This is a genomic window from Denitromonas iodatirespirans, from assembly GCF_018524365.1.
In the GTDB taxonomy this organism is placed as follows: domain Bacteria; phylum Pseudomonadota; class Gammaproteobacteria; order Burkholderiales; family Rhodocyclaceae; genus Nitrogeniibacter; species Nitrogeniibacter iodatirespirans.
This window is the reverse complement of the sequence record NZ_JAEKFT010000026.1, coordinates 1-54,437: the sequence shown is the minus strand read 5'-3', so window position 1 is coordinate 54,437 and position 54,437 is coordinate 1. Positions and strand designations below refer to the sequence as shown.

General features: G+C 68.2%; 57 protein-coding genes, 1 tRNA gene and 2 pseudogenes (1 of these 60 running past the window's edge). 19 read left to right on the top strand and 41 right to left on the bottom strand.

Features of this window, described 5'->3' with window-relative positions; genetic code table 11:
* The 5 genes from I8J34_RS18885 to I8J34_RS18865 all read right to left on the bottom strand — a co-directional run.
* Nucleotides 1–499, bottom strand: the 5' portion of a protein-coding gene (locus I8J34_RS18885) for an ankyrin repeat domain-containing protein (RefSeq protein WP_214363184.1). Its footprint begins 47 nt before the window's first position; only the first 499 of its 546 coding nucleotides appear in the window; it begins with the start codon at nt 497–499; its stop codon lies off the left edge, out of view.
* On the bottom strand, nt 496–963 hold the full coding sequence (locus tag I8J34_RS18880) for a hypothetical protein (RefSeq protein WP_214363183.1): 468 nt from the start codon (nt 961–963) through the stop codon (nt 496–498). Before I8J34_RS18880 ends, I8J34_RS18885 begins: the two co-directional genes overlap by 4 nt.
* A gap of 407 nt (nt 964–1,370) precedes the next feature.
* A complete protein-coding gene (locus I8J34_RS18875) occupies nt 1,371–1,778 on the bottom strand; it encodes a hypothetical protein (protein WP_214363182.1) in 408 nt (135 codons plus the stop codon).
* A 348-nt stretch (nt 1,779–2,126) separates the two neighbouring features.
* The gene (locus I8J34_RS18870; RefSeq protein ID WP_214363181.1) at nt 2,127–3,383 is read right to left on the bottom strand and encodes a beta-ketoacyl synthase N-terminal-like domain-containing protein; all 1,257 of its coding nucleotides are present in this window, start codon (nt 3,381–3,383) and stop codon (nt 2,127–2,129) included.
* A 12-nt stretch (nt 3,384–3,395) separates the two neighbouring features.
* On the bottom strand, nt 3,396–3,872 hold the full coding sequence (locus tag I8J34_RS18865) for a hypothetical protein (protein ID WP_214363180.1): 477 nt from the start codon (nt 3,870–3,872) through the stop codon (nt 3,396–3,398).
* A gap of 119 nt (nt 3,873–3,991) precedes the next feature.
* Here I8J34_RS18865 and I8J34_RS18860 point away from each other — a divergent pair, with 119 nt between their 5' ends.
* Nucleotides 3,992–4,435, top strand: a complete 444-nt coding sequence (locus I8J34_RS18860) for an excinuclease ATPase subunit (protein WP_214363179.1) — start codon at nt 3,992–3,994, stop codon at nt 4,433–4,435.
* 103 nt (nt 4,436–4,538) lie between these two features.
* On the opposite strand, the gene I8J34_RS18855 is transcribed toward I8J34_RS18860, so the two are convergent.
* The 21 genes from I8J34_RS18855 to I8J34_RS18755 form a co-directional block, all read right to left on the bottom strand.
* Nucleotides 4,539–5,246 (bottom strand): class I SAM-dependent methyltransferase, encoded by a 708-nt coding sequence (locus tag I8J34_RS18855; protein WP_214363178.1) that lies wholly within the window; start codon nt 5,244–5,246, stop codon nt 4,539–4,541.
* Nucleotides 5,247–5,260: 14 nt separating this feature from the next.
* Nucleotides 5,261–6,088, bottom strand: coding sequence for a MipA/OmpV family protein (locus I8J34_RS18850; RefSeq protein WP_214363177.1), 828 nt, complete (start codon nt 6,086–6,088; stop codon nt 5,261–5,263).
* Entirely contained in the window at nt 6,081–7,310 is a 1,230-nt protein-coding gene (locus tag I8J34_RS18845; protein WP_230411912.1) for a beta-ketoacyl-ACP synthase, read from the bottom strand. Before I8J34_RS18845 ends, I8J34_RS18850 begins: the two co-directional genes overlap by 8 nt.
* On the bottom strand, nt 7,310–8,047 hold the full coding sequence (locus I8J34_RS18840; RefSeq protein ID WP_214363176.1) for a 3-ketoacyl-ACP reductase FabG2: 738 nt from the start codon (nt 8,045–8,047) through the stop codon (nt 7,310–7,312). The genes I8J34_RS18845 and I8J34_RS18840 overlap by 1 nt, the downstream gene beginning before the upstream one ends.
* Nucleotides 8,040–8,474 carry a hotdog family protein gene (locus tag I8J34_RS18835; RefSeq protein WP_214363175.1) on the bottom strand — a complete coding sequence of 145 codons (435 nt, stop codon included), beginning with the start codon at nt 8,472–8,474 and terminating at the stop codon, nt 8,040–8,042. Before I8J34_RS18835 ends, I8J34_RS18840 begins: the two co-directional genes overlap by 8 nt.
* Nucleotides 8,471–9,667: a beta-ketoacyl-[acyl-carrier-protein] synthase family protein gene (locus tag I8J34_RS18830; protein ID WP_230411911.1), complete on the bottom strand. Its 1,197-nt coding sequence runs from the start codon at nt 9,665–9,667 to the stop codon at nt 8,471–8,473. The genes I8J34_RS18835 and I8J34_RS18830 overlap by 4 nt, the downstream gene beginning before the upstream one ends.
* Nucleotides 9,668–9,669: 2 nt before the next feature.
* On the bottom strand, nt 9,670–10,221 hold the full coding sequence (locus I8J34_RS18825; protein WP_214363174.1) for a DUF3261 domain-containing protein: 552 nt from the start codon (nt 10,219–10,221) through the stop codon (nt 9,670–9,672).
* Complete coding sequence (locus tag I8J34_RS18820) at nt 10,218–12,530, bottom strand: MMPL family transporter (RefSeq protein WP_214363173.1); 2,313 nt, start codon at nt 12,528–12,530, stop codon at nt 10,218–10,220. Before I8J34_RS18820 ends, I8J34_RS18825 begins: the two co-directional genes overlap by 4 nt.
* Nucleotides 12,530–13,156 carry an outer membrane lipoprotein carrier protein LolA gene (locus I8J34_RS18815; protein ID WP_214363172.1) on the bottom strand — a complete coding sequence of 209 codons (627 nt, stop codon included), beginning with the start codon at nt 13,154–13,156 and terminating at the stop codon, nt 12,530–12,532. Before I8J34_RS18815 ends, I8J34_RS18820 begins: the two co-directional genes overlap by 1 nt.
* A complete protein-coding gene (locus I8J34_RS18810) occupies nt 13,153–13,569 on the bottom strand; it encodes an acyl-CoA thioesterase (RefSeq protein WP_214363171.1) in 417 nt (138 codons plus the stop codon). Before I8J34_RS18810 ends, I8J34_RS18815 begins: the two co-directional genes overlap by 4 nt.
* On the bottom strand, nt 13,566–15,113 hold the full coding sequence (locus tag I8J34_RS18805; protein ID WP_230411910.1) for an HAL/PAL/TAL family ammonia-lyase: 1,548 nt from the start codon (nt 15,111–15,113) through the stop codon (nt 13,566–13,568). Before I8J34_RS18805 ends, I8J34_RS18810 begins: the two co-directional genes overlap by 4 nt.
* 8 nt (nt 15,114–15,121) lie before the next feature.
* Nucleotides 15,122–16,816, bottom strand: a complete 1,695-nt coding sequence (locus tag I8J34_RS18800) for a glycosyltransferase family 2 protein (RefSeq protein WP_214363169.1) — start codon at nt 16,814–16,816, stop codon at nt 15,122–15,124.
* On the bottom strand, nt 16,813–17,154 hold the full coding sequence (locus I8J34_RS18795; RefSeq protein WP_214363168.1) for an ApeI family dehydratase: 342 nt from the start codon (nt 17,152–17,154) through the stop codon (nt 16,813–16,815). Before I8J34_RS18795 ends, I8J34_RS18800 begins: the two co-directional genes overlap by 4 nt.
* A complete protein-coding gene (locus tag I8J34_RS18790; RefSeq protein ID WP_214363167.1) occupies nt 17,151–17,624 on the bottom strand; it encodes an acyl-CoA synthetase family protein in 474 nt (157 codons plus the stop codon). The genes I8J34_RS18795 and I8J34_RS18790 overlap by 4 nt, the downstream gene beginning before the upstream one ends.
* Nucleotides 17,625–17,639: 15 nt before the next feature.
* Nucleotides 17,640–18,509 (bottom strand): AMP-binding protein, encoded by an 870-nt coding sequence (locus I8J34_RS18785; protein WP_214363166.1) that lies wholly within the window; start codon nt 18,507–18,509, stop codon nt 17,640–17,642.
* Nucleotides 18,506–19,063, bottom strand: coding sequence for a COG4648 family protein (locus I8J34_RS18780; protein ID WP_214363165.1), 558 nt, complete (start codon nt 19,061–19,063; stop codon nt 18,506–18,508). The genes I8J34_RS18785 and I8J34_RS18780 overlap by 4 nt, the downstream gene beginning before the upstream one ends.
* Nucleotides 19,064–19,071: 8 nt before the next feature.
* Nucleotides 19,072–19,341, bottom strand: a complete 270-nt coding sequence (locus I8J34_RS18775) for an acyl carrier protein (protein WP_230411909.1) — start codon at nt 19,339–19,341, stop codon at nt 19,072–19,074.
* Nucleotides 19,338–19,604: a phosphopantetheine-binding protein gene (locus tag I8J34_RS18770; RefSeq protein ID WP_214363164.1), complete on the bottom strand. Its 267-nt coding sequence runs from the start codon at nt 19,602–19,604 to the stop codon at nt 19,338–19,340. The genes I8J34_RS18775 and I8J34_RS18770 overlap by 4 nt, the downstream gene beginning before the upstream one ends.
* Nucleotides 19,585–20,373 (bottom strand): lysophospholipid acyltransferase family protein, encoded by a 789-nt coding sequence (locus I8J34_RS18765; protein ID WP_214363163.1) that lies wholly within the window; start codon nt 20,371–20,373, stop codon nt 19,585–19,587. The genes I8J34_RS18770 and I8J34_RS18765 overlap by 20 nt, the downstream gene beginning before the upstream one ends.
* Nucleotides 20,366–21,088, bottom strand: a complete 723-nt coding sequence (locus tag I8J34_RS18760) for a beta-ketoacyl synthase chain length factor (protein ID WP_214363162.1) — start codon at nt 21,086–21,088, stop codon at nt 20,366–20,368. The genes I8J34_RS18765 and I8J34_RS18760 overlap by 8 nt, the downstream gene beginning before the upstream one ends.
* Before the next feature lie 87 nt (nt 21,089–21,175).
* Complete coding sequence (locus tag I8J34_RS18755) at nt 21,176–21,907, bottom strand: 4'-phosphopantetheinyl transferase family protein (protein WP_214363161.1); 732 nt, start codon at nt 21,905–21,907, stop codon at nt 21,176–21,178.
* 161 nt (nt 21,908–22,068) lie between these two features.
* On the opposite strand from I8J34_RS18755, the gene parA reads away from it, so the two are divergent.
* Together parA and I8J34_RS18745 are read left to right on the top strand one after the other, a co-directional pair.
* Nucleotides 22,069–22,734: a ParA family partition ATPase gene (gene parA, locus I8J34_RS18750; RefSeq protein WP_214363160.1), complete on the top strand. Its 666-nt coding sequence runs from the start codon at nt 22,069–22,071 to the stop codon at nt 22,732–22,734.
* A complete protein-coding gene (locus tag I8J34_RS18745) occupies nt 22,731–23,099 on the top strand; it encodes a hypothetical protein (RefSeq protein WP_214363159.1) in 369 nt (122 codons plus the stop codon). The genes parA and I8J34_RS18745 overlap by 4 nt, the downstream gene beginning before the upstream one ends.
* A 19-nt stretch (nt 23,100–23,118) precedes the next feature.
* Here I8J34_RS18745 and I8J34_RS18740 read toward each other — a convergent pair.
* Nucleotides 23,119–23,193 (bottom strand) — tRNA-Arg (locus I8J34_RS18740).
* 115 nt (nt 23,194–23,308) lie between these two features.
* Between I8J34_RS18740 and I8J34_RS25305 the strand changes: the two are divergent.
* The 3 genes and pseudogenes from I8J34_RS25305 to I8J34_RS25295 form a co-directional block, all read left to right on the top strand.
* Nucleotides 23,309–24,184 (top strand): annotated as a pseudogene (locus tag I8J34_RS25305) (ABC-F family ATP-binding cassette domain-containing protein); the annotation flags it as partial.
* Nucleotides 24,185–24,337: 153 nt separating this feature from the next.
* A pseudogene (locus I8J34_RS25300) lies at nt 24,338–24,655 on the top strand (ATP-binding cassette domain-containing protein); the annotation flags it as partial.
* Between the two features lie 33 nt (nt 24,656–24,688).
* Nucleotides 24,689–25,210, top strand: a complete 522-nt coding sequence (locus I8J34_RS25295; protein ID WP_407065342.1) for an ATP-binding cassette domain-containing protein — start codon at nt 24,689–24,691, stop codon at nt 25,208–25,210.
* Nucleotides 25,211–26,082: 872 nt separating this feature from the next.
* On the opposite strand, the gene I8J34_RS18730 is transcribed toward I8J34_RS25295, so the two are convergent.
* From I8J34_RS18730 to I8J34_RS18720, 3 genes are all read right to left on the bottom strand, one after another.
* Nucleotides 26,083–26,970, bottom strand: a complete 888-nt coding sequence (locus tag I8J34_RS18730) for a hypothetical protein (RefSeq protein WP_214363157.1) — start codon at nt 26,968–26,970, stop codon at nt 26,083–26,085.
* Between the two features lie 14 nt (nt 26,971–26,984).
* Nucleotides 26,985–27,560 (bottom strand): LemA family protein, encoded by a 576-nt coding sequence (locus I8J34_RS18725; RefSeq protein WP_214363156.1) that lies wholly within the window; start codon nt 27,558–27,560, stop codon nt 26,985–26,987.
* Between the two features lie 96 nt (nt 27,561–27,656).
* Complete coding sequence (locus I8J34_RS18720) at nt 27,657–28,535, bottom strand: HDOD domain-containing protein (RefSeq protein WP_214363155.1); 879 nt, start codon at nt 28,533–28,535, stop codon at nt 27,657–27,659.
* 152 nt (nt 28,536–28,687) lie between these two features.
* Between I8J34_RS18720 and I8J34_RS18715 the strand changes: the two genes are divergently transcribed.
* The 3 genes from I8J34_RS18715 to I8J34_RS18705 all read left to right on the top strand — a co-directional run bounded on the left by I8J34_RS18715 (nt 28,688) and on the right by I8J34_RS18705 (nt 32,867).
* Entirely contained in the window at nt 28,688–29,686 is a 999-nt protein-coding gene (locus I8J34_RS18715; RefSeq protein WP_214363154.1) for an oxidoreductase, read from the top strand.
* Between the two features lie 22 nt (nt 29,687–29,708).
* Nucleotides 29,709–30,902: a response regulator gene (locus I8J34_RS18710; protein WP_214363153.1), complete on the top strand. Its 1,194-nt coding sequence runs from the start codon at nt 29,709–29,711 to the stop codon at nt 30,900–30,902.
* Nucleotides 30,903–30,974: 72 nt separating this feature from the next.
* Entirely contained in the window at nt 30,975–32,867 is a 1,893-nt protein-coding gene (locus tag I8J34_RS18705; protein ID WP_214363152.1) for a propionate--CoA ligase, read from the top strand.
* A gap of 67 nt (nt 32,868–32,934) precedes the next feature.
* On the opposite strand, the gene I8J34_RS18700 is transcribed toward I8J34_RS18705, so the two are convergent.
* Genes I8J34_RS18700 through I8J34_RS18685 form a run of 4 tightly spaced genes read right to left on the bottom strand, consistent with a single transcriptional unit; the run spans nt 32,935 to nt 36,889 of the window.
* Entirely contained in the window at nt 32,935–33,684 is a 750-nt protein-coding gene (locus tag I8J34_RS18700; protein WP_214363151.1) for a PEP-CTERM/exosortase system-associated acyltransferase, read from the bottom strand.
* Between the two features lie 15 nt (nt 33,685–33,699).
* Complete coding sequence (locus tag I8J34_RS18695) at nt 33,700–34,911, bottom strand: ABC transporter permease (RefSeq protein ID WP_214363150.1); 1,212 nt, start codon at nt 34,909–34,911, stop codon at nt 33,700–33,702.
* A gap of 7 nt (nt 34,912–34,918) precedes the next feature.
* Nucleotides 34,919–36,157 (bottom strand): ABC transporter permease, encoded by a 1,239-nt coding sequence (locus I8J34_RS18690; protein WP_230411908.1) that lies wholly within the window; start codon nt 36,155–36,157, stop codon nt 34,919–34,921.
* A 21-nt stretch (nt 36,158–36,178) separates the two neighbouring features.
* The gene (locus I8J34_RS18685; RefSeq protein WP_214363148.1) at nt 36,179–36,889 is read right to left on the bottom strand and encodes a class I SAM-dependent methyltransferase; all 711 of its coding nucleotides are present in this window, start codon (nt 36,887–36,889) and stop codon (nt 36,179–36,181) included.
* A gap of 362 nt (nt 36,890–37,251) precedes the next feature.
* Between I8J34_RS18685 and pepA the strand changes: the two genes are divergently transcribed.
* On the top strand, nt 37,252–38,031 hold the full coding sequence (gene pepA / locus I8J34_RS18680; RefSeq protein ID WP_214363147.1) for a flocculation-associated PEP-CTERM protein PepA: 780 nt from the start codon (nt 37,252–37,254) through the stop codon (nt 38,029–38,031).
* 169 nt (nt 38,032–38,200) lie between these two features.
* Nucleotides 38,201–39,073: a ThiF family adenylyltransferase gene (locus I8J34_RS18675; protein ID WP_214363146.1), complete on the top strand. Its 873-nt coding sequence runs from the start codon at nt 38,201–38,203 to the stop codon at nt 39,071–39,073.
* Nucleotides 39,074–39,078: 5 nt separating this feature from the next.
* Here the strand turns inward: I8J34_RS18675 and proB are convergent, their stop codons facing one another.
* From proB to I8J34_RS18650, 5 genes are all read right to left on the bottom strand, one after another.
* A complete protein-coding gene (gene proB, locus I8J34_RS18670; RefSeq protein WP_214363145.1) occupies nt 39,079–40,194 on the bottom strand; it encodes a glutamate 5-kinase in 1,116 nt (371 codons plus the stop codon).
* Nucleotides 40,191–41,285 carry an Obg family GTPase CgtA gene (gene cgtA, locus I8J34_RS18665; protein WP_214363144.1) on the bottom strand — a complete coding sequence of 365 codons (1,095 nt, stop codon included), beginning with the start codon at nt 41,283–41,285 and terminating at the stop codon, nt 40,191–40,193. The genes proB and cgtA overlap by 4 nt, the downstream gene beginning before the upstream one ends.
* Nucleotides 41,286–41,408: 123 nt before the next feature.
* Nucleotides 41,409–41,672, bottom strand: coding sequence for a 50S ribosomal protein L27 (gene rpmA / locus I8J34_RS18660; RefSeq protein WP_214363143.1), 264 nt, complete (start codon nt 41,670–41,672; stop codon nt 41,409–41,411).
* 15 nt (nt 41,673–41,687) lie between these two features.
* Nucleotides 41,688–41,999 (bottom strand): 50S ribosomal protein L21, encoded by a 312-nt coding sequence (rplU, locus tag I8J34_RS18655; RefSeq protein ID WP_214363142.1) that lies wholly within the window; start codon nt 41,997–41,999, stop codon nt 41,688–41,690.
* A 65-nt stretch (nt 42,000–42,064) separates the two neighbouring features.
* Complete coding sequence (locus tag I8J34_RS18650) at nt 42,065–43,777, bottom strand: SulP family inorganic anion transporter (protein WP_214363141.1); 1,713 nt, start codon at nt 43,775–43,777, stop codon at nt 42,065–42,067.
* Between the two features lie 185 nt (nt 43,778–43,962).
* Between I8J34_RS18650 and I8J34_RS18645 the strand changes: the two genes are divergently transcribed.
* The 4 genes from I8J34_RS18645 to glcF are packed head-to-tail and all read left to right on the top strand — an operon-like array spanning nt 43,963 to nt 48,573.
* Entirely contained in the window at nt 43,963–44,724 is a 762-nt protein-coding gene (locus tag I8J34_RS18645; protein WP_214363140.1) for a FadR/GntR family transcriptional regulator, read from the top strand.
* Complete coding sequence (locus I8J34_RS18640) at nt 44,721–46,235, top strand: FAD-linked oxidase C-terminal domain-containing protein (protein WP_214363139.1); 1,515 nt, start codon at nt 44,721–44,723, stop codon at nt 46,233–46,235. The genes I8J34_RS18645 and I8J34_RS18640 overlap by 4 nt, the downstream gene beginning before the upstream one ends.
* A 31-nt stretch (nt 46,236–46,266) precedes the next feature.
* The gene (glcE, locus tag I8J34_RS18635) at nt 46,267–47,331 is read left to right on the top strand and encodes a glycolate oxidase subunit GlcE (protein WP_214363138.1); all 1,065 of its coding nucleotides are present in this window, start codon (nt 46,267–46,269) and stop codon (nt 47,329–47,331) included.
* A gap of 3 nt (nt 47,332–47,334) precedes the next feature.
* Nucleotides 47,335–48,573, top strand: a complete 1,239-nt coding sequence (gene glcF / locus I8J34_RS18630; RefSeq protein ID WP_214363137.1) for a glycolate oxidase subunit GlcF — start codon at nt 47,335–47,337, stop codon at nt 48,571–48,573.
* A gap of 185 nt (nt 48,574–48,758) precedes the next feature.
* Here the strand turns inward: glcF and I8J34_RS18625 are convergent, their stop codons facing one another.
* A complete protein-coding gene (locus I8J34_RS18625; protein WP_214363136.1) occupies nt 48,759–49,199 on the bottom strand; it encodes a MaoC family dehydratase in 441 nt (146 codons plus the stop codon).
* A 125-nt stretch (nt 49,200–49,324) separates the two neighbouring features.
* On the opposite strand from I8J34_RS18625, the gene I8J34_RS18620 reads away from it, so the two are divergent.
* Nucleotides 49,325–50,104: a PP2C family protein-serine/threonine phosphatase gene (locus I8J34_RS18620; RefSeq protein ID WP_214363193.1), complete on the top strand. Its 780-nt coding sequence runs from the start codon at nt 49,325–49,327 to the stop codon at nt 50,102–50,104.
* Nucleotides 50,105–50,116: 12 nt separating this feature from the next.
* Here the strand turns inward: I8J34_RS18620 and corA are convergent, their stop codons facing one another.
* Nucleotides 50,117–51,202, bottom strand: a complete 1,086-nt coding sequence (corA, locus tag I8J34_RS18615) for a magnesium/cobalt transporter CorA (RefSeq protein WP_214363135.1) — start codon at nt 51,200–51,202, stop codon at nt 50,117–50,119.
* A gap of 250 nt (nt 51,203–51,452) precedes the next feature.
* Here corA and I8J34_RS18610 point away from each other — a divergent pair, with 250 nt between their 5' ends.
* From I8J34_RS18610 to I8J34_RS18600, 3 genes are read left to right on the top strand one after another with little or no spacing between them, the layout of a single operon-like run.
* Nucleotides 51,453–52,577, top strand: a complete 1,125-nt coding sequence (locus I8J34_RS18610) for an NAD(P) transhydrogenase subunit alpha (protein ID WP_214363134.1) — start codon at nt 51,453–51,455, stop codon at nt 52,575–52,577.
* Nucleotides 52,578–52,592: 15 nt separating this feature from the next.
* On the top strand, nt 52,593–52,892 hold the full coding sequence (locus I8J34_RS18605) for an NAD(P) transhydrogenase subunit alpha part 2 (protein WP_144177954.1): 300 nt from the start codon (nt 52,593–52,595) through the stop codon (nt 52,890–52,892).
* Nucleotides 52,889–54,262 carry an NAD(P)(+) transhydrogenase (Re/Si-specific) subunit beta gene (locus I8J34_RS18600; RefSeq protein ID WP_214363133.1) on the top strand — a complete coding sequence of 458 codons (1,374 nt, stop codon included), beginning with the start codon at nt 52,889–52,891 and terminating at the stop codon, nt 54,260–54,262. Before I8J34_RS18605 ends, I8J34_RS18600 begins: the two co-directional genes overlap by 4 nt.
* Nucleotides 54,263–54,437 lie beyond the last annotated feature (175 nt).

Genomic DNA, 54,437 nt, shown 5'->3' with positions numbered 1-54,437 from the left:
TTGCAAAGGCCTCCGAGGGCATTTTGGTATTGGCTTCACGTGCGATGTCGAGGGGCGTGCGGCCGATTCCATCCGTGGTGTGCGTCTCGGCGCCGTTGTCGAGCAGCAGGCGAACCGCTTGCGGATTGCCTTCGAATGCGGCGGCATGCAGTGCGGTCCATTTCAGTTGCGAGCGTTGATCGACCGCATTGATGTCGAGGCCGGCGCGCAGATAGTGCTGTAGCAACTGCGTCGCGTCGCTCAGGTTTTCCATGCTGGCGGGGAACTGAGCGCCTGCGCTCGCGTTGAGTTCCTTCACTTCTTCTTGCGTGGGATGAAGGTGATAGAGCGCCTGTCGGCAAATCCAGGCACGCACCCCCGCCTCGGCTTCCATGCACGATTGCAAGGTCAATACATTGGCGGCGCGCAAATCGGCGGTGGCCCAACCGAGCAAAGCGACAACGGCCACAAACAGAACGAGTAGGCTGTTCCGTAGCTTGCGGGGGCGCATTGTCGTCATGCCCAGATTTGCGAGACTTGGTTGATGGCGTAAAACGGCGCGACGCGGCGCCGGGCGTCTGCCACGCCGTTCAGACGGGCTTCCAGCAGATAGCGGCATTGATAGGCGACGGCCCGGCGAATGGTTTCGTAGATTCTCGCGTTCAGAAGGTCGTCTTCGGTCGCGTGCTTCCAGATGTGCTTGGCGTATTTCTTGACAAGTTTCTTGCCCATCGACGCCAGGCTCTTGCCGGGCTTTGCGATGGACGTGAACAGCAGGTCAACGAACCCAAGCGCGTAGGACGCATCAATGGCCGCGACAAGCAGCCCCTGAGCCAGGCGGCGCGTGTTCGTATCGATGTCCATGCTGTTGATGCGCGACGCGTACATGGGCCAAAAGAACCTGAGAATGTCGCGTGTTTCCTCCTCGTTGAACACAAGGTCGGATTCAGGAATATCCGGGACGTTGATCAGAATGGAGCCCACGCTTGTTCCCTTGAGCTGGATCGGAGTGCCCGGCGCCTTTGTGCGCCGGCGTGAAAAGCAGAGGCAATGCTAATGGCATTGCCCGGGCGCGTCAAATTCAGATCATGTCGGTTGGGTTGAGCGCAGCGAAGCCCAACACTGGCGGGGCCGGCATCGAGCGGTGCGTGTTGGGCTTGCTTCGTCAGCGCAATCTACGCTCGCTTGCACCCGACATCGGCTGTGGCGCGTCTGGAGGATGGGATTCGTAGTCCGGATGGAGCGAAGCGCAATCCGGGGTCAGCGGTCGATCCACCGATGAATCCCGGAGGCGGCCCTGCGGGCCTTGTCCGGGCTACACTTGCTCAGCCGACGGCCAAGGTCCCAGCGTTTGGGCGGTTGGATGGAGCGCCTTTTTGGACCTTGGACGATTAACCATGACCAATGCGCTCCCACCTTTCTTCGAAGCTCTCTTGGTCGTAGCTGGTGGGCTGGAGCCAGAACGACACGCGGCCCTCCTTTTCCCCGCGGTGTGCAAGTTCCTTTACTTCAGTGGGCAGCATGATGAACGCTGAAGGCGCCGAAGAAGTGACCTTGTTCACGACGACCCAAAAATCACCCATGACCTTTTCAAGCGACGTGCCGAGTGGAACGGGGTTTCGCTTGCTCAGTGCCTTGACTTGGATAGCGAGCTTGCGGGTGGCATCTTGACTGTAGGCGATGATGTCAACGCCGCGAGCATTGCGTGCAGTCGGCATGACATTCCACCCTAGCAGCGAGAGGTGGTAGCAGGTGTAGTAGAGACCGGCATTCCCGGTGAGCTGCGGATCAAGCGCCATGTGAAGAGGTCCTACAGTTGAAATAGATGGAATATGCCAATACTGCGCTACGCCGAATCGGCCGATTACGGCACGGCTGGTCGCAGGCAGCGACCATGGGGAATGTTGTCGAAGCAGGTCTCTCAATACCGCCAGGCACAAGATGGTGAGCCAATTGGCCAAACATGCTGCGGCTCACGGGCAGGGGGCAGACAGCGAAATGTCGCATGGGGGTGGTCTGCGGTTCAATCCTTTTCGGCTATCCCAGCATCGGGCCGCCGCTTCTGGCCGGTTACTGAGCCCCGGAACTCGTTCTTCCCCAACTGACCCGCACGCCGTTTCCGACCCCCGTCAACAGCGCAGTAACGCTCAGCCCGTCACGCGCCGGAAGATCAGCGAGGCGTTGGTGCCGCCGAAGCCGAAGCTGTTGGACATGGCGGTGGTGAGCGGATGGTCGAGGGCGCCGGTGAGTGGCGGGGCGAAGGCGGCCAGTTGCGGGTCGAGGGAGCCGCAGGTGGGGCTGCCGGCGATGAACTGGTGGTCGAGCATCAGCAGGCAGTAGATGGCTTCGTGCACGCCGGCTGCGCCGATGGGGTGGCCGGTGAGGCCTTTGGTGGAGCCGTAGCGCGGCAGCGTGTCGCCGAAAACGGCGGCCAGTGCTTTCAGTTCGCTGAGGTCGCCATTGACGGTCGAGGTGGCGTGGGTGTTCACGTAGTCGATGCCGGTGCCGGCTTCGGCCAGTGCCAGGCGCATGGCGCGGGCGGCGCCGTCGGGGTCGGGGTTGACCATGTCGCGCCCGTCCGAGGTGGCGCCGAAGCCGATGAGCTCGCCGTAGATGTGGGCCTGGCGGGCGCGGGCATGGGAGAGCGATTCGAGCACCAGCATGCCGCCGCCGCCGGCGATGACGAAGCCGTCGCGGTCGATGGCGTAGGGGCGCGAGGCTTGCTCGGGCGTGGCGTTGAAGCCGGTCGACAGCGCGCCCATGGCGTCGAACAGGGCGGTGGAGGTCCAGCACACTTCTTCGGCGCCGCCGGCGAAGACCACGTCCTGCTTGCCGGCCTGGATCAGTTGCGCGGCCTGGCCGATGCAGTGGGCCGAGGTGGCGCAGGCCGAGGTGATGGAGAAGGACACGCCCTGGATGCCGAAGATGGTGGCCAGGTTGGCCGAGGCGGTGCTGCCCATGACGCGCGGCACGAGGTAGGGCGGGATCTTGTCGGCGCCGCGTTCGCGCAGCGTCTGGATGCCGCTGAGGTGGTTGAAGCCCGAGCCGATGCCGGAGCCGGCGATGAGACCGGTGCGCGGGTGGTGCAGCGCGGCGTCCGGCAGGCGGGCGTCGTCCAGTGCCTTGCGCATGGCATGGTAGGCATACAGCGCCGGGTCGCCCATGTAGCGCGCCAGTTTGCGCGGCACCGGCGCCTCGGCGCTCAGGTCGGGGACGCCGGCCACCTGGCTGCGCAGGCCGAGCTCGGCGTATTCGGCCACATGGCGCAGGCCGCAGCGCTGCTGGCGCAGGGCGGTGAGGATGTCGTCGAGCGTGTTGCCGATGCACGAGACGGCGCCCATGCCGGTGACCACCACGCGGCGGTCGGGCGGGGGTGTGGGCCGGGCGGCGTTCGGTGGGCGCATCGGGGCCTGGGCTCAGGGCGCGCTGCGTTCGAGCCGCGCGCGCAGGGTGCCGATCAGCAGGTTGACCCAGCGGTTGTAGTTGGGGTGGATGAGCTCGGTGCGCGTCTCGACCTGGCCGCCCGGCTCCTGGCTGACGGCCCACGGGCTGGGCTCCTTGACCATGTAGTTCATGTTGTCGCTGCCGGCATAGGTGATGTCGAAGGTGTCGGCGCGGTAGGCGATGTTGACGCGCACGGTGTGCTTGTTGCGCACCACCAGCGTGGCGAGCAGGGTGTCGGGCGCGCTGCCGGGCTCGGCGCGCCAGCCGCGGTCCTGGCAGGCCTGGATGATGCGGTCGCGGATCTGCGCCAGGCTCAGGGCCTCGCCGGCCGGCTGCACCCAGCTGACCTGCGGATGATTGACGATGGGCACCGAGCTGCGGGCGGCGGCGGGGCCGGCCAGGGCGAGACACAGGGCCGCAGCGGCCAGGGCATTGAGAAAGCGCGTCATGAGGCATCCTTGAAAAATGCGTGGGGGTATTCCGAAGGAATTCTTGCTTGATGGGCGGGGAGCTGAAGTAAACTCGGCCGGGTCATGTTTTCAGTCCAAGCCGTCAGGAGGAATTGCCCGTGTTGCGTTGTCATCGTGTTGCCTTGCTTGCCCTTGCCGTACTTGCCGCCCAGCCCGCCATGGCACGGGATACCCGCCACAACTTTCCGGTCGGCGATGCCATGGCGACGTCGGGCGCGCGCGAGAAGCTCGACCCGGAGATCAAGTTCTTCTTCGGCACGCAGAAGCATCCCAAGGTGCTGCAGCGTTTCGGCGAGTGGGGCACCAACAAGAAGACCAATGCCTTCGGCAAGGACGACAAGGTGGCCTGCGAGTGGGCCTTTCTCAGCGCCATGCTGGAGTTGCAGGATCGGGTGAAGAAGGAAGGCGGCAACGCGGTGATCAACATCAAGAGCAACTACCGCGGCAACGAGACGGTGAGCAACGAGACCTACGAGTGCGGCGCCGGCGCGATCATGGCCGGCGTGGCGCTCAAGGGCACGGTAGTGCGCATCGGCCGCTGAGCCCCTGCCTGGCGACGGCGAAGGGGCCGTTGCCGCACACCGGATTGCGGCGGCCCCGCGGGCCGCCGTCTTTTTTTGGGTGCCGTGACGTAGCCGCATGCGCTCAGGCCGCGGGCTTGGTGGCCACGAGGTTGACCAGGGTTTCTTCGCGCTCTTTGGGCACGCCGAAGCCGAACCATTCGAAGGCGCCCAGATCCGAACGGCTCCACCACAGGTAGGGCTCGGAGACGTTCTTCGCCTCGAACACGAAGCCCGCGTCGCGGATCATCGCCTTGTATTCGTCCGCCGTGCGCTGCACATGCATGGGGTGGCGGAACAGCAGGCGGATGATCCACGAGTGGATGTAGGCGCGGGTCGATTCGGCGAACAGCAGCTGGCCGCCCGGCTTGAGGATGCGGTAGAACTCGCGCATCGCCTCTTCCTGGCGCAGCAGGTGGTGGAAGGTCTGGTGGCAGAACACCATGTCGACGCTGGCGTCGGGCAGGTCGATGGCGGCGCAGTCGTTCTGCTTGAGCTCCGCGTGCAGGCCTTCGCGCGCCAGCAGCGTGCGGGCGGTCGCCAGGCTGTGCGCGTCGAACTCGATGCCGATCAGGCGCGAGGGGGCAAAGGCGGCGTTGAGCAGGCTCAGCGAGTTGCCCTGGCCGCAGCCGACGTCGGCGATCACCGGCGCGGCCGGGAAGGGCGCGTCGGGCAGGCGGCGCAGGTCGTCGATGGCAATCTTCAGCACATGGTTGCGCCAGATGCGGGTGCCGAGAAACCAGAAGCCGAAACGGGTTTCCGGCACGTAAGCGTTGGAGGTCATGGTGTCCATGGGGTGAGGCGCGCTCAGCGCGCGGTGTCGACGGTTTGCGAGGACTCGAGAAAGATCCAGGAGATGCCGATGCCGCCGGTCCAGGACAGGCGGTCGCGCACCAGCGGGCTGTCTTCGAAGACGGCACCGCCGAGCTGGTCGGCGCGCACGAAGCCGCCGACCCAGAGTTTCTTGAAGCGGCGGGTCAGCGCCATCGTCAGCTGCCAGCCGCCGTAGCCCGACTTGGCTTCCCAGGCGGGGCGCTCGGCCGTGGCGTAGCGGGCATCGACGCCGTAGTAGTAGGCGAAATAGTCCTTGTCGCCGAATACCGGGCCGGTGGACACGCTGGCATGCCAGCCCGGCCACGGGTGGTTGTCGCGGTCGAGCGCCAGGGTCGGGGTGAACACCGTGCCGACGTCGCGCAGGTGGGGCAGGTCGACCGCCAGCACCTTGCGCAGCGGCAGGCGCAGCGTCACGTCGCCCCAGGGTTGGCGCCACTGGTAGCTCCAGCGCGGGCCGATCTCGACCGTAGGGTCGAGGTCCGGCATGTCGCGCCGGGCGCGGTTGTCGTCGCTCTTGACCGGCACCGCCGCGCCGAGGCTGATGTCCCACTCCGAGTGCTCGCCCTTGTAGAGCAGGCCGCGCACCTTGTCGCGATCGACCTGCAGGCGTTCGCCGCGATACACCACATAGGGAATCGGCAGCGCGTACAGGCGGCGCTGGTCGGCGCCGCGGTAGTCGGGCATGGAGAGCAGGCCGACGCCGGCGCCCAGTTCCCACAAGGGTTCGTCGGCTGCCTGCAGCGGGGCGCTGGCGAGGATGGCGAGCGCCGGGACGAGCAGGGTGCGCAGGAGATCAGGCATCGGCATGTCGGAAGATGAGTGAGGTGTTGATGCCGCCGAAGGCGAAGTTGTTGCTCATGAAGGTGCTCGCCGCCAGCGGCCGTTCGCTGCCCATGATGTGGTCGAGCACAGCGCAGCGCGGATCGGGCGCGTCGAGGTTGAGCGTCGGCGCGAAGCGGCCGGCGCGCAGCATCTCGATGCCCAGCCAGGCTTCGATCGCACCACAGGCGCCGAGCGTGTGGCCGAAGTGGCCCTTGAGGCTGCTGATCGGCGTCGTCTCGCCGAAGACCTCGTGCACCGCGTTCGATTCGGCGATGTCGCCGACCTCGGTGGCGGTGCCATGGGCGCTGATGTAGTCGATGGCGGCGGGCGGCAGGCCGGCGTCGGCCAGTGCGCGGCGCATGACGGTGGCCATGGTGTCGGCCGAGGGCTGGGTGATGTGCTTGCCGTCGGAGTTGCAGTCGAAGCCGACGATCTCGGCGAGGATGGTCGCGCCGCGCGCCATGGCATGTTCGTAGGATTCCAGCACCAGCGTGGCCGCGCCTTCGCCCACCACCAGCCCGTCGCGCGCCGCATCGAAGGGGCGCGGCGTGAGGCTCGGCCGGTCGTTCATCTGGCTGGTGGCGAAGAGGGTGTCGAAGACCGCCGCGGCGGGGCTCGACAGCTCCTCGGCGCCGCCGGCGATCATCAGCGCCTGCTTGCCGTAGCGGATCGCCTCGTAGGCATAGCCGATGCCCTGGCTGCCCGAGGTACAGGCGCTGCTGGTGGGGATCACGCGGCCCTTGAGGCCGAAGGTGAGGCCGATGTTGACCGCCGTGGTGTGGGCCATCATCTGGATGTAGCTGGTCGAGGTGACGCCGGTCATTTGGCCGGTGTCGAGCATCTGGCCGAAGACCCGCACCGGCTCCACGCTGCCGCCGGACGAGCCGTAGGCGATGCCCATGCGGCCGTCGGCGATGCTCGCGTCACCGAGCAGGCCGGCGCCGGCCAGCGCGCGCTCGGTGGCACACACCGCCATCAGCGACACCCGGCCCATCGAGCGCAGCATCTTGCGCGGATAGTGGGCCGGCACCTGGAAATCGTCCACCGGCGCGCCGAGGCGGGTTTGCAGATCGGCGACGGCGTCCCACTCGGGCATGCGGCGCACGCCGTTGCGGCCCGCCTGCATGGCTGCGTCGATGGCCGCCCAGGAGTCGCCCAGCGAAGTGATGCCGGCCATGCCGGTGACCACGACACGGTGCATCAGATGATGCCTCCATTCACGCCGATGACCTGGCGGGTGACATAGCTGGCGGCGTCGGACATCAGGAAGCCGACCACCGCCGCCACCTCCTCGGGGGTACCGATGCGGTTCATCGGCACCATCTTGAGCGCCTCGTCCAGCGGCAGCTCGCGGGTCATGTCAGAGTCGATGAGACCCGGCGCCACGCAATTGACGGTGATGCGCCGGCTCGCCAGCTCGACCGCCAGCGCCTTGGTGGCGCCGATCAGGCCGGCCTTGGCGGCGCTGTAATTCACCTGCCCGCGGTTGCCCATCACGCCCGACACCGAGGCCATGGTGACGATGCGCCCGCCTCGCTTCTTGCGCACCATGGGCATCACCAGCGGATGCACGATGTTGAAAAAGCCGTTGAGGCCGGTGTCGATGACCGCGTCCCAGTCGCTGTCGCTCAGCGCGGGGAAGGCGTTGTCGCGGGTGATGCCGGCGTTGACCACCACGCCGTAGTAGGCGCCGTGGGCGTCGACATCGGCCTCCAGCGCCTGGCGTGCGGCCTCGCGGTCGGTGACATCGAAGACCAGCAGGCCGGCCGTGCCGCCGGCCGCGCGGATGGTGGCGATGACCGCCTCGGCGGCCTCGACGCCCTGGCGGCAATGCACCGTGATGGCAAAGCCCTGGCCGGCCAGTTGGAGGGCGATGGCGCGGCCCAGGCCGCGGCTCGAGCCGGTGACGAGGACGCGGCGCGGAGGGGTGTCAGTCATGGTCGGGGGTCTCGTAAACCTTGAGCGTGGCATCGGCGATCGGCTGGCCGTCGAGCGCCAGCGTGCAGTCGAAGGCACCGAGGCCAGAATCGTCGCGAAACACCAGGTCCGCCTTGATCTCGATGCCGATGCCGGCGGGAAAGTCGGCGCGCGCGCAGCGATAGGCACGGGTGCCGAGCAGATAGCCGATTTTCGGCGGCCGGCCGCGGCGACGCCCCTCCAGGCCGACGAAGGCGGCAATCGTCTGGGCCATCAGCTCGATGCCGACCCAGGACGGCATGCTGCCGTCGGCGTTCGAATACCACTGATCGGGCGCGATGGTGGCATGGGCCACGATGCGGTCGTCGGTGCAGTCGCAGACGCGGTCGATCAGCAGGTTGGGCGGCCGGTGCGGCAGCAGCTCGGCGGGCGGCGGAAACAGGCTCATGCGGCGTCCCCGATCGCCAGGCAGCAGTTGCTGCCGCCGAAGGCAAAGGAACTGGACAGCATGACTCTCCTTGCGTGGGTGGCGAGGGTATCCCCGGCGCGCACCAGATTCAGTTCGGGTAGCGCCGGGTCGGCGCAGCCGTCCCACACATGGGGCGGCAGGCGATGGCCGACATTATGCGGCGAAAGGGCCAGCCAGCAAAAGGCCAGCTCGGTGGCGCCGGCCGCGCCCAGGGTGTGACCCGTCAGGGGTTTGGTCGAGCTGCACGGCACACCCGCGGGGAATATCCGCGCCACCGCCTGGCTCTCCATCTCGTCATTCTTCGGCGTGGCGGTGCCGTGCAGGTTGAGATAGGCGATGTGTTCGGGGGCGACGCCCGCCTGCGCCATGGCCTGGCGGATCGCCGCTTCGGCGCCGCGGCCGGTGGGGTCGGGCGCCGACACATGATGCGCATCGCTCGACTCGCCGGCGCCGAGCAGGGCGATGGGCGCCGGCTCGCGGCTGACCAGGAACAGCGCCGCCGCCTCGCCGATGTTGATGCCCTGGCGGTTGGCGCTCATCGGGTTGCACAGGTCGGCCGTGGTGGCTTCCAGCGAGCTGAAACCGTTGATGGTGAGCCGGCACAGCGTGTCCACCCCGCCGGCGATGACCGCATCGCACAGCCCGGCGCGGATCAGGCCTTGGGCCGAGACCATCGCCTTGGCGCTGGAGGTGCAGGCGGTCGACACCGTGTAGGCCGGGCCGGACAGCCCCAGCAGATCGGCCAGGCAGCGCGCCGCATCGCCTAACTCCTGCAGGCCGTAGTGGAAGCCGGCGGGCAGGGCGCCGTGGCGGGCGTGATGGGCCACGGCCGCTTCGCCTTCGAGGATGCCCGAGGTGCTGGTGCCCAGCACCACGCCGACGCGCTGCGGGCCGAAGCGCGCGATGGCCGCGTCCACCTCGGCCGCGATCTGCGCGTACGCGGCCAGCAGCAGGCGGTTGTTGCGGCTGTCATGCTGCGCCAGGCGGGCCGGCAGGGCGGGCAAGTCGGTGATGCGGGCGCGGCCGACGCGCGCCGGCCGGCTCGGAAGCCAGCCGTCTTCGCAGCGCATGCCGGTGGTGTCGCCGCGCAGCAGGCCGTCGCAGACCTCGGCGGCACCGCTGCCCAGCGCGTTGACCAGGCCGAGGGCGGGAAGATAGGCGATCGGGTTCATGCTCAGTCCGCCAGGCGGGTGACGCGCCAGCGCGCATCGAGTGGGGTGAAGACGGCGTCGACCTGCCCGAGGCGCGGGTCGGGGTCGGACTGCCGGGTGTCGAGCAGCAGCGTGCCGTCGCGGTCATGCAGACGGCGGCCGTCGGGCGCGACGCGCAAGGCGGCGTCGCGGCTCAAGCCCTGGCGCACGCTGTCGGCCGGCCACAGCATCAGCTGGACCAGGGCCGGCAGCTGCCGCGCCAGCGCCTCGGCGGCGGGCGGGCCGTCCCACTGCGTTTGGCCGTGGTTGACGCCGAGGCGGAACACCGTCTGGCCGAGCGGGTTCAGGCCGACGATCTGCATGCGCGCGTCTGTCGCGTCGATGGCGAAGACCAGCCGTTCGCCGGCCGGCCGGCCGGGAAACTGCATGTCCACCAGCTGATTGACGGCCACCGTGTGGCCGGCCGGCAGCGGCTGCAGGCAGTAGCGCGTGGTCGTGCTCAGCGCCGTACAGCCCGGCGGCGGCAGGCTGGCGCAGGCGCCGAGCAGCAGGGCGGCGGCGAGCGCGGCTTTCATGCCGTTTCCCGCCGTGCCGCCAGCGGCGAGGCCAGGAAGGCGGTGATGACGCCCATGAACAGCGTCAGGCCGAAGCTGGCAATCGCCGGCGTGGTGCTGAAGGCCAGCAGGCCGAAACCCAGCACGGTGGTGATGGCGGCGAGCAGCACGCCGAGCGCGGCCTCGCCCTGGGCGCCGCCTTCGCGGGTGAAGATGCCGTAGTCGGCGCCGATGCCGAACACCAGCATCAGCGCCAGCCAGTGGAAGAGGGTGAGCGGCACGCCCAGGTAGCCGAGCATGGCCAGCGGCAGCGACACCGCCAGCACGCAGGGCGCCAGCGTGGCCGCCGCGCCGCGCCAGCCGTGGCGCTGGCTGAGCAGCACCAGTGAGACAGCCACCGCGCAGGCCAGCGCGCCGGCCATGCCCTGGCGATACTGGCCCATCAGCGCGGAGACGGCGGCCGGCTTGTCGAGCAGGGTCACGCCCGGCAGCGTGTCGCCGGCGGCGCGCAATACCTCGGCGGGCCACTGCCCGGTGAGCGTCACCACGCTGGCCACGCCGCCAGCGGTGGGGCCCAGCCACAGGTGGCGATAGGCCTGGGCGACGGGTTGGCGGAACCACGCATCCGGGGTGAGCGGTCGTTCGGTCGCGAAGGCGCGCGCCAGCGCCTGCGCCACGGTCGGCCGGTAGCCGATCTCGTCGAGCACCGCCTCGCCCCAGCGCTCGGCGCCGAACAGCGCCTCGCCGAGCAGGCGGCGGTTGTCGGCCTGGCGGCGCGCCGAGGGCACGAAGGCCGACACCGCGACGAAGCCGCCGTGCTGCGGGTTGTCGGCGCGCAAGGCGTCGGTGAGGGCTTCTTCGCGTTGCAGCAGTTGCTCGGCGTCGGGCGCCTGGACCAGGAACAGGCGGCTGCCCTGGCCGATCTGGGTGAGCTGGCGGATGCGCGCTTCCTGGCGGGCGAGCTCGGCGTCGGGGGCGCTGAGCAGGCGCACATCGTCGTCATGGTGCAGGCGGGCGAGGCCCGGCAGGCTCGCCGCCACGGCAAGCGCGATCAGCCAGCCGCCGTGTCGTTGCAGCAGGCGGCGCCAGGGCGCGCCTGCACGCTGGAGGCCGCCGATGTGGCGGGTGTCGCGGCCGTCGGGCTGAGTCGCGAACAGCGGCAGCATGACGAGGGTGGCGACATAGGCCGCGGCCAGCCCGACCATCGAGAACAGCGCGATCTGGCGCAGGCCGGGGAAGGGCATGACCAGCAGCGCGGTGTAGCCGATCAGGCTGGTGAGCAGGCCCTGGGTGAGGGCCGGGCGCATGGCGGCCATGGCGGCGGCGGGTTGCCAGCCGGCGCCGGCCAGACGGCGTTTGGCGAAGTAGTGCAGCGGGTAGTCGACGGCGATGCCGAGCAGGCTGGTGCCGCACACCAGGGTCAGCAGATGCAGGCGGCCGTCGACCGCCAGCACCGCGCCGATGCCGGCGGCGACGCCGATGGCCACGCAGGCGATGCCGAGCAGCACCGGCCGCAGCGAACGGAAGACGGTCAGCAGCAGGGCGGCGATGCCGAGCAGCGACAGGCCGCCGATCAGCGACATCTCGTGCTTGGCGGTGTCCTGGGCGGCGGCGGCATACAGCACCAGGCCGGTGGCGTCGATGTCCACCCCCGGCGCCTCGGCGGCGACTGCCGCGCGGGCCTGTGCCAGCGCTGCGCGCACCGCTTGCTGGGTGGTGGCGGCATGCGGCGAGCCGGCGGTTTCGGCGCTCAGCAGGGCATAGCTGCGCCCGTCCTGATGCGCCATCAGGATGCCGTCTTCCGGGGTGAAGCCGCTGCCGCCGACGGGCAGCTCGGCCAGGAAAGCGGCCAGCGTGCCGAAGGGGTCGGCCTCGCGCGGCACCGCCATGGGGGTGGGTATCGGGCTGGCCAGGGCGCGATAGGCGTCCTGTCGCAGGCGCTCGCGGCCGTGGGCGGTCAGGTCGTTGCGGGTGGCGGCCGAGAGCAGGCCGAAGCGATGCGGCAGATAGGTGGCCAGGATCGCATCGAGCGCGCCGGCCGGCACTTCCAGCGTCACCCCCTTGAGGGCCTCGGAGCGGCGCAGGGCGGCGGCCAGCGCGATGGCGCCGGCGCGGGCCCGGGCGCTGTCGTCGGCGGCGGCGAGCAGCACGATGCGCCGCTCATGCGCACGCGCCAGCTGGGCCATGGCCTGCTCGGCGACCGGATCGCGCTCGGTGGCCGGCAGCATGGCCAGCAGGTCGGTCTCGACCGGCACCTTGCCGAGCGCGGCCAGGGCGATGATGCCGCCGACCAGGGTTGCCGCCAGGAGGGGGAAGAGGCGACGCAGCATCAGCGGGCGAACAAGGCGGCTTCGGCGGCGGTCAGTTGCGTGGCGCGGGCGATGGCGGTGAAGCGGATCTCGGTGTGGTCGCCGCCGGCTTCGAACAGGTCGACCTGCTCGACGGCATCATGGCCGGCCAGTTCGATGCGCGCCAGATGACGGGCCAGCTCGGCACTGCGCGGGGTGAGCGTGACGCGCCAGCCCTCGCCCTGCCGGCTTGCGTCGAGGACGAAGGCGCTCTGCAGCGGGGCCAGGTCGGCGCCGAGCAGGGCCTGCAGGATCTGCCCGGCGCGGGCCACGCCGGCGGCCTCGCGCCCGCTTTGCGCCCGGCGCTGGCCGTCGGGGCCGATCTCGACCATGCCCTCGCGGCCGATCAGGTAGCGCGCCGGGTAGGGCGTGTCGACCTGCCACAACACGCCGGCCTCGCGGGCGTAGGTGAAGCGGCCGGCGAGGCGGAAGGGTTTGCGCAGGGCGGCGAGGGTCTTGGTCTGGCTGAACTCGGCGCGCAGCACCGGGGCGTCGGCGACGCGGGTGGCGATCTCCTGCAGCAGCGCCTCGTCGGCCCACAGCGGCCGGGCGAGCATCACCCCGGCGAGGCCGGCCAGCGCGGCGAGGAGGAAGCTGCGCCGTGTCATGCGCCGGCTCCGAGGCGCTCGAGCAGCGCCGGCGGCGAGACGAACTGCAACTCGCCGCTGGCCATGTCCACCGCCACCTGCACGGTATAGGCCTTGGTCAGGCGCTGGCCGCTGGCGGCATCGCGGATGGTGTAGTCGATCTTGAGCCGGTTCTCGAATTCGACCAGCGCCGCTTCGATGCGGATCTTCTGGCCGTAACGCGCCGGGCGCACATATTTGATGTGGCATTCGACCACCGGCCAGGCGTAGCCGGAGGCGCGCATCTGCGGGTAGTCGTAGTCGATGCTGCGCAGCAGGACGGTGCGCGCCTGCTCGAAATACTGCACATAGTGGCCATGCCACACCACTTCCATGGCGTCGACATGGAAGAAGGGGACATCGGTCTCGACCTCGACCTTGAGCACGGCGGTCATGCGTAGAGCGTCCAGGCTTTGGCGCGCATCGCCGCCAGGGTGGCGCGCAGGTCGGCTTCGAGCGGGCGGTCTTCGGTGACCAGGGCCGACAGCGCCGACACCTGCTGGTGGAAGGCGAGCACCGGCGCGGGCAGCGCCTCGGCGGCCAGGTCGCCACGCTGCAGGCGCAGCGCCAGGCCCTGGTTGGCGGCCAGCAGCGCGGCGGCGGCCACCTGCTCGCTCAGTTCGAGCACGCGCAGGCAGTCGCGCGCGGCGATGGTGCCCATGCTGACCTTGTCCTGGTTGTGGCACTCGGTCGAGCGCGAGAACACCGAGGCCGGCATGGTCAGCTTGAGCGCTTCGGCGGTCCACGCCGAGGCGCCGATCTGCACCGCCTTGAAGCCGTGGTTGATCATTGCGCGCTCGGCGCTGGCGCCGGAGAGGTTCTGCGGCAGGCCGTGGTTGAACTTGCTGTCGACCATCAAGGCCACCTGCCGGTCGAGCAGGTCGGCGAGGTTGGCCACGGCGGTCTTCATGGCGTCCATGACGAAGGCGATGTGGCCGCCGTAGAAGTGGCCGCCATGCAGCACCCAGTCGTCGTCGGGGTCGATCAGCGGATTGTCGTTGGCGCTGTTGAGCTCGTTCTCGATGTCGCGGCGCATCCACGGCAGCGCGTCGCGCAGCACGCCGATCACATGCGGGGCGCAGCGAATCGAGTAGCGGTCCTGCAGGCGCATGACGCCGTCGTCGGTGTCGACGGGCAGGTCGGCAAAGACCCAGGCCGCCGCTTCGGCCTGGCCGGCATGCGGCTTGGCGGCGAACAGGCGCGGGTCGAAATGGCCGCGGTTGCCCTGCATGGCCATCGAGGCCAGGGCGGTGATGCGGGTGGCCAGTCGGCTCAGGTAGTCGGCGCGCGACCACGCCTGGCAGGCCAGCGCGGTCATCACGGCCGTGCCGTTCATGATCGCCAGCCCTTCTTTGGGCTTGAGCTTGAGCGGGGCGATGTCGAGCGCTTCGAGCACTGCCAGCGCCGGGCGGACCTCGCCGCGGTAGCGCACTTCGCGCTCGCCGACCAGGGCGGCGGCCACATAGGACAGCGGGGTCAGGTCGCCGCTGGCGCCGACCGAGCCCTCCTCGGGGATCTGCGGCAGGATGTCGTGCGCCAGTAGGTGCTCGATCTGTTCGAGCAGCGCCAGGCGCACGCCGGACACGCCCTGGGCCAGCGAGTTGAGGCGGGTGACCAGCACCGCGCGGGTGGCCGCGTCGTCCAGATGCCGGCCCAGGCCGCAGCCGTGATAGCGGGTCAGGTGCAGCGGCAGCTCCTGCACCAGGTCGGACGGCACAGTGACGGTGCACGACTCTCCATAGCCGGTGTTCACGCCATACACGGTGCCGTTGTTGGCCAGCAGGCGTTCGAGATAGGCGCCGCCGCGGGCGATGCGGGCACGGAACTCGGCATCGCCAGAAAGGCGGACCGGGCGGCGGCCGTCGGCGGCGTCGACTACGTCTTCAAGGCGCAGGCGGCCGGCGCCGATGACGACGGGGTCGAGGGTGGGGGAATGCACGGTGTCTTTCATGGTTTTGAAGCTTGGGGGGCAGCCCCTTCCTCCCAGAAGTCGAAGAAGTTGAACCACTGCAGCGGCGCTTGCCCGCAGTAGTGTTCGAGTCGTCGGGCGTAGGCGCCCATGTGCTGCTGCAGGGCCGTGTCGCGCTGCTTGCGCGGCAGCTCGATGCGCTCGGCGAAGGGTTCGAAATACAGCTGGTGGCCGCCGCCGTGTTCCAGGCAGAAGAACAGGAACACCGGGCATTCGAGCAGATGCGCCAGCACGAAGGGGCCTTGCGCGAAGGGCGCCGGCCGGCCGAGGAAGGGCAGGCGCCGGGTGCGGCCGTTCTCGGCCACCGGGGTGCGATCGCCGACGATGAACAGCAGCTCGCCGCGCTCGATCTTGTCCTTGAAGGCGATGGCGGTGTCGGGGCCGAAGTCGCTCACCTGGATCAGGTTGAAGGCGAAATCCGGGTTGGCCTCGGCCATCATGGCGTTGAAGCGCACCGCATGCTCGGTGTAGACCACCGCGTTGATGGTGGTGAAGCGCGCCGCCACGCCGAGGGCGCGCGCCATTTCGAGATTGCCCAGGTGTGAGCCGATGATCAGCGCGCCGCGGCCGCTGGCGATCAGGGCGTCGAAGTCGGCCCGGCCGTGGAAGGCCAGCTCGCGGGCATCGACGGCGCCGCTCCAGGCGGCGAGCTTGTCCAGCCCGGCGCGGGCGAAGGCCAACATGTGGCGGTAGCTGTCGCGCCAGCCCGGCGGCTGCGGTAGCGCGGCGCTGGGGCCGAAATGGCGATAGACACGGTCGAGATACGCCTGCGAGGCCTGGCGCGCGTTGCGGCCGGTGAGCAGGAAGTAGCCGACGATGGGGTAGAGCAGCAGCGTGGCCATGCGCCGGCCGAGCAGGCGGTAGGTGGCGAGCACGGTGGCGAGCCCCAGCGAGCTGCCGCGTTCGGCCAGGCGCGACCAGTGCCGCGCGTTGTCGCCCCGGCGCAGGCGCCGCCACAGCAGGGCCGGTGCACGCCACAGCATGCCGGCGACCAGCCGGGTGTGGGTCGCCGAGATGCGCAGGTTGTCGGCGAGCATGGCGAAGTGCGAGATGCCGTCCTCGGGGTAGGTGACGCGCGTCGGCACATTGATGATCGGCCCGCCGAGCCAGGCCAGGCGCACCAGGATCTCGATGTCGAAGGCCATGCGCCGGGCGATGTGCGGGCCGAGGACGCGCATCGTGGCGGTCAGCGGATAGAGGCGGAAGCCGCACATCGAGTCGGGCACGTCGCGGGTCAGCGTCTCGACGCCGACCCAGAAATGGGTGATCGCGCGGCCATACAGGCGCGACTTGGGCACGCTGTCGTCGTAGATCGGCCGGCCGCACACCACCGCCTCGGGCGTTGCCGCGCCGAGGGCGAGAAAGCGCGGCACGTCGGCCAGATCGTGCTGGCCGTCGGCATCGACCTGCAACGCGTGGGTCAGCCCGTCGGCATGGGCCCGCTCGAAGCCGGCGATCACCGCCGCGCCCTTGCCGCCATTGACCGGCAAGGTGATCAGCCGCGCCAGCGGGCAGGCGGCGACGGTCTGCGCCAGCGCCTCGCGGGTCGGGGCGTCGCTGCCGTCGTCGATCAGGTAGATCGGCAGATCGAAGGCGGCCAGGCGTTCGACCACCCGGCCGACGGTGTGCGGGTGGTTGTACACCGGCACCAGAAAGCAGGGGCGAAAACTCATGGGTTGAAGACCACCTTGCCGCTCGATTTCGCCTTGCCGTCGGCGGTGTAGGCGAAGCGCAGCGTGGCCTTGTCGGCCGACCAGTCGAGCGCCAGCTCCAGCGTTTCGCCGGGCAGCACGCGGTCGTTGAACTTCAGCGCCTCAAGACGAAGGACGGGGCCGTTTGGGCGGAAGTACTGCTGGGCGAAACGGATCGCCCAATCCACCTGGGCCACGCCGGGCAGGATCGGCGTGCCCGGAAAGTGGCCCTGGAAATGCACCAGACCGGCGTCGGCGAAGATGCGCAAACGTACCGAGGTGGCCGTGTGCTCGATGAGATCGGTGTCAGGTGCGCTCATGGTGTGGCGGCCTCGTCGAACAGGCGCAGCAGCGCATCGAGCGGCAGCTTGCCGCGCTCGTTGTAGGGCAGCGCGGCGGGGAAGCGCCAGCGGCGTGGCAGGGTGACGCGCTCGAAGTGGGCGAGCAGGTGGGTGCGCAGCCGGTCGGCCATGGCGCGCCGCCCTTCAGTGGCCAGCGCCTGTTGACCCGCGGCCGAGAGGCTGGCCACGGCGCCCAGGTGGTCACGCTGGCCGGGCAGCAGGACGATGGCGCAGGCGGTCACCCAGGGGTGCTCGGCCAGCTGCTGCTCCATGGCCGGCAGCGCCACGCGCTTGCCTTCGAGCTTGAGGATGCGGTCGGCGCGGCCACGCAGGCGGAAGTGGCCGTCGGCCGTTACCTCGGCCAGATCGCCGGTGGCCACGGGCGCATCGGCGTCGGCAAAGGGCGAGCGCACTTGCAGGATGCGCGCCGCGTCGACCGCGATGTGCACGCCGGGCAGCGGCTGCTAAGGTGATTCGGCCTGCGGCCACTGGCGGCGCCAGGCGATGCCGCCGGTTTCGGTGCTGCCATAGACCTCGATCGGTGCCTGCCCCAGGGCGGCGCCGAGGGTGGCGGCGGTGTCGGCGCCCAGCGGGGCGCCGGAGGAGAAGATGGCGGTGGTGTAGGGCGCGAGGTCGGCCGGATCGAGCAGATCGCCCAGGCGCGACAGGTGGGCCGGGCTGGAGATCACCGTGCCGCGGCCGTGGGCGCGCAGGCGGTTGAGCAGGGCATGCGGGGTGGCGGCGACGGCGGTGTCGAAGGGCCGGCCGGCGCTCAGCGAGCCCAGCAGCCGGAACAGCAGGCCGTAGATGTGAAAGTGCGGCACGGTGGCGAACACCGGGTCGGCGCCGAGCAGCGCCCCCCACTGCGCCGCGTGGGCGAGCACTTCGGTGTCGAGCTGGCCGAAGCGCTTGGCGATCGGCTTCGGCGCGCCGCTGCTGCCGGAGGTGGTCAGCTCGATCGGCGCGTCGGCCGGGAGCGGCGCGGGCGGCGTCCAGCCCTCGGTGGCGGGCAGCTGGCGGATGGCGGCGGTGTCGAGAACGCCATCGCAGCTGTCGGCGCACTGGGCCACCGACGCCTGCTGGAAATTGGCCGGGACCACCACCTGCTGGCCGGCATGCAGCAGGCCGAGCAGGCCGGCGAGGAAGTCGGCCGCGTCCGGCGCATCGAGCGCGATCCGACGCCCCGGCCGGGCCGCGTGGGCGCAGGCGATGGCGCCCACGCGGGACCAGAACGCGTCCCAGCGCAGCGTCGTGCCGTCCTCGCGCAGGGCAACGACGGTGTCGGCCGGCCGGTCGGCCGGGACCAGGCCAAGCAGCGACTTGGCGCCGCTCATCGCGAGGCTCCGAAATGCTGGCGGCGGTAGAGCCATTCGCCGACGAAGAGCAGCCCCATCAGTGCGTAGGCGATGCCGCCGTTGTACCAGACCCAGGTCTCGCGGCTGGTGAGCACGGCGGTGTAAGCGGCGATGGCGCCGTTGACGATGAAGAAGCCGCACCACAGCTGTGTCACCTTGCGGGTGTAGGCCACGCCGGCTGGCGGCAGATCGGGCTGGCGCAGGCGGGCGATGCGCTCGATGACGGTGGGCGGATGAAGCAGGGAGTGGGCGAACAGCGCCAGCATGGCGAGGTTCACCAGCACCGGGTAGAGGCGCAGCACCGCTTCGCTGTTGCTGATGGCGACCATCGCGGCGAGGGTCAGCAGTGCGCCGGCCAGCAGCCAGCGCTGGGCGCCGCGCGGCGCGGTGGCGGCCTTGCCGCCGCTGAGCAGACGCAGGCCGACCAGCACCAGCAGCAGCGGGATCACTTGCCGGGGTTCGAAGTGCGCCAGCGCCAGGTAGATGGCAACGGGCGTGGCCGCGAACAGCAGCGTACGAACGACCGGCAGCATGCGCGGGGTCAGCGCGCCAGCAGGGCCTGGACGGCGCGTACGACGTCGGCCACGGTGCGCACGGTCTTGAACTCGTCGGCCTTGATGCGCTTGCCGGTCAGGGTCTGCAGCTTCACCGCCAGGTCGACCGCGTCGATGCTGTCGAGGTCGAGATCTTCATAGAGGTTGGCCTCCGGGGTGATCTGGTCCTCGGGGGTCTCGAAGGATTCGACGAGGATCTTCTTCAAGGCGTCGAAGATCGCCTCGTCGCTCAGGGCCATGATGTTGTCCATTTTCATGCTTTGCTCTCGCTGTGCTGGCGAACCAGTTCGACCAAGGTGTTAACCGATTGGAAATAGCGCTTGACGCTCGGATCGTCGCCGTCGAGGCGCACCTGGTAGCGCTTGCGCAGCGCCACGCCGAGCTCCAGCGCGTCGATCGAATCCAGGCCGAGGCCGTCGCCGAACAGCGCGGCGGCCGGGTCGATGTCGGCCGGCGTCATGTCCTCGAGGTCGAGGGTGTCGATGATCAGCTGGCTGATCTCAGTGTGCAGGTTGTCCATGGGCGGCAAGTTCCAGGGCGAAATGGGTTTCCAGGGCACCGGTGAGCCGGCGCACGGCGAGCGTGTCCGGCAGGTCGGGTTCGATCAGATCCCGGGCCGAAAGGGGGGATTTTACGTCGAGCCGGTATTCGAATCGACGGGGGGGGATGTCATACCACGGCCGCCCCTTCGACAGGGTGGGCGGATCGCAGCGAAGCACCACCGGCAGGATCGGCTGCTCGCAGCCCAGGGCGATGTGCGCGGCGCCGCGCAAGAAGCGCAGCGGCTCGCCCGGCCGGGTGCGGGTGCCTTCGGGGAAGATCACCAGCGCGCCGCCCTGGCGCAGGGCGCCGACACAGGCCTCGACCAATTCTTCGGACGACTTGGCATTGCTGATGTAGCCGGCGGCGCGCACCACGCCGCCGAGGAAGGGGCTGTTCCACAGCGCGGCCTTGACCACGCAGTCGGAGCGCGGCATGAGCGAGATCATCACCACCACGTCGATCAGGGTCGGATGATTGGCCAGCACCAGCACGCCGCGCGCATTGGCCAGCGCCTCGGCATTGTTGAGGTGCAGGCGCATGATGCCGACGGTGCACATGAAGCCGACGAAGACGCCGAACATCTTGTGGATCACCCACTGCATGCGTTGCCGGCGGCGCGCCGGGCCGCCGGGCATCAGGCGAATCACGGGGTAGGCGAACAGGGTGATGGCCAGCCCGCCAATGCTGAACAGGCTGAAGGCCAGGCCGGTCATCAGCAGGCGCCACAGGTAGTTGAGCTTACGCATCGGCGAGCGTCCATTCCCAGGTGCAGTGCCGGCCGGTCCAGGCGGCCTGGCGGCGGTGGCCGGTGAGCAGTGGCAGCAGGGCCAGGCTCATCATCGTGTCCGAGGGCGCACCGTCGGCGGGGCGCGTGGCGACCTGCAGCCGGCGCGGCTGATCGCGGTCGAACAGCAGGGCCAGCGCATGTGGCGATTCGGCCATGGCGATGTCGGCCTGATAGCGCTCGGGCACCGGCGCGTCGGCATATACCAGCAGGAGCCGTGGCTGCGCCGGGCTCAGCCGGGCGGCGGCTTCGACCAATGCCATGCCTAGCGTCTCTTCGCCGGCGGCGATCGCCGTGGCCGGGGCGGTGTCCTGATGGGCGATCGACAGCACGCCGGCCGCGGCATTGTGGACGCTCAGGCTGAAGGTGGCGGGGGAGACTTCGTCGCCGGCGGCCATGCCTTCGAGCAGGGTCAGCGTGCGGGCCAGTTCGCCATGACGCGAGGCGAAAATCATGGGGATGCCGCGATCGTCGCCCAGGCAGCGCCGGGCGACATTGAGCGCCATGCGCGAGACCGGGCCGAGGCGGCGGCGCAGCATCGGGTCGATGAAGGTGACATCGGCGGTGGTGGCAGGCGGAGCGCTCGGCGCGGACGACCCGTCGATCCATTCTTCTCGGGTGGTCCGGCCTGGTGCCCACGCCTCCCAGGCGGCGATGGGCAAAGAGAATGAATCCATGCTTCCGAGCGCGATCGAGGGGTTTTCCGGCTGCGCGATTTTATCAGGGCCGCTTACGTTCGGTAACACCTTTCGTCTTCTCGTGTGTCATGGGTGCTCTCGGCCATTTGGCATAGTGGGGGGCACGCTGTCGACACGCCGCCAGTCGGTGAAGGCGGCGGCCATCGGCACAAAGCCGTCCGTCTCCCAGCCCAGGAGCGTCGGTGCGGCACCGGGCCGCTCGGCAGCCCAGCCGAGGCTCAGGGTGGGCGACGGGTGCCAGGTGCCGACCTGCCGCATCCGGTCGGGCGTCGGCGTGGTCGGCAGGGGCTCGAAACGAACGCCCTGCAACACCGCGAGGAGTGGTTCGCCGCTCGCCTTGGCCCAGGCCTCCTTCAGCACCCACAGTGCCTGAAAGGCGCGCGCGAAGTCGGGCTGGCGTTCGAGCCAGTCGACATCGGCGGGGGCGAAGAAGGTGTCGGCGATGCCGCGCGGCGAACGGCCCGTGTCGGCCTGCAGGTCGATACCGCAGCGGCCGGTCAGGCTGATGGCGCAGGCGACATGGCCGCCGGAATGGCTGAGGCTCAGCTGCGGCGCCTGCCGGCCGGCGAGCACCGGGCGCCCGTCGTCGAGCATGAACGGCCAGGGCTGTGGAGGCAGGCCGCGGACATGGCCCAGGGCGAGGCGCAGCAAGGCGCGCCCGGCGCAGAACTGCGTTCGCCGGCGGTTCGAGCTCATGGCCTGCAGGCGCGGGAGCTCGTCGGCACTGAGCAGATCCGTGCGGCCACCGAGTGCGTCGGTAGTGGCGATGAACAGCTGCAGGGCGGGCGGAGCGGTCATGGAGGGGGCTCGGGCGTCGCGGTCGTCATGCCGGCGGCGTGGCCTCGGCGTTGGCGGATGTCGGCGCATTGTCGCGTATCCGCCGGCGGGGCGTGTCATCAAATCGGCGTGGGGGCTGCGTTACTATGGGCAACTTCACTCATGGACCAAGGACGCAGGTCATGGCGCGTGCGCCCATCGTGACATTGGTTTCCCAGAAAGGCGGGGCGGGCAAGACCACCGTGGCCATGCAGCTGGCCGCCGGACTGGCGCGGCGCGGGCGCAAGGTGGAGGTGGTGGACCTGGATGTGCAGGGCTCGGCCAGCCGCTGGGCGACGACGGCCGCGCCGGCCCATCCGTTTCCGGCGCGCATGCATGCCTTCGACGGCGACCCGCGCGATCTGCCCGAGAAGCTGGCCAAGTGGCGCAAGCGCGCCGACGTGGTGGTGCTCGACTGTCCGCCGTCGATCGACCATCCGCGCACGCTGGCGGCGCTCAACCACACCGATCTGGCGATCGTGCCGGTGGTGCCCAGCCCCACCGATTTGTGGTCGACCCGCGCCGTCGAGCGCCTGATCGTCGGCCTGCAGGCCACGCACCCGGGGCTGCAGGGCGTACTGGTGCCGAACCGTGTCACGCGCACCCTGCTGGCGGCGGACGTGATGGCCGTGATGCGTGAGTTCGAACTGCCGGTGCTGCCGACGATCCTCAACCAGCGCAACGCCTATGCGCAGAGCGCGGCGATCGGCGGCTCGGTGTTCGATCTGGGCAGCGCGGCACACGCGGCGCAGCTCGAGGTGCTGCGGCTGGTCAGCGCCGTGGCCAAACGATTGGGAGAGACGGAATGACGGTTCGCCGGCCGATCAGGGACGCGCTGCGCGCGAGCATCGAGGACGAAGACGCGGCGCTGGCCAAGCGCCTGCCGACCGGCGCAGCCAAACGACGCGCGTCGGTCAAGCGCAGCACCCGGATGGTCGCGCGGCAGGCGCAGCCGACCGGTCCGGTGGCGGCGGCCAAGCCGGTCGAGGTGACGCTGTCGGTCGATGAAGCGCGCCGGCTCAAGGCCTTGCGGGATCAGCTGCGCGAACAGGGCAGGACGGTGAGCCGCGGCGACCTGATCCGCCTGGCGGTCGACCTGCTGGCGATGGGCGACATCGAGGCCGTCGGTGCGCGCCTGGCGGCGCTGCCGCCGCTGGCGAAGAAAGGCAAATAGCCTTGAGATGGTGGCCCGCTGGTCTCCCCGACAGGAATCGAACCTGTATCTAGCGCTTAGGAGGCGCTCGTTCTATCCATTGAACTACGGAGAGGCCGGTCTCCGTGGCGGGCAGAGACGGGGCGCAGTCTACCGCGAATCGCGGCTTTTTCGAAGCGTCGGGGCATGGGGCGCTAAAATGCGCGTTTTGCTCAAATGCTGGATGTCTCATGCCCCTGATTTCCGTGGATCGTGCCTGCCTGGCCTTCGGCCATGTCGCCCTGCTCGACGAGGCGAGCTTTCAGCTCGACCCGGGCGAGCGGGTGGCGCTGATCGGCCGTAACGGATCGGGCAAGTCGAGCCTGTTGCGGGCCATGGTGGGGCAAGCGGCGCTGGACGACGGCGAGGTGTGGCGCGCGCCGGGCATCCGCATCGCCTATGTGTCGCAGGAGGCCGACTTCGACCTGGCGCGCACGGTGTTCGAGGTGGTCGCCGACGGGCTGGGCGATGTCGCCGCCTTGCTCAAGGCCTATCACACGGCCCTGCATCATGTGGCGGAGGACGCTTCGGAAACCGCGCTGGCCGAGCTGGAGCGCTTGCAGCATGAGGTGGACTCGGCCGACGCCTGGCGCATGAACCAGCGTGTCGAGGCGATGCTGGGGCGTCTCGCTCTCGATGGCGAGGTGATCGTCAACACCCTGTCGGGCGGCGGCATCAAGCGCGTGGCGCTGGCGCGCGCGATCGTCGGCGAGCCGGAACTGCTGCTGCTCGACGAGCCGACCAACCATCTCGACCTCGACGGCATCCTGTGGCTGGAGGAGCTGATCAAGACCTTTTCCGGCGCGGTGGTGCTGATCACCCATGACCGGGTCTTCATGGACAACGTGTCGACCCGCATCGTCGAGCTCGACCGCGGCACGCTCACCAGCTTCGACGGCCGCTTCGCCGACTACCAGCGCAAGAAGGCCGAGCAGCTGGAGGCCGAGTCCAAGGCCAATGCGCGTTTCGACAAGCTGCTGGCGCAGGAAGAGGTGTGGATCCGCAAGGGCATCGAGGCGCGGCGCACGCGCAACGAAGGCCGGGTGCGCCGCCTCGAAGCGCTGCGTCGCGAGCGTGCGGCGCGGCGTGATCGCCTGGGCAATGTGTCGCTGGCGCTGGAGCGCGGCGACCTGTCGGGCAAGATGGTGGCCGAGCTCGAGCATGTCAGCAAAGGCTATGGCGGCGCGCCGCTGGTGCGCGATTTTTCGACCCGCATCCTGCGCGGCGACCGGATCGGCATCATCGGCCCCAACGGCGCCGGCAAGACCACCTTGCTCAAGCTGATCCTCGGCGAGCTGGAGCCAGACAGCGGCACGGTGCGCCGCGGCACGCGCCAGCAGGTGGCCTACTTCGACCAGCTGCGCGCCCAGCTCGATCCCGAAGCGCCGCTGACCGAGGTGATCAGCCCGGGCTCGGACTATGTCGAGATCGGTGGCGAGCGCAAGCATGTGATCGGCTACCTCGAAGACTTCCTCTTCGCGCCGCAGCGGGCGCGCTCGCCGGTCAAGTCGCTCTCCGGCGGCGAACGCAACCGGCTGCTGCTGGCGCGCCTGTTCGCCCAGCCGGCCAACGTGCTGGTGCTCGACGAGCCGACCAACGACCTGGACATCGAAACCCTCGACCTGCTCGAAGCGCTGCTCGCCGACTATGCCGGCACGCTGTTCCTGGTCAGCCACGACCGGGCCTTCCTCGACAACACGGTGACCCAGGTGATCGCCGCCGAGGGTGACGGGGTGTGGAAGGAGTATGTCGGCGGCTATGCCGACTGGCAGCGCCAGCGTCAGCAGGCCGCCGCCGAGCGCAAGGCCGCGGCCGCCCCGGCCAGCGCCGCACCGGCCAAGGACAAGCCCAAGGCCGCGCCGGCCAAGAAGCTGTCGTTCAACGAAAAGCGCGAACTCGATGCGCTGCCCGACCGCATCAGCGCCCTGGAGGCGGAAGAGGCCAGCCTGCACGCGCGCCTGGCCGACCCGTCGCTCTACCAGAACACGCCCGAGGTGGCGGCCGATCTGACGGCGCGGCTCGAGGCGGTGGGCAAGGAGATGGAAGCGGCGATGCTGCGCTGGGAAGAGCTGGAGACCAAGGCCGGCGGCTGAGGTCGGCCTACGGCAGGCTCAGTGCGCGACCAGCGCGGCCAACAGTCCGGCGCTGAGCAGCAAGGCGGCGAAGAACAGCCAGCCCCACAGCAGGTAGCGGCGGCCGAGCTGGTTCGGGTCGAGATCCGAGATCAGGTACAGCGATGTAGCCCGGCCGAGCGCAGCGACGCCGGGATCGGCCTCACCAGCCCGGCACGGTGTCCCCGGCGTCGGGGCCTGCGGCCCTCGGCCGGGCTACGCTTGCTCGGGCGTGCCCGAAAAACGTTCAGGCGCTGAGGCCGAGTCGGGTTGTTCATACAATCCAGGCGAGCGAATCCCCGTTCTCCCCGCCCCCACGGCCGCCATGTGGCGATGTCGCCCGGCCGAGCGCAGCGACGCCGGGATCGGTCTTGCCAGCTCGGCACCGTGTCCCCGGCGTCGGGCCTGCGGCCCTCGGCCGGGCTACGCTTGCTCGGGCGTGCCCGAAAAACGTTCAGGCGCTGAGGCCGAGTCGGGTTGTTCATAAAATCCAGGCGGGCGAATCCCCGTTCTCCCCGCCCCCACGGCCGCCACGTGGCGATGTAGCCCGGCCGAGCGCAGCGACGCCGGGATCGGCCTCACCAGCCCGGCACGGTGTCCCCGGCGTCGGGGCCTGCGGCCCTCGGCCGGGCTACGCTTGCTCGGGCGTGCCCGAAAAACGCTCAGGCGCTGAGGCCGAGTCGGGTTGTTCATACAATCCAGGCGGGCGAATCCCCGTTCTCCCCGCCCCCACGGCCGCTATGTGACGATGTCGCCCGGCCGAGCGCAGCGACGCCGGGATCGGCCTTGCCAGCTCGGCACCGTGTCCCCGGCGTCGGGCCTGCGGTCCTCGGCCGGGCTACGCGGCCGCCGGCTCAGCGCGCAAGCAGCGTAGCCACCCCGGCTGAGCTGAGCAGCAAGGCGGCGAAGAACAGCCAGCCCCACAGCTGGTAGCGGCGCCCGAGCTGGTTCGGGTCGAGATCCGAGATCAGGTAGAGGCGCCGGTCGTCGGGCTTGCGCATGATGTGGGCCTCGGCCGCCGCGTGCAGTTCGGCTTGCTGGCGGCGCACCTCGCGCTTGGCCTCGGCGCGCGCCAGCTCCCATTCGGTCATGTCGATCTGGCCATCGCCGTCGAGGTCGAAGCGCTCGAGCAGGCGCGGGTGGTCGGTCTTCCAGTGCGCGAGCAACTCGCGGACCTGGCGCGCGCTGTCATGGGCGGGGTCGATGCTGCCGAGCGTGGTGAATTCGCCGATCACGTAGATCGGGTCGTTGCGGATCAGGCACCACTGGGTGTAGCGCCGATCGCCGCGTACCTCGACATCCTTGCGGGTGATCAGCAGCTCGGCCCCGTCCGGATCGACCGCACACTGGCCGCTGCCGTCGTCCAGCAGAAAGGAGGCGTTGCTCTCGTCTTCGGACACGCGTCGCCATTGGTCGCCGTCCTTTTCCTCCATCAGCAGCCGGTACCACAGCACCGGCAAGCCATTGAAGGGCGACAGCAGCGGCGTGCCGTCGAGCGGCTGGCCGTGGCCGAACAGCTCGGTGTAGCCCTGCGCGGCCGAGGCGATGCGTGAGGTGGGGGTGTCGAGGATCAGGCGGCTGTGATGGATCGAGCGCAGCCAGCCGAACAGCGCGGCGGCGAGGATCAGCGCCAGCGCGCCGAGACGGAAGTTGCCCTCGGCGTGAAAGCCGGCAAAGCCGAGCACGGCGATGCCGGAGGCGACCGCCGCACCGGTGCGGTCCGGGCGCAGTGAAACGAGCATGGCTCAGCGGCGAGTCAGGCGCTGAACAAGGCCTTGAGATCCACGTCGGCCTTTTCGGCGGTGGAGAACTCCAAGAGCGGTTGCTCGGTGAACTGGAACAGGCGGGCGACGATCAGGTCGGGGAACTGCTCGATGCGGATGTTGTGCACATTGGTGCTTTCGTTGAACCACTCGCGGCGGTCGGCGATGCCGTTTTCGAGCGAGGTGATGCGTGTCTGCAACTGCATGAAGTGCTCGTTGGCCTTCAGTTCGGGGTAGGCCTCGGCCACCGCGAACAGCTGCCCGAGGCCGACGCGCAGCATGCCTTCGGCCTGGCCGAGGGCGGGCACGTCGTGCTGGCTGCGGGCGTCGGCGACGCGGGCGCGCGCTTCGATGACGCGGGTCAGCGTGCTCTCTTCGAACTGCTTGTACTGCCGGCACACCTCGACCAGCTTGGGCAGCTCGTCATGGCGCTGTTTGAGTAGCACGTCGATGTTGGCCCAGGCCTTGGCGATGTTGTGCTTGAGGCGGACCAGGTTGTTGTAGACCACGATGCCGTAGAGCAGCGCGATGGCAAGGATGCCGAGCAAGACGATGGCGGACACGGACATCGGGCGATTCCTCTTGAAAGTCACCGGCAGTGCCGGCAGGGCAGGGCGATTCTAGCGACCGGGCGCCGGGCCCACCAGCCGCGCGGCGCCGGGGGGTCAGTTTGGTGGGGCGGGCGGCTCGGTGGGTTCGGGCATCAGCCGCTCGGCGGCCTCTTCGGGAATCGCCAGGCGGAGGATGAGTTGTTCGCGATTGATCTTGAGCAGCGACTGGATGGCCGCCAGGTCGTCCGGGATGGCGGGGTTGTCCCAGCCCTTCGCGGTGTGCCGCGCCAGGGCGTTGGCCAGGACGACCGTGCGCACGCGGGGGTTGTCGGCGCTGGAATGGTCCATCAGCGAGATCAGCAGATCCGGCAGCTGCCAGTGCTTGACCAGCGCCAGCTGCAGTTCCGCTGCCGTGAAGCCGAATACCTCGCGCTGGGCGGTTGCGCTGCGCAAGCTGTGGTCGGCGCGCTGCATGGCATACACCCGCGCCGTCAGCGCCGGGGCGAAGGCCCAGCACAGGATGTCGGCGATGTCGTGCAGCAGGGCGGCGATGGTGATCTCGTCGACATCCAGGTCGTGGCGGATGATGGCCCACTCACGCGCGAAATGCGCGGCGCGGCGGGCGCGCCCGATCACGCCGAGCAGGCCGATCAGGGCGGGCGGGATGTCGGCCAGGGTCTCCTCCAGCGTCGGCATGGTGTCGAACAGCCGGAAGAAGGGCGAGATGCCGATCATCATCACCGCCCGGTCGATGGTGGTGATGGCATGGTTCTGCGATTGCGGGCGATGGGCCTCGATATAGCTGAGCAAGCGCAGCGTCATCAGCGGGTCGCCCAGCACGACGCCGGTGATCTGTTTGCCGCCGATCTCGTCTTCGCGTTGCCTCAGGGCGGCCAGTTCGCGGGTGGTGCGACGCAGCACGGGCAGCTCGTGGCTGGAAAAAAGCGCCACGTAGGACTCGATGGAGGGGAGCGCGTGGTCCAGGCGGGTCATGATCGTCTCGGAAGTCCGGGTTGACAGCGATTACGGCGCGGATGGCCGAGGACTTGAGCCACGCCGCCGGCAAGGCAGACGGGACGGGGGATTTCGTTATAATCTTTCGGGATTAGCGCGTGCAGGTCGCGCGGGCCGGGACGGAGAAGCGTGTGAAAGAGTCTTTCAAGGCATTCCTGATCGAGCAGGGCGAGGGCAAGACCATTCGGGCCGGGATGCAGTCCCTGGGCATCGACGATCTGGATGCGGGCGAAGTGCTGATCCGGGTCCAGTATTCGAGCATCAACTACAAGGACGCCCTGGCCGCGACCGGCAAGGGCAAGATCATCCGCCGCTTTCCATGCGTCGGCGGCATCGACCTGTCGGGCGAGGTGGTCGACAGCACCGACCCGCGCTTTGCGGCGGGCGATGCGGTGATCGCCACCAGCTTCGACATCGGCGTGGCGCATCATGGCGGTTTCGCGGAATATGCGCGCATCCCCGCCAAGTGGGTGGTGCGTCTGCCCGAGGGCCTGAGCCTGTTCGAGGCGATGGCGCTGGGCACCGCCGGTTTCACCGCGGCGCTCGGCGTGCAGCGCATGGAAGACAACGGGCTGCGGCCCGAGAACGGCCCGGTGGTGGTCTCCGGCGCCACCGGCGGCGTGGGCAGCCTGGCGATCGACATGCTGGCCGCTGCCGGCTATTCGGTGACCGCGCTGACCGGCAAGGCCACCGAAGCGGACTACCTGAAGGGGCTCGGCGCCAGCGACATCCTGCTGCGCGAGTCGATCGATTTCGACGCGGTGCGCCCGCTCGAAGGGGCCCGCTGGGCCGGCGCGGTGGACAACACCGGCGGCAAGATCCTGCACTGGATGCTGGCCACCATGCAGCAGGCCGGCACCGTCGCCAGCATCGGCAACGCGGCCGGCTTCGATCTGCACACCTCGGTCTTCCCCTTCATCCTGCGCGGGGTCAGCCTGCTGGGCGTGGATTCGGGCTACATCGGCTTCCCGGTGCGCCAGCAGATCTGGGATCGCCTGGCCACCGACCTGCGGCCGCGCCATCTGGACGCGGTGACACAAACCATCGAATTCGACGCATTGCCGGCGGCGTTTGACGATTTCATCGCCGGGCGCATCCGCGGACGGACCGTGGTCCGGATCGGCGCGTGAGTGGCCAACGGAGCATCCGATCGTGAGTGAAGAGACCATTGCGCTGCCGCGCGTGCTGATCGTGGACGACTCGCGCATGGTGCGCGCGTCGATCAGCCGTAACATCCGCGAGCGCTTCGATGTGCGTGAAGAGGCCGACGGCGAGGCCGGCTGGGAGGCGCTGCTGATCGATCCGTCGATCCAGGTGGTGATCTCCGACCTGGGCATGCCGCGGCTCGACGGCTACGGGCTGCTCGAGCGGGTCCGTTCGTCGAAGCTGTCGCGCATCCAGGAGTTGCCGGTCATCGTCATCTCGGGCGAGGAAGACGACACCGCACGAGTGCGCGCGCGCGAGATGGGGGCCACCGATTTCATCACCAAGGGCACCGGCACCGTCGAGCTGTTGAGCCGGCTCGAAGCGCTGACCCGGCTGGCGCGTGCCACCCGCGAGCTCGAAGCCAGCCGCGAGGCGCTGGCCAGCCACAGCCCGGTGGACCCGGAGTCTGGCCTGGTGACTCAGGCCTACCTGAACTGGCACGGCAACCAGGAGCTGGCGCTGGCGCGGCGGCGCAACGGCGATCTGGCGGCGATGGTGATCGTCATCGACCGCTTCGAAAAAATGGTGTCGGAGTATGGGGTCCATGTCACCGAGCTGATCAACCGCAAGCTGTCGAAGATCCTCTCGTCCAAGGTGCGCAAGGAAGACACCGTGGCGCAGATGGCGCCGGGACAGTTCGCGGTGCTGTGTCCGAGTACCGACCTGGATGGCTGTTCGGCCTTCGCGCTTCGCCTGCAACGGGCCATCGACAAGCTGGTGATGACCTATCGCGATACGCGCATCCGCATGAGCGTGACGGTCGGCATCGCAGCCAGCGCCAGGGGCGGCGAGTCTTTCACCCTCAGCCATTTGATCGGCTTGGCGGTGCAGCGTGCACAGACCGGCGTTGACGCCGGCGGCGCTCGGGTGATCGCCGAGAGCGGCGAGATCACGCCCGGAGAACTCAGCCGCTTCGTGCGCCTACCGGTCAGCATCGACCATGTATTGATGCAGGTGCGCGCCGGCGCGAGCGGCGAGGTCTTGCTGCGTGCGCCAGACGTGATGAACACCCTGATGCCGTTGCTCGACTTGATCGAATCTGAATTTCGCTGCGGGCTGCCGCTCGACGCATTGCGTCAGCTGCGTCGCCGGTCGCCGGGCGAAGAAGATCCCCATGAGGGAACCACAACAAAGCTATAGCAATAGCTGAATGCAGTATGGAAGCAGCACGTCACTCACAATCGAAGGGAATGAAAAGGGAGAGGGATTGTCATGACGACATTCAAGGAGTTTCACCGCCGTTCCATTGAAGATCGGGACGGATTCTGGGGAGATCAGGCACAACTGATCGACTGGCACAAGGCGCCGGAGCAGGTCTGCGATTATTCGCGCCCGCCCTTCGTCAAGTGGTTCAAGGGCGGCCAGACCAACCTGTGCCACAACGCCGTCGATCGCCATGCCGCCAAGCGGCCGAACGACAAGGTGCTGATCTACATCTCGACCGAGACCAACGAAGAAGTGGTCTACAGCTTTGCCGAGTTGCAGCGCGAGGTCGAGCGCATGGCGGCGGTGTACCAGGAACTGGGCGTGCAGCGTGGCGACCGGGTTCTGATCTACATGCCGATGATCGCCGAGGCGGCCTTCGCCATGCTGGCCTGCGCCCGCATCGGCGCGATCCATTCGGTGGTGTTCGGCGGCTTCGCGGCCGGTTCGCTCGCCACCCGTATCGACGATGCCAAGCCGGTGCTGATGGTCAGCGCCGACGCCGGCATGCGCAACGGCAAGCCGGTGCCCTACAAGCACCTGGTGGACGAGGCCTGCAAGCTGGCCGAGTTCCCGCCTAAAAAGGTATTGATCGTCGACCGCGGCCTCGACAAGGGCTTCTCCAAGGTCGCCGGTCGCGACGAGGACTACGCCACGCTGCGCGCCAAGCACATGGATGCGCAAGTGCCGGTTGTCTGGGTCGAATCCTCCGAGCCCAGCTACATCCTGTACACCTCCGGCACCACCGGCAAGCCCAAGGGCGTGCAGCGTGACACCGGCGGCTACGCCGTGGCCCTGGCCGCCTCGATGAAGAACATCTTCACCGGCGAGGCCGGCGAGACCATGTTCGCCACCTCCGACATCGGCTGGGTGGTCGGCCATTCCTACATCATCTACGGCCCGCTGCTGGCCGGCATGGCCACCATCATGTATGAGGGCACGCCGCTGCGCCCGGATGCCGGCATCTGGTGGCAGATCGTCGAAAAGTACAAGGTCAGCGTGATGTTCTCGGCGCCGACCGCGGTGCGCGTGCTCAAGAAGCAGGACCCGGCCTTCCTCAAGAAGTACGACCTGTCCTCGCTCAAGCACCTGTTCCTGGCCGGCGAGCCGCTCGACGAAACCTCGCACCAGTGGATCATGAGCGAACTGGGCATCCCGGTCATCGACAACTACTGGCAGACCGAAACCGGCTGGCCGATCCTGGCCATCTGCCGCGGTGTCGAAGATGCCGACATCAAGCTCGGCTCGCCCGCCTTCCCGGTCTATGGCTACGACCTGCGCCTGTTCCGCGAGGACGGCTCGGAGTGCGGCGCTAACGAGAAGGGCATTGTCGGCATCGTGCCGCCGCTGCCGCCGGGCTGCCTGTCCACCGTCTGGGGGCAGGACGAGCGCTTCGTGTCCACCTACTTCAGCACCTTCGCCGATCCGGTCATCTACTCCTCGTCCGATTGGGGTATCCGCGACGACAAGGGTTACTACACCATCCTCGGCCGCATGGACGACGTGATCAACGTGGCCGGCCATCGCCTGGGCACGCGCGAGATCGAAGAGGCGGTGCAGACTCATCCGGCGATCGCCGAAGTGGCGGTGGTTGGTGTTGCCGACCCGCTCAAGGGCCAGATGCCAATGGCGTTCGCGGTCGTGAAGGACGCGTCGGTCGTTGAAACCGCCGAGCAGCGTGCCGCGCTCGAGAAGGAAGTGATGAAGAAGGTCGATGCCTCGCTGGGCGCCATCGCCCGTCCGGGCCGCGTCTTCTTCATCGGTGGCCTGCCCAAGACGCGCTCGGGCAAGCTGCTGCGCCGCTCCATCCAGGCATTGGCCGAGGGGCGCGATCCGGGCGATCTGACCACCATCGAGGATCCGTCTTCGCTGGAGCAGATCCAGGCCGCCCTGAAAGCGTAAGCGGTTGATGCTGCATTGAAAAAGCCCGCTCGCGCGGGCTTTTTCTTTTTCCGGCCGGGCCGTGCGTTCAGCGCGGAGGCGCGCTGGCCTCGATCTGCTCCTGGATCACGCGCCAGATCGGTTTGACCATGAAGCGCAGGCCCTTGATGATCGATTGCACGTCCATCATCGACGGCACGCGCGTGCCGCGGTGTTCGACCGGCCCGCCGATCTGCTTGATTTCGACGCCGAGCTTGGAGAAGTGAGAGGCCAGGCGCGGTTCCGTCAGGACGAACAAGGTGTCGATGTCGTTGCGCGCGGCCAGGGCCACCACGCCCAGATAGAGGCCGACCGGGATGTAGGGGAAGCGCGGCTGGCGTGCGGTCGCGGCGTAGTCCTCGTCCTGGATCGCCACGGCCACATGCTGCTCGCCCTTGCGTCGCCGGTAGGCCGAGCGCACCGCCAGGCGTGACACTTCGGCGATGCGGCGACGGTCGAGCTTGGCCGGGTCGATGATGCGCCGATCGATGGTGTGAGCACAGGTGGCTTCGAAGGGGAGCGGCGCGTCGAGCGCGTCGGGCGCCGGCAAGACCAGGCGGATGCAACCGACGGACGCATGCGGGGGATTGGAGGACGTGAGCAGGCAGTGCAGGCTGTGCGCGTCGTAGGTGTCGATTTCACGCCGGTCGGGCCGCTCGGACTCGAACTTCAGTTCTTCGCAATAGACCTCATGGCGCACCCGATAGACCGCATCGCGCACCGCGTCGGAGGCGGCGGCCTCGATCTGGAAGTACTTCTTGAATCCGGTGCCAAGGTTGAAACGATCGAACAATGACATGGCGTTCTTCCTTTCCTAGACGCTCTGGCGCAGCGCATCGACCACAGGAATGCGCGATACCCGGTAGGCCGGAATGAGGGCGGCGAGCACGCAGGCGACCAGTCCGATGGCGGCGGCGGCAGAGATGGTGACAGGATCGGTCTTGATGTAGGCGGTATAGCCCAGGTTGGCATTCGGCGGCGGGGGCATGGGGATGCCGGCGGACGAGATGAGCTGGGCCAGCAGCAGACCGAGGACGATGCCGGCAAGCGCGCCGGCAATGCCGATGAGCGTGCTTTCGAGCACCACCAGCTGGACGATGGCGCGTCGCCGGGTGCCCATGGCGCGCATCGTGCCGAACTCGGCCGTGCGCTCGAACACGCTGGTATTGACCGAGTTGCTGACGCTGAGCACCACCATGAACAGGATGATCAGCTTCAGGAAGCCGAACTGGTTTTCGTAGAGCGCCACGGTCTTGTCGTAGAAATCGGTGAGCTGGTCCCAGCGGCGCACATCGACGCTCTCGCCGCTCAGCGACTGGGACAGCGCACTGTGCACCGGGCGGGTATCGGCCGTGCTGTCGAGCGAGAGCACCACGACGTTGGGCGCGGTGTCGCCGAGCGCCCCCTGCAGGGCGGTGAGATGCACCCGCACCGCGCGATCGTCGAAGTCCTTGGAAAAGGACTGGAAAACGCCGACGACCTCCAGGTCCAGGCTGTCCAGTGCGCCGCCGGCGCGGCTCAGCAGCAAGGTGACCGAGTCGCCGGGTTTGAGCGCCAGTGCCCGGGCGACGCCGTCGCCGACCAGCACGCCGAAGCGGTCGGCATCGGTGAGCTGGCGCCCCGCGACGATGCGCATCAGCGTCCCGAGTGCGTTTTCCTTGTCGGGCTCCACACCCTCGCCGACGATCGGCCAGTCGCTGCGGCCATTGTTGAGCAAGCCGCTGAAGTGCGAGCGCTGCAGCACCGCCGATACGCCGCGCAGGCCTGTCGCTTCGCTCACCACCACGCCGGCGTTGGCCAGGCGGTAGCGGTCGGGGGCGCGGGAGCCTTCGTCGAAGTAGCCGCGCTGGGCGATCTGGATGTGCCCCAGCTGGGAGTGGATCAGCGCTTCGGCCAGTTGGTCGTAGACATCGCGGATGAAGCCGCCGCTCAGGATCAGCGCCACCACGCCGCAGGTGACCGAGGCCATGGTGATGGCCATCCTGAGTTTGTGTCGAAGAACATTACGCAGGGCGAGAGTCAGCATGGTCGGTTCAGGTCCCGGTGCGCAGTGCGTCGACGATGGTCATGCGCGAGGCGCGGTAAGCCGGGTAGAGGCTGGCGAGGAAGGTCGTGCCCAGGGCCAGTGCCACCGCCTGCAGGGCGGCGCCGGGCGTGACGAGGATGCCGGCGCGGAAGCTGAAGGCCATGCCGGGGCCGGGTGGCATGGGGATGCCCACGGCCGAGATGGCCATCGCCAGTGCACCGCCGATGACCACCCCGGCCACGGCGCCGACCAGCCCGACCAGCAGGCCTTCGATCAGGAAGTTCAGCAGGATGCGGCCGCGGGGCACCCCCAGCGCCATGGCGGTGCCGATCTCCCGGGTGCGCTCGAGCACCGCCATCATCATGGAGTTGGAGATGCTCAGCACGATGATCGCGGCGATGATCAGATGCACCATCGCCACTTGCTTGGAGAACAGCGCCGCGGTCTTGCGATAGAAGTCGGCCAGGTCGTACCAGGGCACGGTCTCGAACTGTGTGCCGAGGGCCTGACGCAGCCGGCCGAGTTCGGCGTCGGTGGCGGCGGTCTCGTCGAGCACGACGGCCAGGGCATGCACGCCGCTGGCCTGGGCGAGGCGTTGCGCGGTGCTCAGCGGCACGCGCAGCGCGGCGTCGTCGTAGGCCTTGGTGATGCTGGAAAAAATTCCGACAACGTCCACCTCGACGGCAGACACGCCGCCGCGCCGGGTACTGCTCATCAGCACGATGCGGTCACCCGGGCGGGCGCCGAGATTGGCCGCCAGGCCCTTGCCCAGCATCACCGCCGCGTCGTCGTCTCCCGACAGGGCGCGCCCCGCCTCGATACGGATCGAGCGGCTCAGCGTTGCCTCAGCCGCCGGATCGACCCCCTCGCCGATGAACGAGAGCGTCTGCTCGCCGATGCTGGCCAGGCCGTTGAAGGACAGCCGCGGTGCGACGGCGACGATGTGCTCGGCGCGCAGGGCGGCCGGCAGCTGGCCGCCGGCGGGCGAGAACAGGAAATCGTGCGGCCGGGCGTGGCCTTCGTCGAGATAGCCGGGCAGATGGATGCGAATGTGTCCGAGCTGCGAGTGGATGGTGGCTTCGCGCCCGAAGCGCAGGTTCCAGTCGATGAAGCCACCGGCCAGGATCAGCGAGATGACGCCGAAGGCGACGGCCAGCAAGGCCATCAGCGTGCGGCGGGTTTGCCGGAAGACGCTCTTGCCGGCAGTGCTCGCCGTCGTGGCGAAGGCCTGGACCCAGGGGCTCACGCGATGCTCCGTCATGCCGTGTCAGACCGCCTCTGTCGCCTGGGCGGCGGTTTCAGGCTTGCGCGCCAGGACGTTGTAGCAATTGCCCGAGACCGAATCCTCAACGATCTCGAAGCCCGCGGCGACGATGCGCGCGCGAATGTCCGATTGCTCGTAGGGCGTATACAGAATGCCCTTGCGGATGCCCCAGTCGTTGATGCGCTGGGCGATCGTGCGGAAGGGCTGGATCCCCCGCGGATACAGCAGGACGTTGGCGGCGAAGGTGCCGCCCGGCTTGAGCACGCGGACAATGTCGCGCAAGGCACCGTCGACATCGGGCAGGCAGTGGATGGAGTTGGCGATGTTGGCGGTGTCGAAGCGATTGTCTTCAAACGGCATCTCGGCCGCGTCGGCATGCTCGAATTCCATGTCGGGCCGCTTGTCGAAGCGGCGAATCGCACCGGCCAGCATGGACTCGGCATAGTCGATGCCGGTGATCTTGACGGCAGGCAGGCGCTTGAATGCGCGCCATTTGAGGATCAGGTCCAGCAGCGTGCCCGTGCCGCAAGCCACTTCGAGGTGATCCGGGCCGAAGTTCGGGCCGAAAAAGCGCAGTTGGCTGGTGAGGGTGCTGTTGTAAGCGAAGGTCAGGATGAAGAAGCCGCGCACGTCGTACCACCAGGGCTCCGACACATAGGCGGCCGCGATCTCCTCGCGGGACTTCTTTTTCGCTGGGGATTGAGAGGTCACCATGGTCAGTCTCCTGATGCGTGTACTCGGCGGGTCGATGCGTGAAATCACTGCGGTAGCGCCCGGTGCGGGCGCCGCGCCCTATAGGTTAGCGGACAGAATGCATGGTGACTGAAGTCTTGTCACCTTCCCGTGCGGGGTGCGGCTTTCCGCCGGGTCGAGCGTGAGCAGCTGGGCTTGACCGGCGGGGCGCAACGCGCCGCCGGGAAGCGTGTCGGGAGACTTTACAGTGGGTCGGATCGGCGGCGGAGGGTGGGTGATAAATCCCATGAAAATCAATGCATAAGAGTTTCTGGCACGGCGCATGCTCCATTGGTGCTGAGGCTGATTGTCAGCCCAGAGCTTTGATCCCTGAGGAGATTCTGATGACCAAGCTGATGAGTAAGACCCTGGCCGCAGCCGCACTCGCCGCCAGTCTGGGTTTCGCCAGCACCCAAGCAAGCGCCGCTTTCCTGGACTTTACCGTCGATGAAGGCAGCGTGCCGGGCGCCGGCGCAAACATGTTCACCGCCGACAAACTGAACGGTGCCTACGCCGAGAAGATCACCTTCGACGGTTTGGGTGGGTTCTCGACCACGGCATACGCCACGATGGGCCAAGTGCTGAGCAACGATGGGACGACCGACATCTCCGCCACGACCCAACTGGGTACCGGCGTCTATAAGATGTACGCCATCTTCAGTTCTTCCGGCAACGTTGCTCCGAGCGGCCCGGGCTTCGCGTTCACGGGTGCCTCCGGCAGCTTCTCGCTGTATATCGATCCGTCGAACGACACCACCTTCACCCTCGGCGCGGATGGTACGGTTCTGCCGACGGTGACCGACGCCGCTGCGGACGATTACCTGATCGCTTCGACCGCGACCCTGACCTCGGCTAACGGCTTCCTGCTGACCGGTGTGGGTGGCTTCTTCGATCTGGTGTTCGACGACTTCCTGCTGACGGCAGCGGGTAGCGCCTACTTCGTCGATCCGAACCCGTTCCACATGCGCACCAACGTGGATGGCGACTTCGACAACTTCGCCGTGTCCGGTACGCAGACCGTCACCGGTGACGTGAGCGCCGTGTTCATCCCCGAGCCGGGCAGCCTGGCCCTGCTGGGTGTGGCCATGGCCGGTCTGGGTGCCAGCCTGCGCCGTCGCAAGTAATTCGCAAGCTGCACCGAAAAACCCCCGATTCGTCGGGGGTTTTTTTCGTCCACCGCAGCGTGCGGTAGACAAGCTCTTCTGACACAGCCTGCGATGCGCTAAGGTGTCGGATGCTATAACCATGAGTCATCCAAGGGTTTTGGGGGCTCCGGCAAAGAGTGTGTCGCACATGGACAGATCCGCGTTTGACTATTCGATCGCATTTTCGCGCAGTATCGGCTGGGTCACGGCTGACGAGCAGGTGCGCCTGAAGGGTGCGCGCGTGGCCATCGCCGGCATGGGCGGGGTGGGCGGTGCGCACTTGCTCACCTTGTGCCGCATGGGCATCGGCCGGTTTTCGCTGGCCGATTTCGATACCTTCGAACTGCATAATTTCAATCGCCAGGTGGGCGCCAATATGGCCACCATCGGGCGGGAGAAGGCGGCGGTGCTGGCCGAGATGGCCCTGAGCATCAATCCGGAGCTGGATCTGCGGCATTTCGCCGAGCCGGTGACGGAGAGCAATATCGATGCCTTTCTCGAGGGCGTGGACGTGTATGTCGACGCCCTCGACTTCTTCGCCCTGCCGGCAAGAAGGCTGGTGTTCGAGGCCTGCTATCGCAAGGGCATTCCCGCCCTGACGGCGGCACCCTTGGGCATGGGGGTGGCGTTCCTGAGGTTCTCGCCCGGCGGCATGTCTTTCGAGTCGTATTTCCGGCTCGAGGGGCATTCGGAGGGGGAGCAGTACGCCCGCTTCATTGCGGGTTTGTCGCCGGCCATGCTTCAACGGCCCTATCTGGTCGAGCCTGCGGCCGTCAATTTTGCCGAGCATCGCGGCCCGTCCACCGGCATGGCCTGCGAGCTGTGCGCCGGGGTCATGGGGGTCGAGGTGTTGAAGGATGTGCTGGGGCGGGGCGAGCGACTCAGCGCGCCGCGCGCCTTCCAGTTCGACGCCTATCGCCAGCGCTACATGCGGACATGGCGTCCGTTCGGCAACGCCAATCCGCTGCAGCGACTGCTGGTGGCGCTGATCCGCCCGCGCTTGGGCTTGCCGTCAGACTAGCCGGTTCAGAGGGTGACCAGGTTGTCCCGGTGGATCGCCTCCGGCTCGCACACGTAGCCCAGCGTTGCCTCGATGGCACTCGATGGCTTGCGCAGCAGCTTCCGCGCTTCGGCGCTGGAGTAGCTGCTCAGCCCGCGCGCCACTGCGTCGCCGGTTTCCAGCAGGCAGGCGACGGCCGCGCCGCGCTCGAAATTGCCCCTGACCTCGACGATACCGACCGGTAGCAGGCTCTTGCCCGAGCGCATGGCGGCGGCCGCGCCGGCATCGATGACATAGGCGCCGGCAACCTGCAGATGGTCGGCGAGCCACTGCTTGCGCGCCTGCAGGGGGGTGCTGGAGGCATACAGCAAGGTGCCCAGCGCTTCGCCCGCGGCGACCTTGAGCAGGGCGTCCGGGATGCGGCCGCCGGCGATCAGGGTGTGTGCGCCGCTGCGTGCGGCGCGCTGGGCGGCCTTGATCTTGGTGAGCATGCCGCCCTTGCTGATGCCGCTGCCGGCGCCGCCGGCCATTTTTTCGTAGCGCAGGTCTTCGGCCTGCCCCTCCAAGATCAGGGAGGCCGTCGGGTCCTTGCGCGGGTCAGCCGAGAACAGGCCGTCCTGGTCGGTCAGGATCACCAGGGCATCGGCTTCGATCAGGTTGGCCACCAGCGCGCCCAGGGTGTCGTTGTCGCCGAACTTGATCTCGTCGGTGACCACCGTGTCGTTCTCGTTGATGATCGGGATCACCCCGAGCTTGAGCAGGGTGGTGATGGTCGAGCGGGCGTTGAGGTAGCGCTTGCGGTCGGACAGATCCTCGTGCGTGAGCAGGATCTGCGCCGTGTGCAGGCCGTGGCGCGAGAAGGCGTCCTGGTAGGCCTGGGCCAGCCCCATCTGCCCCACGGCGGCGGCGGCCTGCAGCTTGTGCATTTCATGCGGGCGCCGGGTCCAGCCCAGGCGCTGCATGCCGGCGGCGATGGCGCCGGAGGACACCAGCGCGATTTCCCGCCCCTGCGCGCTCAACTGGGCGATCTGACGCGCCCAGTCGGCTAGCGCGGTATGGTCCAGGCCGGCACCGTTGTTGGTCACCAGTGCGCTGCCGACCTTGGCGACCAGGCGCTTGGCGTCGCGAATCTTGCTTCTCATGAGGCGAGCGGATCGTAGGGTTTGGGTTGCTCGGGGTCGGCGGGTTCGGCCACGGTGCCGTCGGCGGCGGGCGGCGGCGGGCGATGGGCGTCGAGGTGGTCCTGGATCGCGCGCACCACGGTCTGGCAGCCGTCGCCGGTGAGGGCGCTGATGGTGAAAAATCGTTCGACGTCGCCATAACCCGACAGGAAGGCGTCGATGCGCGCCTGGCGCTCGTCTTCGGGGATCAGGTCGAGCTTGTTGAGCAGCACCCAGCGCGGTTTGTCGAACAGTTCGGGGTCGTAGCGGCGCAACTCGTCGACGATGGCGTGCGCATCACGTACCGGATCGGCGTTCTCGTCGAAGGGCGCCAGATCGACCAGATGCAGCAGCACATGGGTGCGTGCCAGGTGTTTGAGGAAGCGGTGACCCAGGCCGGCGCCTTCGGCCGCGCCTTCGATCAGGCCGGGGATGTCGGCAATCACGAAGCTGCGGTTCTCGTCGGTACGTACCACGCCGAGGTTCGGATGCAGCGTGGTGAAGGGGTAATCGGCCACCTTGGGTTTGGCCGCCGACACGGCGCGGATGAAGGTGGACTTGCCGGCATTGGGCAGACCGAGCAGACCGACGTCGGCCAGCACCTTCAGCTCAAGATGCAGATTGCGACGCTCGCCTTCCTGGCCCAGGGTGCGGATGCGCGGCGCGCGGTTCACGCTCGACTTGAAGTGGATGTTGCCCCAGCCGCCGTTGCCGCCCTTGGCGATGCGCACGCGCTTGCCATGCACATCGAGGTCGGCGAGGCGCTCGCCGGTCTCTTCATCGACGATGACGGTGCCGACCGGCATGCGCAGCACGATGTCGTCGCCGCCCTTGCCGTAGCGGTCCTTGCCGGCACCGTTTTCGCCCCGCGGCGCGCGGAAGCAGCGCTTGTAGCGGAAGTCGATGAGGGTGTTGAGGTTGCAGTCGGCCTCGGCCCAGATGCTGCCGCCCTTGCCGCCGTCGCCGCCGTCCGGCCCGCCCTTGGGAATGAACTTCTCGCGGCGGAAAGAGCACGCGCCGTTGCCGCCGTCGCCGGCGATGATCTCTATGCGCGCTTCGTCAAAAAACTTCATCTGCGTGTGCCTTGGCGCCCGTTTCGCCGGCCGGTGCCGGGCGAAAGTCAGGGATGCCCAAAAGAAAAGAGCCCTACCGGTAGGATAGGGCTCTCAGATACTGCCTGTCAGGCGGCCGAGAGATTACTCGGCAACCGGAACGATGCTGACGGTGCGGCGCTTCTTGGGGCCTTTCACCGAGAACTGCACCGTGCCGTCCTTGAGGGCGAACAGGGTGTGGTCCTTGCCCATGCCGACGTTCTCGCCAGCGTGGTACTCGGTGCCGCGCTGGCGCACGATGATGTTGCCAGCCGGGATGAGTTGGCCGCCATAGCGCTTGACGCCCAGGCGTTTCGATTCTGAGTCGCGACCGTTCCGGGAACTGCCGCCGGCTTTTTTATGTGCCATGACGTAATCTCCTGATTAGGCCGAAATCGCCTCGATGCGAAGTTCGGTGTAGTTCTGACGGTGGCCTTGATGCTTGATGTAATGCTTGCGACGACGCATCTTGAAAATCTTGACCTTGTCGTGACGTCCTTGCGAAAGCACGGTGGCTTTCACGGTGGCACCTTCAATCACGGGCGTGCCGATTTTCACCGACTCGCCTTCGCCGACCATCAGAATCTGGTCGAGTGTGATTTCCGAGCCCACGTCTGCCGGCATCTGTTCTACTTTGATCTTTTGGCCGGCAGACACGCGATACTGCTTGCCCCCGGTTTTTATGACCGCATACATGGTGTAGCTCCAGTTAATCGGAATTGCGCGAAAACCCAGCATTTTATGAGCGAGCCGTTGTTTTGTCAAAGATTTTCTGGCGGGTCGGCGAGTGGCGCGAGCGCGTCGATGGCCTGGCGTTCGTGGCGGTAGACGGCGTGAGGGGCGATGTCGGCCCACAGGCGGTCGCGTTCGAGCACATCGATGACCTGTTTCTTCAGCCCGCAAAAGGCCAGCTGCTGGCCGTGAGCGGCCAGATTGGCCGCTTCCCGCCGCACCGCTTCCAGGCCGGTGGCGTCGATGGCGTTGATGCCCGCGGCGGAGATGAGCACCACGCGCACATCCGGCTGCGCAGTGCGCGCCCAGTTGACCGCTTCGCGAAAGCGCGCGGCGTTGACGAAATGCAGCGGGCCGTCGAAACGCAGCACCACCAGGTGCGGGTGCGGATGGGGCAAGCCGAAGCGTTCCAGGTCGCGATGCGTGCCGTCTTCATGCAGACCGAGCAGGGCGATGCGCGGCTTCATGCTGCGCCAGATCAGCAGCGCCAGCGACAGCAGCAGTCCGGTCAGGATGCCGTTCTGGATGTTCGGCGCAAATGCCAACGTGGCGACAAACGTGGCGCCGGCAGCGAGGCCGTCGTCCGGGTCGATGCGCCAGACCCGCAGCAGCGATGCCGGCTTGAACAGACGGCCGACCGCATCGAGGATGACGGCTGCGAGCACTGCCAGCGGCAGATGGTGGAGCCATTGGCCCAGTGAGAAGGCGGCCACCACCACCGTCGCCGCACTGATCAGTGCCGCCATGCCGGTGCGCGCGCCGTTGGCCAGGGCGAGGGCCGAGCGCGAAAACGAGGCGCTGGTCGGCAAGGTGCCGGCGCCCGCGGCGGCCAGCTTGGCCAGCCCCTGGCCGATCAGCTCCTGGTTTTCGTTCCATGGCTCGCCGGTTTTTTCCGAGATGAGCTTGGCGCTGGAGGCTGCCTCCAGAAAGCTCACCATGGCCAGCACGAAGGCCGCCGGCAGCAGGCCGGTGAGCAGATGCCATTCGGGGAGAGGGGGCAGGTGCAGGCTTGGCCGCAGCGGCGGCAGCACGCCGACGACGGCCCCGCCGCCGGCCTCGAAATCGGTGGCGGCGGACAGCGCCGTGCAGGCCATCACCACCACCAGCACGCCCGGCAGGCGCGGCACCAGGCGGCGCAGCGCGATCAGCGCGATCAGCGCGCCCAGCCCCATGGCCAGCGTCGCCAGATGCGGCGCCATCAGGGCCTCGGCGATGCGGTTGGCCTCGTCGACCAGTTGCGGCGCGCGCGGGCCGCTGGCGCCGAGCAGGGCGGGCAGTTGCGAGAAGCAGATGAGCAGCGCCGCTGCATTGATGAAGGCGGTGAACACCGGCTGCGACAGCAGGTTGAGCACCCAGCCCTGGCGCAGCAGGCCCAGGCCCAGTTGCATCAGGCCGGCGAGCAGGCCGAGGGTCACGGCGAGGGCCAGGTAGGCGTCGCTGCCCATGGCCGCCAGCGGCGCCACGCTGGCGGCGGTGAGCATGCCGGTGAGCGCCACGGGGCCGGTGGATAGTTGCACGCAGCTGCCGAACAGGGTGCCGATCACCGCGGGCAGCATGGCGGCGTAGAGGCCGTAGTGCGCCGGAAAGCCGGCCAGCTGGGCGTAGGCGAGGGCCTGGGGGAGGGTCACCAGGGCGACGCTGAGCCCGGCCAGCAGGTCGGCGCGCAGTGCCTCGCGGTTCAGTGCACTGCGCCAGCGCAGGAAGGGGAGCAGCCGTTCGAGGCGACGGGGCGGCTCGGTCATCGGGGCAGCGCCTTGTGGAGGGAGCCGGTGGCAGACCGGCGATGCGGCACCATGTTAGCAAATCCTGTTGGCGCGCCCTTGTCCGAATCCCAAGGATGGCGGGCGTACGGGTTTTTCCGGGGCTGGTCAACGGGGCGTGTGCGGCGTATGCTTCGGCAAAAGTTGTCTGACAAGCAGATCAATCCATGCCCCAGATCGCCCGCCTGACCCGTCCCTCGCAGTTGAGCGAGACCGTCTCCAAGACCATCGAGCAATGGATCGCGGACGGCGTGCTGGCGCCCGGCGTCAAGCTGCCGACCGAGAAGACGCTGTCGGCCGAGTTCGGCGTGTCGCGGGCGGTGGTGCGTGAGGCCATCTCGCGCCTCAAGGCCGAGGGCTATGTGGCCTCGCGCCAGGGCGCCGGCGCCTTTGTCGAGGCGCGCCCCGGGCAGGCGAGCTTCCGCCTGGCGGACGATGTGGATGCGGCCGATCCGGCGGCGATGGTGCATGTCTTCGAGCTGCGCTACATCGTCGAGACGGCAGCTGCGGCGCTGGCCGCGCGGCGGCACTCGGCGCCGGATCTGGCGCGCATGCGCGAGGCCTTGCAGCGCATGGATCAGGCGGTGGCGGCGTGCGCCGACGGCGCCCAGGCCGACGACGATTTCCATGTGGCGATTGCGGCGGCGACCGGCAACCCGGCGCTGCAGCGCTTCATCCGCTTCATGGGCCATCAGTTTTTCGACTCGCGTGTGCCGACCTGGAGCGCGCAGGGGCATGCGGCCGGGCGGGCCGCCGCTGCCCAGGCGGGGCATCAGCGCATGTTCGAGGCGATCGCCGCCGGCGATGCGGCCGGTGCGCGCGAGGCGGCGCGACAACACATGGTCGAGGCCGCGCGGCGCCTCGGCATCGACACCAAGGATTGGGATCCGGCGCCGCAGGCGCCCTGGGAAGAGGAGGCTCTGCCATGACGGCGGACACGGCATCGTTACCTGAAAACGCCCTGCGCGAGGTGGATTACTCGCAGGTGGATGTGGCACGCCTGATCGCCGAGTTGCGCGCGGTGCTGCCGCCCGTTGCGCTGCTCTACGACAGCGAAGACATGCGGCCCTACGAATGCGACGGCCTGAGCATCTACCGGCAGGTGCCGCTGGCGGTGGCGCTGCCCGGCACCGAGGCCGAGGTGGCCGCGGTGCTCAAGATCTGCCATGCGGCCGGCGTGCCGGTGGTGGCTCGCGGTGCCGGCACGGGCCTGTCGGGCGGCGCCCTGCCGCATGCGCACGGCGTGTTGCTGTCGCTGGCGCGCATGAACCGCATCGTCGCCATCGACCCGGTGGCGCGCACGGCGGTGGTGCAGCCCGGTGTGCGCAACCTGCGCATCTCCGAAGAGGCGGCGGCGCACGGGCTGTACTACGCGCCCGACCCGTCCTCGCAGATCGCCTGTTCGATCGGCGGCAACGTGGCCGAGAACGCCGGCGGCGTACATTGCCTCAAGTACGGCCTGACGGTGCACAACGTGATGCGGGTGCGCGGGGTGACCATCGCGGGCGAGGTGGTCGAGATCGGCAACCATGCGCTGGACGCGCCGGGCTACGACCTGCTGGCGCTGATGCACGGCTCGGAGGGCATGCTGGCGGTGGTCACCGAGATCACCGTCAAACTCACCCCCAAGCCACTGTTTGCGCAGTGCGTGCTGGCCGCTTTCGACGATGTGATCAAGGCCGGCGACGCGGTGGCGGCGGTGATTGCCGCCGGCATCATCCCGGCCGGGCTGGAGATGATGGACCAGCCGGCCACCGAGGCGGTCGAGGCCTTCGTGCATGCCGGTTATCCGCTCGATGCCGCGGCCATCCTTCTGTGCGAGTCGGACGGCACGCCCGAAGAGGTCGAGGAGGAGATCGCCCGCGTGCGCGCGGTGCTCGAAACGCATGGCGCCACCGAGATCCGCGTCTCGCGCGACGAGGCCGAGCGCCTGCGCTTCTGGGCCGGGCGCAAGGCCGCCTTCCCGGCCGCCGGGCGCATCTCCGCCGACTACTACTGCATGGACGGCACCATCCCGCGCAAGCGGCTGGGCGAGATGCTGACCGCCATCCAGGGCATGGAATCCACCTACGGCCTGCGCTGCATCAACGTCTTCCATGCCGGCGACGGCAACCTGCATCCGCTGGTCCTGTTCGATGCCAACGTGCCCGGCGAGCTCGAGCGGGCCGAGGCATTCGGTGCGGCGATCCTCGACCTGTCGGTGGATCTGGGCGGCACCATCACCGGCGAGCATGGCGTGGGGATCGAGAAGATCAATCAGATGTGCCGGCAGTTCAGCGTGCCCGAGCGGCAGACCTTCTTCCGCCTGAAGGCGGCCTTCGATCCGAAGGGGCTGCTCAACCCGGGCAAGGCGATCCCGTCGATGAACCGCTGCGCCGAGTTCGGGCGCATGCATGTACAGGGCGGCCAGGTGCCGCATCCGGAAATCGAGCGTTTCTGATGCCGATGGACACGCAAGGATGAGGCAAGACATGACGGACATTGAACAGGCATGGGCCGGGCAGATCCGCGAGGCCGCGGCGCACAAGACGCCGCTGCGCATCCGTGGCGGCGGTACCAAGGATTTCTACGGCCAGTCGCTGGACGGCACGGTGCTCGACACCCGCGCGCATCGCGGCGTGATCAGCTACGAGCCGACCGAGCTGGTGGTCAAGGTGCGCGCCGGCACGCCGCTGGCCGAGCTGGAGGCCGCGCTGGCGGCCGAAGGGCAGATGCTCGGCTTCGAGCCGCCGCATTTCGGCGACGGGGCGACGGTCGGGGGCTGCGTGGCCGCCGGTCTGTCCGGCCCGCGCCGGGCCACGGCCGGCGCGGTGCGCGATTTCGTGCTGGGCGTGACGCTGCTCGACGGTCGCGGCGAGCGCCTGCATTTCGGCGGCGAGGTGATGAAGAACGTCGCCGGCTACGACGTGGCGCGGCTGATGACCGGTAGCCTCGGCACGCTGGGCCTGCTGCTCGACGTGTCGATCAAGGTGCTGCCGCTGCCGGTGGCCGAGGCCACGCTGCGCTTCGAGATGGGCGCCGACGAGGCGGTGGCGCAGATGAACCGCTGGGGCGGCCAGCCCTTGCCGGTGTCCGCCACCAGCTGGATTGCCGGTGTGCTGACGCTGCGACTGTCGGGTGCCGAGGCAGCGGTGGTGGCGGCTTGCCAGCGCTTGGGGGGCGAGCGCCTGGACGACGAGCGTGCCCGAGCGCACTGGCAGGGGCTGCGCGAACACAGCCACGGCTTCTTCGGTGGCGATGCGCCGCTGTGGCGCCTGTCGGTGCCATCGGTGGCCGGGCCCATCGGCCTGGCCGGCTCGCAGTTGATCGAGTGGGGCGGCGCCCAGCGCTGGGTGCGCACCGAGCAGGACGCGGCCAGCATCCGCGCGCGGGCCGAGGCGCTCGGCGGGCATGCCACGCTGTTCCGTGCCGCCGACAAGGCTGCCGGCGTCTTCCAGCCGCTGGTGCCGACCCTGCGCGGCATTCACCAGCGCCTCAAGCACAGCTTCGATCCGGCAGGCATCTTCAGCCCCGGCCGGCTCTACGAGGGACTCTGAGCCATGCAGACACAACTGGCCGATTTCATCAAGGACACCGAGGCCGGCCGTGAGGCCGATGCCATCCTGCGCAACTGTGTGCATTGTGGTTTCTGTACCGCCACCTGTCCCACCTATCAACTGCTGGGCGATGAGCTCGACGGCCCGCGCGGGCGCATCTATCTGATGAAGCAGATGCTCGAAGGCCAGCCGGTGACCGAGAAGACCCGCCTGCACCTCGACCGCTGCCTGACCTGTCGTGCCTGCGAAACCACCTGTCCGTCGGGCGTGGCCTACGGCCGGCTGGTGGACCTGGGGCGGGTCATCGTCGAGCAGAAGGTGCCGCGTACTGGCGCCGACCGGGCCGTGCGCTGGCTGCTGCGCGAGTTCGTGCCGCGGCCACGGCTGTTCGGCGCGGCGATGGCCATGGGCCGCCTGGCCCGTCCGCTGCTGCCCAAGGTGCTGGCCGACAAGGTGCCGGTGGCGACGCCGGCCGGTCGCTGGCCCGAGGCGCGCCATGCACGCAAGATGCTGTCGCTGGCCGGCTGCGCCCAGCCGGCCATGGCGCCGTCGATCAATGCCGCCACGGCACGGGTGCTCGACGCGGTCGGCATCTCGCTGGTCCAGCTCGGCGGCACCGGTTGCTGCGGCGCGGTGCGCCATCACCTCAACGACCACGTCGGCGGCAAGGACGACGCCCGCCGCAACATCGACACCTGGTGGCCGATGATCGAGGCGGGCGAGATCGAGGCGATCGTCATGACCGCGTCGGGCTGCGGGGTGCAGGTCAAGGATTACGGCTATTTCCTGGCCGACGATGCGGCCTATGCGGCCAAGGCGGCACGGGTCTCCGAGCTCACCCGCGATGTGGCCGAAGTGGTGGCTGGCGAGCTGGACGCGTTGCGTGCCCGCCTGCCCGCGCCGCCGGCCGCGCTCACGCCGCTGGCTTTCCATGCGCCGTGCACGCTGCAGCATGGCTTGAAGATCAAGGGCAAGGTGGAGGCCATCATGGCCGCCGCGGGCTATGCGCCCACGCCGGTCAAGGACGCGCACCTGTGCTGCGGCTCGGCCGGCACCTACTCGCTGTTGCAGCCCGAGCTGTCGAAGACGCTGCGCGACAACAAGCTGGCGGCGCTCGAAGCCGGCGGCGCGGGCTGTATCGCCTCGGCCAACATCGGCTGCATCACGCACCTGCAAAGCGGCACCGAGACCCCGGTGCGCCACTGGGTGGAACTGGTCGACGCGCGACTGATCGCCGGCTGAGCCTTGCGGGCGGGCGTGACTTTTTTCACGCTCGCTCGCGTAATCGATCTCAAGGTGTCGCCGCCCATGTCGTCAACGCCGGATATGGGAAGCGTCTCGTTATTGGTTTCGGCCGTCTATTGCCCTCGTCCGGGTAGCCTCGCATGTCTGCCCGCCGGCTTTCGCTGACGGTCCGGCGGCCGGACTCAGTCCCGGTTGTTGCCGATCAGCATGCTCGCCTCGGCTTCGGCCACCACTTCGTCGTCCTGGTTGGCGCACACGCCAGCCAGCACGACGATGCCTGCGTCGTGATGGGGTTTCGGCGTCAGCGCGGTGACCGTCCAGCGGATCGTCAGCGTGTCACCGGCGCGCACCGGCGCCTTGAAGCGCGAGGTGTGCTCCAGGTAGGCATGGGCGGTGCCGTGGAACAGCATGCCCAGCGCTGCCGCCATGAACGAGGTGGTCAGGTAGCCGTGGGCAATGCGCCCGCCGAAGCGGCTGCCCTCGGCCATGCGCTGATTGACGTGCAGGGGGTTGAAGTCGCCGAACAGGCCGGCACCGAGCACCAGGTGGGTTTCGGTGAGGGTCATGCTGCTGTCGAAACAGGTGCCGACCGATATTTCGTTGAATCCGCGTCCAAGTTGCATGCCTTACGCCTTCCGTTGGATGTCAGCCGGGAGGTGAAACGTTACCATGCGCGTTCGTCGCCAAGCGATCCAACAATAACGAGGCCCAACGCGGCCCCTCAACTGACTCTGAGCAGCACATGTCTATGGCACTGAAGGTTGAAACCTGCGTCGCCCGCCACCAGGGCGATCGCGTCGAGCAACAGGACCGCGTGGCGATTTTCGGTCATCCCGAGCGTGCCGGCATGCTGATGGCGGTACTCGCCGACGGCATGGGTGGGCACACCGGCGGGGCGATGGCGGCCGAGCAGGTGCTGCTCAAGGCGCGGCAGAATTTCGAAGCCTTTGCGCCCAAGGAAGAGACGCCGGAGATGCTGCTGTCGGGCATCGTCCAGGAGAGCCACCTGGTGATCAAGCTGACCCGCTTCACCAGCGAACAGGATCCGCACAGCACGGCAGTGGCCTTCCTGCTGCAGCCCGATCGTGCCGACTGGGTGCATTGCGGCGATTCGCGCTTCTACCACTACCGCGGCGACCAGCTGGTGTACCGCAGCGCCGACCATTCGCTGGTCGGCGAACTGCAGCGCAAGGGGCGCCTCAACGAGGCCTCGGCGCTGACCCATCCGCACCGCAACGTGTTGCTGTCCTGCCTGGGCAGCGAGCGCGAGCCGCGGGTGGAGCTGGGGGGCGTGGCGCCGCTGATCGGCGGCGACAACTTCCTGCTGTGCTCGGACGGGGTCTGGGCCTATTTCGCCGACCACGAGATCGGCGCCATCCTGGCCACCATGAGCGCCCGCGATGCCTGCCAGGCGCTGATCTCCACCGCGCGCGAGCGGGCCCGGGGCGAGGGCGACAACCTGTCGCTGGCCGTGGTGCGCCTGGTCGACGTGGCGCCGGCCGTGTCGCCCTCGAGCCCCCTGCACTGAACCGCGCCGGCCTCAGTCCGGCGCGTCGGCCTTGAGCCATTTGCGCCGCCAGAAAATGGCGGCCAGCACGGTGGCGGTACTGGCCATCAGGCCGATGGCCAGCCAAAAGCCATCCGAGATGTCGCGCCACGGCATGTCCTGGAAGTTCATGCCGAAAATGCCGGCGATCAGAGACGCGGGCAGGAACAGCGTGGTGAGCACCGCCAGGATGCGTACCTCGAGGTTGAGCCGGTTGCTGACGCTCGACAGGTAGATTTCCAGCGCCCCGCCGAGCACGTCGCGCTGGCTCTCGAGTGCCTCCTGGATATGCATGGTGTGGTCCAGCACATCGCGCAGATAGGGGCGAACCTCGTCGCTGAAAAAGCGCGTGTCGGCCCGGTTGAGCGTCATCAGCACATCACGCAGCGGGGTGATGGCGCGCCGCAGGGTCTGGACCTCGCGGCGCAGACCGGTGATGGTGCGCAGCACGGCCGGTGTGGGGTGCGACAGCACGGCTTCCTCGACCGGCTCCGCCGCGGCGTCCAGGCTGTCGATCACCAGAAAGTAGCGATCCACCACGCTGTCGATCAGCGCATGGACCAGATGGTCGATGGGCTTGCGGCGCAGTGGCGTGCCGGCGGCGCGCAGGCGCTCGCGCACCGGTTCGAAGACGCCGGTCGAGCGCTCCTGGAACGACAGCACGAAATCGCCGCCGATGACCAGGCAAATCTGGTCGGACTCCAGCGACTGACTGGCCGCATCCCAGGCATACAGGCGCATCACGCAGAACAACACCTCGCCGTAGTCCTCGATCTTCGAGCGCTGTTGGGTATTGAGGATGTCCTCGAGGATCAGCGGGTGCAGCCGGTAGTGCTTGCCGAGGCTGCCGAGCAGCGCCGCATCGCGCAGACCGCGCACGTCGAGCCAGGTATGGGCATGGAGGGCAAGGCCGGTCGGGTCGAAGCGATCGGCACTCAGACGCTTTTCGCTGAGGTGCTCGGCGTCGTAGCTGAAGGCGGTGAGGGTGGTGGCCGCACTGTGGATTTCGCCCACATGGACCAGCGTGCCGGGCGGCAGGCCGGCTTTGCGGCTATGCGATGCGGGGCGTTTCTTTTTCATGCTCGGATCCTCACGGGCAGTGGATCGCCATCGGCGCGCGACACGATGCTCCGAATCGCCATCCGCTGCCCCTGTCTGCCGGCGGGGCGTGTTACGGTGGCGATCACAGGTTTTACCCTGCCGGGCGATTCAGTATGATGGTTGCCACGGGGAGTAGTCGCCCATCATGCCGGCCCGATGCGGGGAGACGTGCCGCAGCAGAAGATGACCACCCGCAGGTTTGATATCAACTGCATACAGGGAGTGTTACATGCCACTGGTGATAGGTGTACCGGCGGAAACGACGCCCGGGGAGCGAAGGCTCTCGGTCGTGCCGGACGTGGTCAAGAAGTATCTCGCGCTGGGCGCACAGGTCGTGATGCAGAAGGCGGCCGGCATGCCGGCGCATTTTCGCGACGAGGCGTTCGAGTCGGTCACATGGGTCGATGAGGATGTCGACGTCTGCGCAGAGGCCGATATCCTGCTCGGCGTTCAGCCGCCGTCGCTCAAGCGCATCGGCAAGCTCAAGCCCGGTGCCGTGGTGCTCGGTTTCCTGCAGCCGTGGTCCGACGCCAAGCGTGTCGAGCGGCTGATGGAGCGCAACATCACCTCGTTCGCGCTGGAGTTGCTGCCACGCATCAGCCGCTCGCAGAGCATGGACGGGCTGTCCTCGCAGGCGGCGGTCGCCGGCTACGAGTGTGCGCTGATCGCCGCCGACCATTCGCCCAAGTTCTTCCCCATGCTCACCTACGCGGCCGGCACCATCCGCCCAGCCAAGGTGCTGGTCATCGGCGCCGGCGTGGCCGGCCTGCAGGCGATTGCCACGGCGCGGCGTATCGGCGCCATGGTCGAGGCCTACGACGTGCGCCCCGAAACCCGTGAGCAGGTCGAGTCGCTCGGCGCCAAGTTCGTGGACACCGGCGTGTCGGCGGCGGGCCTGGGCGGTTATGCGCGCGAGCTGACCGACGAAGAGAAGGCCAAGCAGGCCGAGAAGCTGGCCAAGGCGGTATCGCAGTGCGACGCGCTGATCACGACCGCGGCGATCCCCGGCAAGAAAGCGCCGGTGATCATCACCGCGGCCATGGTGGCCGGCATGAAGCCGGGCGCCGTAGTGGTCGACATGGCCGCCGAGAGCGGCGGCAACGTCGAAGGTACGGTGGCGGGCGAGAAGACCTGGGTCAATGACGTGCTGATCGTCGGCCCGACCCACATCACCAGCCGCATGCCGGTGCATGCCTCGGAGATGTACGCCAAGAACCTGTTCAACTTCATCAGCCCCTTCATCAAGGACGGGGCGCTGGCGATGGACTGGGACGACGAAGTGCTGGCCGGATGCTGCCTGACCCACGAAGGTCAGCTGCGTCACGCCGGCGTCAAGCAGATTCTCGGCCTGTAACCGGAGGGTACGATCATGGAAGGCATTGTCTATCTGTACGTTTTCGTGCTGGCGGCATTCACCGGTTACGAAGTGATTTCGCGTGTGCCGGTGATCCTGCACACCCCGCTGATGTCCGGCTCCAACTTCATCCACGGCGTGGTGCTGATCGGCGCCATGGTGGTGATGGGGCACGCCGATCCGGACAGCCCCCTGCAACTGACGCTCGGCTTCTTCGCCGTGCTGCTCGGCGCGGCCAACGCCGCCGGTGGCTATGTGGTGACCGAACGCATGCTCGCCATGTTCAAGGCGGGCAAGAAGAAGGGGGCTGAATGATGAAGGGCTTCATTGATGTGTCCTATGTCGTCGTGGCCGTGGTGTTCATCCTCGGCCTGAAGGCGATGAGTTCGCCGGCGACCGCCCGTAAAGGCATCGTCTGGGCCGGTTGGGCGATGATCGCCGCCACCCTTGTCACGCTGTTCTGGCCGGGCATGCAGAACTTCGCGCTGATGATCGTTGCCATGGTCATCGGCGGCTCACTGGCCTGGTGGTCGGGCAAGAACGTGGCCATGACCGACATGCCGCAGATGGTCGCCATCTACAACGGCATGGGCGGCGGTGCGGCAGCGGCGATTGCCGCGGTGGAGTTCGCCCGCGGCGAAATGCATGGCGGCATGGTGGCCTTTCTGGCGGTGCTCGGCGCGCTGATCGGCTCGGTGGCTTTCTCCGGCTCCTGCGTGGCTTACGCCAAGCTGCAGGGGATCATGAAGAAGGCCTATCGCTTCCCCGCGCAGAACCAGCTCAACATCGGTCTGGCCGCCGTGGTCGCCATTCTCGGCCTGGCCATCGCCACCGCCGAGCATCCGGGCGGCTGGGCGATCGTGCTGTTCTTCGTGCTGTCGCTGGCCCTCGGCGTCATCGTCACCAGCCCGATCGGCGGTGCCGACATGCCGGTGGTGATCTCGCTGCTCAACGCCTTCACCGGCCTGGCGGTCGGCTTCGAAGGCTATGTGCTGGGCAATCCGGCGCTGGTGGTGGCGGGTATCGTGGTTGGCGCCTCGGGCACCTTGCTCACCCAGTTGATGGCCAAGGCCATGAACCGGCCGATCACCAACGTGCTGTTCACGCCGATGACCGGCGAGGCGCAGGAAGGCGAGGCGATCGAGGGCAGCATGCGCGAAATGGGCGCGCTCGATGCGGCCGCCACCATGCGTTACGCCAACAAGGTCATCATCGTGCCGGGCTACGGCATGGCGGTGGCCGGGGCGCAGCACAAGGTGTGGGAGATGAGCCAGCTGCTCGAAGAGGCGGGCGTCGAAGTGGTGTTCGCGATCCACCCGGTGGCCGGGCGCATGCCGGGGCACATGAACGTGCTGCTGGCCGAAGCCGGCGTGCCCTACGACAAGATCTTCGACCTGGAAGAGATCAACAGCGAGTTCGCCCTGTCGGACGTGGCGCTGGTGATCGGCGCCAACGACGTGGTCAACCCCACGGCGCGCACCGACAAGTCGAGCCCGATCTACGGCATGCCGATTCTCAATGCCGATCAGGCGCAGAGCGTGATCGTCATCAAGCGCGGCAAGGGCGCGGGCTACTCGGGCATCGAGAATGCGCTGTTCTACAAGGACAACTGCCGCATGCTCTACGGCTCGGCGCAGCAGGCGGTGGGCGAGATCATCGCCCATGTGAAGTCGATGGACGCCTGAGGCCGCAGCGCTCAGGCAAACGCAGCGCCGCCCTTCGGGGCGGCGTTGTCGTTGTGCGCCCAGCATGGGCGCACTCCTGCGGGTGCGAGTCCCGCCGTAAGTTGATCACAGCGAACGAAGTGAAGCGCAACTGCGTGAGGGCGACCGAGCGTGGGGAGGAAGCGTGGAGCGTAAA

Bases quoted from the DNA above. Each gene is read 5' to 3' on its own strand.
- I8J34_RS18765 (WP_214363163.1), bottom strand. From the start codon at position 20,373: ATGCGTAAGCTCAACTACCTGTGGCGCCTGCTGATGACCGGCCTGGCC.
- I8J34_RS18800 (WP_214363169.1), bottom strand. From the start codon at position 16,816: ATGAGTTTTCGCCCCTGCTTTCTGGTGCCGGTGTACAACCACCCGCAC.
- I8J34_RS18785 (WP_214363166.1), bottom strand. From the start codon at position 18,509: ATGAGCGGCGCCAAGTCGCTGCTTGGCCTGGTCCCGGCCGACCGGCCG.
- I8J34_RS18840 (WP_214363176.1), bottom strand. From the start codon at position 8,047: ATGACTGACACCCCTCCGCGCCGCGTCCTCGTCACCGGCTCGAGCCGC.
- I8J34_RS18870 (WP_214363181.1), bottom strand. From the start codon at position 3,383: ATGCGCCCACCGAACGCCGCCCGGCCCACACCCCCGCCCGACCGCCGC.
- I8J34_RS18675 (WP_214363146.1), top strand. From the start codon at position 38,201: ATGGACAGATCCGCGTTTGACTATTCGATCGCATTTTCGCGCAGTATC.
- rpmA (WP_214363143.1), bottom strand. From the start codon at position 41,672: ATGGCACATAAAAAAGCCGGCGGCAGTTCCCGGAACGGTCGCGACTCA.
- I8J34_RS18730 (WP_214363157.1), bottom strand. From the start codon at position 26,970: ATGCTCGTTTCACTGCGCCCGGACCGCACCGGTGCGGCGGTCGCCTCC.
- I8J34_RS18815 (WP_214363172.1), bottom strand. From the start codon at position 13,156: ATGACACGGCGCAGCTTCCTCCTCGCCGCGCTGGCCGGCCTCGCCGGG.
- I8J34_RS18645 (WP_214363140.1), top strand. From the start codon at position 43,963: ATGCCCCAGATCGCCCGCCTGACCCGTCCCTCGCAGTTGAGCGAGACC.
- I8J34_RS18705 (WP_214363152.1), top strand. From the start codon at position 30,975: ATGACGACATTCAAGGAGTTTCACCGCCGTTCCATTGAAGATCGGGAC.
- pepA (WP_214363147.1), top strand. From the start codon at position 37,252: ATGACCAAGCTGATGAGTAAGACCCTGGCCGCAGCCGCACTCGCCGCC.
- parA (WP_214363160.1), top strand. From the start codon at position 22,069: ATGGCGCGTGCGCCCATCGTGACATTGGTTTCCCAGAAAGGCGGGGCG.
- I8J34_RS18640 (WP_214363139.1), top strand. From the start codon at position 44,721: ATGACGGCGGACACGGCATCGTTACCTGAAAACGCCCTGCGCGAGGTG.
- glcF (WP_214363137.1), top strand. From the start codon at position 47,335: ATGCAGACACAACTGGCCGATTTCATCAAGGACACCGAGGCCGGCCGT.
- I8J34_RS18845 (WP_230411912.1), bottom strand. From the start codon at position 7,310: ATGCACCGTGTCGTGGTCACCGGCATGGCCGGCATCACTTCGCTGGGC.
- I8J34_RS18830 (WP_230411911.1), bottom strand. From the start codon at position 9,667: ATGAACCCGATCGCCTATCTTCCCGCCCTCGGCCTGGTCAACGCGCTG.
- I8J34_RS18700 (WP_214363151.1), bottom strand. From the start codon at position 33,684: ATGTCATTGTTCGATCGTTTCAACCTTGGCACCGGATTCAAGAAGTAC.
- I8J34_RS18650 (WP_214363141.1), bottom strand. From the start codon at position 43,777: ATGACCGAGCCGCCCCGTCGCCTCGAACGGCTGCTCCCCTTCCTGCGC.
- I8J34_RS18695 (WP_214363150.1), bottom strand. From the start codon at position 34,911: ATGCTGACTCTCGCCCTGCGTAATGTTCTTCGACACAAACTCAGGATG.
- proB (WP_214363145.1), bottom strand. From the start codon at position 40,194: ATGAGAAGCAAGATTCGCGACGCCAAGCGCCTGGTCGCCAAGGTCGGC.
- I8J34_RS18625 (WP_214363136.1), bottom strand. From the start codon at position 49,199: ATGCAACTTGGACGCGGATTCAACGAAATATCGGTCGGCACCTGTTTC.
- I8J34_RS18770 (WP_214363164.1), bottom strand. From the start codon at position 19,604: ATGGACAACCTGCACACTGAGATCAGCCAGCTGATCATCGACACCCTC.
- I8J34_RS18745 (WP_214363159.1), top strand. From the start codon at position 22,731: ATGACGGTTCGCCGGCCGATCAGGGACGCGCTGCGCGCGAGCATCGAG.
- I8J34_RS18810 (WP_214363171.1), bottom strand. From the start codon at position 13,569: ATGACCGCCGTGCTCAAGGTCGAGGTCGAGACCGATGTCCCCTTCTTC.
- I8J34_RS18795 (WP_214363168.1), bottom strand. From the start codon at position 17,154: ATGAGCGCACCTGACACCGATCTCATCGAGCACACGGCCACCTCGGTA.
- I8J34_RS18850 (WP_214363177.1), bottom strand. From the start codon at position 6,088: ATGCCTGATCTCCTGCGCACCCTGCTCGTCCCGGCGCTCGCCATCCTC.
- I8J34_RS18600 (WP_214363133.1), top strand. From the start codon at position 52,889: ATGATGAAGGGCTTCATTGATGTGTCCTATGTCGTCGTGGCCGTGGTG.
- I8J34_RS18760 (WP_214363162.1), bottom strand. From the start codon at position 21,088: ATGGATTCATTCTCTTTGCCCATCGCCGCCTGGGAGGCGTGGGCACCA.
- I8J34_RS18825 (WP_214363174.1), bottom strand. From the start codon at position 10,221: ATGAAAGCCGCGCTCGCCGCCGCCCTGCTGCTCGGCGCCTGCGCCAGC.
- I8J34_RS18605 (WP_144177954.1), top strand. From the start codon at position 52,593: ATGGAAGGCATTGTCTATCTGTACGTTTTCGTGCTGGCGGCATTCACC.
- I8J34_RS18725 (WP_214363156.1), bottom strand. From the start codon at position 27,560: ATGTCCGTGTCCGCCATCGTCTTGCTCGGCATCCTTGCCATCGCGCTG.
- corA (WP_214363135.1), bottom strand. From the start codon at position 51,202: ATGAAAAAGAAACGCCCCGCATCGCATAGCCGCAAAGCCGGCCTGCCG.
- I8J34_RS18775 (WP_230411909.1), bottom strand. From the start codon at position 19,341: ATGAAAATGGACAACATCATGGCCCTGAGCGACGAGGCGATCTTCGAC.
- I8J34_RS18780 (WP_214363165.1), bottom strand. From the start codon at position 19,063: ATGCTGCCGGTCGTTCGTACGCTGCTGTTCGCGGCCACGCCCGTTGCC.
- I8J34_RS18755 (WP_214363161.1), bottom strand. From the start codon at position 21,907: ATGACCGCTCCGCCCGCCCTGCAGCTGTTCATCGCCACTACCGACGCA.
- I8J34_RS18835 (WP_214363175.1), bottom strand. From the start codon at position 8,474: ATGAGCCTGTTTCCGCCGCCCGCCGAGCTGCTGCCGCACCGGCCGCCC.
- I8J34_RS18720 (WP_214363155.1), bottom strand. From the start codon at position 28,535: ATGACCCGCCTGGACCACGCGCTCCCCTCCATCGAGTCCTACGTGGCG.
- I8J34_RS18685 (WP_214363148.1), bottom strand. From the start codon at position 36,889: ATGGTGACCTCTCAATCCCCAGCGAAAAAGAAGTCCCGCGAGGAGATC.
- I8J34_RS18820 (WP_214363173.1), bottom strand. From the start codon at position 12,530: ATGCTGCGTCGCCTCTTCCCCCTCCTGGCGGCAACCCTGGTCGGCGGC.
- I8J34_RS18865 (WP_214363180.1), bottom strand. From the start codon at position 3,872: ATGACGCGCTTTCTCAATGCCCTGGCCGCTGCGGCCCTGTGTCTCGCC.
- I8J34_RS18620 (WP_214363193.1), top strand. From the start codon at position 49,325: ATGGCACTGAAGGTTGAAACCTGCGTCGCCCGCCACCAGGGCGATCGC.
- glcE (WP_214363138.1), top strand. From the start codon at position 46,267: ATGACGGACATTGAACAGGCATGGGCCGGGCAGATCCGCGAGGCCGCG.
- rplU (WP_214363142.1), bottom strand. From the start codon at position 41,999: ATGTATGCGGTCATAAAAACCGGGGGCAAGCAGTATCGCGTGTCTGCC.
- cgtA (WP_214363144.1), bottom strand. From the start codon at position 41,285: ATGAAGTTTTTTGACGAAGCGCGCATAGAGATCATCGCCGGCGACGGC.
- I8J34_RS18610 (WP_214363134.1), top strand. From the start codon at position 51,453: ATGCCACTGGTGATAGGTGTACCGGCGGAAACGACGCCCGGGGAGCGA.
- I8J34_RS18855 (WP_214363178.1), bottom strand. From the start codon at position 5,246: ATGGACACCATGACCTCCAACGCTTACGTGCCGGAAACCCGTTTCGGC.
- I8J34_RS18875 (WP_214363182.1), bottom strand. From the start codon at position 1,778: ATGGCGCTTGATCCGCAGCTCACCGGGAATGCCGGTCTCTACTACACC.